Genomic DNA, 57671 nt, shown 5'->3' with positions numbered 1-57671 from the left:
GTGAAGCTAAATCTTCAAAGCCCATAGTCGCTGCCATACCTTTTAAGGTGTGCGCAGAGCGGAATATTACCTGTACGATACTAAGATCCTCAGGATTCGCTTCCAGCCCCATCATGCTCTCGTTCAATGACTGCAGATGATCATTCGACTCATCAATAAACATGGATAAATATTGGTTCATGTCCATAGTAGAGCTCCTCCCCTTCGAGTTCGCTTTTCCGTTATTTAACGGCTTGCACTAGCCTTGGAGCAATTTCTTGCAAAGGCAGTACATATTTGACGCACTGCAATTCCACCGCAGATCGCGGCATCCCGTAAACGACGCAGGTCTCTTCACTTTCAGCAAATGTTGAGGTAACCCCTGAGTCATAGAGAGATTTCATCATCCTAGCACCATCACTACCCATCCCTGTCATCAACAACACGTGCCGATCCAGAGATGTGAGTGGAAGCAATGATTCGAATAAAACATCCACTGAAGGTCGGTGGCCATTTCGCGCCTCCTCCTTCGTGAGTACAACTGCATATTGCCCTTTAGATGTTGGGGTAACTTGTAAATGATAGCCTCCAGGCGCAATGTAGGCTGCTCCTTTTCGTAATATCATCCCCTGCTCTGCTTCTAACACTTCTAGCGGACTGAATGTATTCAGACGCTGAGCTAGTGATTTCGTAAAGTTAGGCGGCATATGCTGCACAATGACAATAGGAGCCGGAAAATCCGCTGGAATTTTCTCCAGGAGTACCTTCAGCGCACGAGGTCCGCCTGTAGAACAACCGACAGCAACTAATTTGTGCAAATTCTTGCTACCAACCATTCGATCCGGAGAAAGTCCCGGAGGATCAGAAGATACCTCCACTAAAGACTCTATCACCGGTTTGGGCGGAATGGATTTATTCTCTACTTTAGTCTTTGGTTTAGACTTTTCGATTAACGGTGTTTTAGCAGAGATGATTGGTTTGGTTGCTTTTTTAGGGATAATACTATCTACTGGCTGTTTCCCCCGAGGTTTTCTCATTCCTTCATCTTTGAGAGAAGATTTGAGTGCTGCCTTGGATTTTTCCGGTAACAATCTCGGTGCAGTCGGCAGTAATGGCTCTAAAGGCGTGATGTCAGGCATCCTAAAAGCAGATGCTCGCGCTTCACGTTGCTCTCGAGCCAGCATAGCTTCTTTCATTTGCTCTCTTAGAGATTCCCCTACGACCGTAATATCCTGGGAATTTGATATCGAAGGTTTACGAATGAAATCAAAAGCGCCCCATTCCAGTGCAAGAATGGTTTCCTTCATGCCCTCTTCATTGATGCCTGACAGCATAATCACTGGCAGCGGATCTGACGCCATTATTATTTTCAGCGCTTCCAGGCCGTTCATCTCCGGCATTTCCACATCCATAGTAACTAGATCCGGCCGAAGTTTGTTTATTTTCTCGATAGCCTCGCGACCATTTGTGGCTGTTGCCGTCACCTGAAAGTCAGCGTCATTTTCAATTAAATCGGAAATGATCTTGCGCATAAATGCAGAATCATCAACAACCAAAACTTTATATGGCTTCATATCATTTCCACCTCTGTTCCAGATTCAGAACAATTATTTACTTCGCTTCAACCATTTATGGATAAAGCCTTTAATGCCTTGAACTTTTGTATCTTTTTTACCATCTATGGTCAAATAACTTAGGGCTAGCCGATGTATATCTTTTGCAGCAACACTGTTTGGAAAAGCCAATGAAAATGGCGTCTGCCTTTTGACAGCCTGCACTACATGGGCATCTGAGCTTATATGACCAAGATAGGAAACATCTAATTGTAAAAAACGACTGGCTGCCATACGGATCTTATCACTTGTCACTGATGCTTCTCTCTCATCACCCGCTTGATTCACGATCAGTTTAAAAGAAATCTCCGGATACGTCCGATTCACAACCTTCATTAATGCGTAAGCATCTGTAATAGCAGTTGGCTCTGGTGTTGTAACTACTAGGCAATCGTCCGCAGAGGTTATAAACTTCATCGTTTCCTTAGATAATCCAGCACCTGTATCAAACAAAATATAATCCATGCTGTCCCCAATAAGGGCTATCTGAGCTGTGAAATAATTAAGGTCCGATTCCGAAAGAGAAAACAACTCATCCATGCCCGATCCACCTGCTATAAAAGGAAGCCCGTTCGGTCCTAACTGAATAATCTGCTCAATATCCGCTTCTCTTTTTAACAGATGATATAGGTTATACTTCGCCGATACGCCCATTAACACGTCTATGTTAGCCATGCCAATATCTGCATCAAACAGCAATACCCTCTTTCCCATTGCTTTTAAAGTTAAAGCGAAATTAAGTGTAAAATTCGATTTCCCTACGCCACCTTTACCACTACAGACAGTAATGATACGGGCGGATGTTTCCCCTTTTTCAGCTAGTTTAGGCTCCTGACTGGATACAAGCTGTCTCAAGGATTGTGCCTGATCCATCATGATTCACCTGTTCCAAGAAGCATCTCACTAAGTTGTTCTTTGGAAGCCATCAATAAATCGTCAGGTACATTTTGACCATTGGTCATATAAGATAATGTGAGAGGGAAATCATTCAGGACGTTAAAGAGTGGTCCATAACTTCCCGTCTCATCTAGCTTGGTAAAAATAACTTTATCCAGCTTGTACCTGCCGAAGTGCTCTGCAATCAATTTCATATCACGGCTTTTCGAAGTTAAGCTGAGCACAAGATAGGTCTCACTTCTTAATTCCTTCGCTAACAAGCTTTGAAGTTCTGCTACAAGCATATCATTACGATAATTCCGTCCAGCTGTATCCATAATTACAAGATCACAACTCTCCAATCGAAAGAGTGCTCTTTGTAAATCTCCGGGAGATTGTACAACCTCTAGCGGAACATTCAGGATAGCTGCGTATGTACGCAACTGCTCCACAGCTGAAATCCGATACGTATCAGAGGTGATAAAACCAACCTTGCGTCCGTTTTTGAATAGCTGTTCAGCCGCAAGCTTGGCTATGGTAGTAGTTTTCCCTACTCCTGTGGGCCCTGCAATATATACGATTTGGGTATCATGTGCAATTCCATCAGCGATTCGCCCTGACAGGAATCCATCGAGCTGTTCTTTTAAGGACTCCTGAAATTTCTCAGGGCCCCAAGTCCGCCCTTCTTCCGCCCAACGTTCGGAGATATTACTGATCCACTCTTCAACAAGTACAGTGTCCATCTCCTGCTCAATCAAAAGATCTCTAAGCTGCTGGAGACTATCGGGTAATTCTCTTGCCCCTGAAGACTGCCTCGCGATTCGTTCCATCCAAAGCTTCATATCTCTAATTTCACGAAGAACATCATTCTCGAGCGCCGAGGCAACCTCTGGCGTTTGATCTAACCCTAAAGATTCATATAAGGCTGATACTGAGGTAGCTTCATCTGAATTGGATTCAAGCGATTTCTGATCAGGCTCTGGATGTTTGGCTGTCGATTCTTTTACATCAATAGCTTCCGACAAGGCAGCGGCGATTTCTGCAAAGGACCGAGGCTCTTCCGGCTTTTCCAATATGACAGTAGAAGCAGATGATGAAGATGTAGCTTTTTGATAGGCTTGCGGGACAGCGCTGCGCGGGATGTTCATCGCAGGCTTCACAGGCTTTTCAGGAGCACTCTCCTTTTGAGCTTTTTCTACAGCCGCTACAACCTCTATTTTTTTCTTTTTAAACAATCCTAAAAATCCGCCAATCTTGATTTCTTTAGTACTTAAAATTACAGCCTCGCTTCCAAGCTCACTGCGAATGGAATGCATGGCGTCAGGCATCGTATCCACCACATAACGCTTCACTCTCATAAATTCACCACTCCGACGCTTTGTATTTCAATGTTAGGCTCTAGTTCGCTATAAGACAGTACAGGAATATCCTGCATGGTCCGTTCAATCACCTGCCGCAAATACATACGAATGGTTGGTGATGTTAGTACAATGGGCTGTTGTCCTGACTGCAGCAGACGATTGATCTGTTCACTTAACCGCTGATAGATCGTTTGAGTCGATGCTGGATCCAATGCCAGATAACTGCCCTGTTCAGATTGCTGCACACTCTCAGAAATTTTCTTCTCTAGGTTAGGTCCCACCGTAATAACTTTCAGAGTCTCTCCAACTTGCGAAAATTGCTGAGTAATCTGTCTGGACAAGGATTGACGGACATATTCGGTAAGAATATCAGGATCCTTGGTGTACGTCCCGTAATCCGCCAACGTCTCAAAGATAGTAACCAAATCCCTGATGGATATTTTCTCGCGCAGCAACTTGGCAAGTACCTTTTGAACATCCCCAACCGCTAATACCGAAGGAATAAGATCATCAACAAGCACAGGATAATTGTCTCTTAGGTTATCCACCAACATCTTAGTTTCTTGTCGTCCTAACAACTCATGTCCATACCGCTTAATCAGCTCCGTCAAATGTGTTGCAACAACGGATGGTGGATCTACTACGGTATAGCCGGACAATTCAGCCCGCTCTTTAACCGATTCGTCAATCCATAACGCAGGAAGTCCAAAGGATGGTTCAATGGTCTCAATACCGTTTATAGATTCATCATCATAGCCTGGACTCATGGCTAAGTAGTGATTAAGTAATAATTCACCGCCGCCGACAGTATTTCCTTTAATTTTTATGACATATTCATTCGGTTTTAGTTGAATATTGTCGCGAATGCGAATAACAGGTACTACAAGACCCATTTCAAGGGCACATTGCCGTCGAATCATGATGATACGATCTAGTAAATCTCCACCCTGACCTGTATCTGCCAAAGGTATAAGACCGTAGCCGAACTCGAATTCAATAGGATCTACAGAGAGTAAATTAATTACACTTTCCGGACTTCGTACCTCTTCAATCTGTTTTTCTTCAACAAGCTGCTCTTCGGCAATCTGTTTTCGATTTAAATTTTGTCCCATACTATAGGCTGCAAAAGCCAGCAAAGCAGCTAGCGGGAGCGTAGTAATCATATGTATAGGTGTAAATAGACCTAGAAAAGCAACAGTAACTGCAACAATATATAACAACTTTGGATAGGACAGTAACTGACCTGTTAATTCTTCTGCCAGATTACCTTCCGATGAAGCTCTAGTAACGATAAGACCTGCTGCAGTCGAAATGAGCAAAGCAGGAATCTGGCTGACTAGACCGTCCCCGATCGTCAATACGGAATAAGTAGATAACGCAGTAGAGAAGTCCATTCCGTGCACAACCATACCGATAATAAATCCACCAATAAGATTGATCAACAGAATAATGATACTCGCAATCGCGTCTCCTTTAACGAATTTACTCGCACCATCCATGGCTCCGAAAAAATCCGCTTCCCGCTCAACATTGCGGCGACGCTCACGTGCCTGTGTTTCGTTAATCATGCCTGCGTTAAGATCGGCATCAATACTCATCTGCTTGCCGGGCATTGCATCCAGGGTAAATCTCGCCCCTACCTCAGCTACACGCTCTGAACCTTTAGTAATAACAATAAACTGAACAACTACCAAAATCAGAAACACGATAAATCCAACGGCAATTTGTCCGCCGGCGATCCAGCTACCGAAAGTAGATACCACGGAACCGGCATCTGCATAAGTCAGGATCAATTTCGTTGTCGAAATATTTAGTGAAAGACGAAACAATGTCGTAACAAGCAATAATGAAGGAAAAATTGAAAATTCGAGTGCATTCTTCGTGTTCATAGCCACTAGTATGATAATTAATGCTATAGAGATATTAATAACTAGCAAAACGTCCAAAAGCCAGGACGGGATAGGCAGAATCATCATAAGCACGATACCGATGATGCCTAGCAAAACTGTTAAATCTTTAGCTTTCAATGTCCTAACCCCCCGCCTTATTTCCTCTTACCTTTAAGTTTATATACATATGCCAGCACTTCAGCTACAGCCTGAAACAGATCATTTGGAACGACATCTCCAATTTCTGCTCTTTGGAATAATGCCCGTGCCAGCGGTTTGTTTTCCATAGTCACGACGCCATGCTCTTTAGCCAGCTCCCGAATACGAAGTGCTACATAATCCTGCCCTTTTGCAATAATCTGTGGCGCCTCCATTTTGGAGCCATCATATTTTAGCGCAACAGCAAAGTGAGTTGGATTCGTAATAATTACATCCGCGTTAGGAACTTCCTGCATCATACGCTGCATGGCCATTCTGCGTTGGCGTTCCCTGATCTTACCTTTAATTAGAGGGTCACCCTCCATTTTCTTGTATTCATCCTTAATATCCTGCTTAGACATTTTCAGGCTTTTTTCGTGCTCGTACTTCTGATACATAAAATCTAGAATAGCCATAATTAGCAGGGCAACCCCGATTTTCAGTCCAAGACTCATCGTCAGCTTGGCCGCAAACTTAAAAATCCCCTCCGCACTGATATGCGACAGGGATGCAAAGTTCTTCTTTTCTCCCCATAAAGTGCTATATACCAGATAAGAAATAATTAGAAGCTTAAATATTGATTTCAGGAATTCTACAAACGAACGCATAGAGAAAATATTTTTGAATCCTTTTATCGGATTAATCTTACTGAATTTAGGAGTAATCCCCTCTCCTGTAGCCATAAAGCCCACCTGCGCCAAGTTGGAAACAAGTGCCATAACAAACGCAAATCCAAGTAATGGGGCTAGCAAAATCAAGATTTGCAAGCCATACTGATTAAATAGCAGCGTTATATTCTCAGGTGTAACATCCAGCATCATTCGATTCTGAAAAACGTCCGTGTATAGCTTCATAAAACGCTCTTTCATAAAACCACCAAACATCATCAAGCTAACTACCGCAGCTAGCAATACAACCGCACCAGACAGCTCAGCACTTTTGGCTACTTGGCCTTTTTTACGAGCATCCTGCCGTTTCTTCGGGGTTGCTTTTTCCGTCTTTTCACCGGCGAAGAGTTGAAGATCTAGTCTATAACGCTTCGTCTTAGGCATAATACTCTCCCCTTACGGTCACCTACGGCTTCTTCCCCATGAGACCCAGTAAATTCTCCATGGATTCGAACATGATTTCGAAGAGATTCTGAAACAACACAGCCAGACCTGGCATCAGCACTAAAAGAAGTGCAATGCCTATGATGATTTTTAGCGGAACCCCTATAACGAATACATTATATTGCGGAGCCGTTCTCGCCAAAAAAGCAAGACCAACATCGGTCAGAAACAGTGCAGTCACTAATGGAGCCGACATCTGAAAAGCTAATACAAACGACTGCGCAAATGTTCGGACCAGAAACTCTGACAAACTACCATCAACCATGCGTAGAAATAAATCATTATTCATAGGAATCCATTTATAGCTGTACACAATGGCATCTAGTAAATGGTGATGTCCATTCATGCTCAAAAACATTAGCAGGGCTATCATATATTTGAAATTACCGAGAATAGGTGCTGACGTTCCTGTCATAGGATCTATGACGTTGGCAATACCGAAACCAATCTGAATATCAATGAAAGAACCTGCTGTCTGTATCGCCATAAACATCAAATATCCAATGAAACCTAGCAATAAACCTATTAATACTTCTCTCATAATCAGCAAAATATAACTAAAATCCTGCGGAATCGTAATCCCTGTTCCATTAGCACTAAAGACTACCAATGCTACAAAAAAAGATATGCCTATCTTAAAAGTTGTCGGTACCCCTTGAGAAGAAAATACAGGAACGACAACAAAAAAGGCTGTAATTCGACAAAAAATAAGCAAAAAGACGGGTAAACTTTGCAATAAGGTATCCATGTTCATTGGTTAACCAATATACATGTAGAGATTTCCTAGAATTTGGCTAGTAAAGTCAATTAGCTTCGTGATGATCCACGGCCCAAATAGCAATAAAGCCAGCAGTACTGCGACGATTTTTGGAACAAACGCTAGCGTCTGTTCCTGAATCTGTGTCGTAGCTTGAAAGATACTGATTATTAGCCCTACCACCAGACCAAGAATCAGCATGGGAGCGCTGACTTCCAGCACTAAATATACGGCTTGGCTTGCTAGACCGATAATAAACTCCGTACTCAATCCTCATGCCTCCTCTTAAGGTCAGGTGTTAAAACTAAGAAGTAGTGATTTAATGACTAAGTACCAGCCGTCTACCAGTACAAAGAGCATAATTTTAAAAGGTAATGAAATCATGACCGGGGGAAGCATCATCATTCCCATGGCCATCAGCGTACTCGCCACAACAATATCAATAATCAGAAATGGAATGAAAATTAAGAAGCCCATTGTAAAAGCTTTTTTCAATTCTCCAATTGCGAAAGCTGGCACCATCACCGTCAGTGGAATATCACTGTATGTAGCCGGTTTAGCCGATCCCGTATAACCGGTATATTTCATAAATAACAAAAGGTCTTTGGAATTGGTCTGTTTAAACATAAACTCTTTCATCGGATCAGCAGCTTTATCAAAAGCCTCAGTCTGGGTAATCGTCCCCTTCATATACGGCTGTAATGCCGTTTCATTTACTTGCGCCAAAGTTGGCGACATAATAAATAGGGTCAGAAATAGAGCAAGCCCTACCAGCACCTGATTGGGAGGCATGGCCTGAGTACCAAGTGAAGTTCTAACAAAACCGAGCACGATTACAATTCTAGTAAAACTGGTCATAAGAACTAGAAACGCCGGAGCAATACTCAGAACCGTAACGAGAAGAAGAATGGATATGGAACTGGTACCACCGCTTGAACCATCTTCATTACCGACCTGAATATTAACATTAGGTATAGGATCAGCATGTATCGGCCGCATCATGACTATACTAATGAACCCGAACAGCAGAATAGCAAGAATTAGCTTCTTTTTCATAAATTCCTCGACTCATCCTTAGTAGCATCATCCCGGAACAGCTCTTCCATTTTCTCTTTACGCTCTGGTGCAGAACGAAGCTTGGATTGCAGTGTCTCGTAAAAAGATGATGTTTCACTAAGCTCGATTTCTTCTGATGGAACCTCCCCACGCAGCTTAACCTTAACCTTGGCAATAAGCGGTGCGAGAAAATTATTCTGGTTGGAGGACTGATCCTCAAATGCTGCAATGATCAAAGCCACCTCATCTGGATCAGTGACTTTATCCAAGATGGATATGTTCTCACCAATCCCGATTAAGTAAAGGCTGCTTCCCAGTTCAATAACCTGCATCGACTTGTTAGGTCCCAGCCCTACAGCACCAAGCGTCCGAATGGAGCGCCCGCTCATAAAGGTCTGATTACGACGTCCAAGAAAACGGATCAGCAGCACAATAAGTACAATGATTACCGCAAGGACAATAATAACGTTAAGCAAATTCAGCAGGGTGTTATTGCTACCGAGCGGTTCTGAATTGACGGGCATGTCTTTTTCCTACACACCCAACGTCTTGTTGATAGCTTCGATAACGCGGTCTGCCTGGAAAGGCTTCACAATAAAGTCCTTCGCTCCCGCTTGAATAGCATCGATTACCATAGCCTGCTGGCCCATGGCTGAACACATGATGACCTTAGCAGCCGGATCTACTTTCTTGATTTCTTTCAGGGCGGCGATTCCGTCCATCTCAGGCATAGTAATATCCATCGTGATGAGGTCCGGACGCAGTTCCTTGAATTTTTCTATCGCTTGAGAACCGTCCTGAGCTTCGCCCACTACTTCAAATCCGTTTTTCGACAAAATGTCACGGATCATCATTCTCATAAATGCTGCATCGTCCACGATTAGAATTCGGTTAGCCATTTTTACAAAATCCTCCCTAAGTATGCTTATTGTAATTTCTGAATTCGGTCCCACTGGCTGACGATATCCGTAACGCGTACGCCGAAGTTTTCGTCGATAACTACGACTTCACCTTTGGCAATAAGCTTGTTGTTAACCAAAATATCTACAGGCTCACCGGCGAGCTTGTCCAGCTCAATGATCGAGCCTTGAGACATTTCTAAAATATCTTTAATCTGCTTCTGGGTCCTTCCTAATTCTACGGTTACTCTAAGCGGTATGTCCATCAATAAATTTAAATTGTTTTCATCAATATGACCAAAAGCTCCACCGTTAAGGTTAGCAAATTGTACAGGCTGTACATTTACATTGCGATTCGCTTCAGGACTAAGCGGTGGTGTCTGCCCATAAGGCATGCCTTGAGGCGGCATTCCGTAGGGTGGCATCCCTGGCATGCCATACGCCGGCATTCCTGCTGGAGGATAATAATATCCTCCTTCTGGCATTCCTGGATAACCAGGCATCCCCTGCGGCGGGTATGGCGGAGGTGTTTCTCCTGTGGGCTGTGAAGGCGCCTGTTGCACTGGAGGAGCTACAGGAGGCGTCTCTTGAGCTGGCTTAGCAGGAGTCTCTGTCGACGTAACTGCAGCCTCCTGCGCTGCAGGGCTTACATCACCCAGAAGCATCGTCACCATATCCTTAGCAAACTGGACAGGCAAGAGCTGCATAATAGTAGAATCTATTAAATCTCCTATCTTAAGTCGGAACGAAATCCGAATTAAGGTTTCGTCATTGGGTAAGCTGCCAACACCTTCACCGCTGGACATGTTCAGAATGTCGATACCCGGAGGCGAAATATTAACAAATCGATTGAAGATAGTAGACATTGATGTGGCAGAAGAACCCATCATTTGGTTCATAGCTTCCTGCACAGCACTAATGTGGATTTCATTCAATTCTTCATCTTTAGGTTCGCCTTCTCCACCAAGCATTAAATCTGCGATAACCTGTGCATCCCTAATTTTAATAACAAGTGAGTTAATACCCTGAAATCCATCAACATATTCCACGTGTACAGCTACATGCGGCTTAGGAAAGGCCACTTCAAACTCCCCTCGTGTAATGATGGAAACTTGAGGGGTGGTAATATCAACCTTTTTCCCCAGTAATGTGGAAAGAGCTGTAGCTGCACTGCCAAACGTTATATTACCGATTTCACCCAAAGCATCCTGTTCAAACGGTGTTAAATAGTCATTTACCGTTTTCTCTGAAGGAGCCAATGAGCCTTCCGCAGATTGTCTCAGAAGGGCGTCGATTTCTTCTTGGGATAAATAATCTTTACTCGTCAAATTCTTCAACTCCTTCACTGACAATCTCGTCTATTTGCACGGCTACCCGGTCCTTCACCATTCCAGGACTTCCGATGAACTTAAGCTTCTCCCCTACCTTAATCGAGAGTCCAGAATCTACATTCCTGTTTAGTGAGATCACGTCACCGACGCTAAGCCCAAGAAACTCAGATATAGATAAGCTCGATTCTCCCAGTTCAGCGACAATCGGCAGTTTCGCCTTATGAACTCTAGCCTTAATGGCTTCAAGCTCATCTGCATCCCGCGTCTTCTTCTCTGTTACAAACCATTGGTGAACAGATAGTCTAGACATTATTGGTTCCAGAACGACGTGCGGTATGCAAAGATTAATCATACCTGTTGTATCTCCAATTTTGGTGCTTAACGAGATTAATGCAATGGTCTCATTGGGCGATACAATTTGCATGAACTGTGGGTTCGTTTCGAGCGCTTCCATGCGCGGATGGATATCCAGCACAGTCTTCCAAGCTTCCTGCAAGCTCTCAAAACATCTGCTGAAGATACGCTCCATAATCGTTGTTTCGATTTCAGTTAAAGCATTAATCTTAGATGGTGCAGTCCCAAAACCGCCCAGCAATCTGTCCAGCATAGCGAAAGCGATGTTTGGATGAACTTCCATTACCATTCGACCTTCTAAAGGTTCGGCTTCAAAAATGTTCAGTATTGTCATTTTCGGAATGGAACGAATGAATTCATCATAAGGGAGCTGCTCTACTTGAACGACATTAATCTGCACAAAGGTGCGTAATTGGGCTGAAAAGTACGTTGTAAGATAGCGTGCGAAATTGTCATGAATCCTTGTAAGACTACGGATATGATCTTTAGAAAATCGAACGGCCCGTTTAAAGTCATACGATCGGATCTTCTTCTGAGTTTCTTCCTTTTTAAGCTCATCGGCATCCATCTCACCTGAAGAAAGTGCAGCAAGTAGAGCATCTATTTCGTTTTGTGATAGTACATCAACCAATTCAATCACCCCCCTATCAAAGAATTATCATGCCTGAAGCTACATAGAAGCCAAAAGGTATTTGGTGACTTCGATCTGAGTGATTTTGCCTTCGGTCAATGTCTTATTGATCAGATTAACAAGCTTGCTGCTAAGCTGGTCTTTGCCATTTGCTCCATTAAGCTCCTCAGGTTTGGTATCTGCAAGCGTTTTGATAATAATCGGTTTGATTTTGATCTCTTTTATTTTTTCGAATGCTTCCTTTGATTTCGCAGAATTCAGTTGGAAAGCGAAATCTATCTGAACGATATAATCGGGATCAGCAAGATTTGTTTTGATATCTTTGATCTCTGCCGTTAATTCGACGATTTCATCAGCAGTTAAATGTTTGGTTTCCACACTTTGAACCGCAGCATTTACATCATTCGTATCATTCGGAAAGATCTTGTCCATTAATAGAAATGCGGCTATCACGATAAGTGTAATCGCAAGTAAAATCGTAAGTAACCATGGCAGCATCTTCTTCATGTTAGCTCCTCCATTGACTGGACTTTAATGGTGGCAGCATATGTGCCTATGTCCCTGTTATAATCCCGGATCTTCGTAATAACTTCATCCGCTTTTTCAAGCACGATCAGTCTTTTTCCGGTTACTAGTGTAATATATGTATCCGGGCTTTCTTCTACCATTTCTACCAGTAGGGCATTGATCCACATCGGTGTTCCATTTAATCTCGTTACCGATATCATAACAGGCCTCCTAACAAAAATAGGGGGAGGGGTATCTCCCCCACGACTCCGCGTTAATCTTTAAAAAAGAAATTAAATTATTGATAAAATTAACGCTTCAGATTAACTACTTCCTGCAGCACTTCATCAGAAGTCGTAATGATACGGGAGTTCGCCTGGAATCCACGTTGCGATACGATCATTTCTGTAAATTCATTCGTAAGATCCACATTGGACATTTCAAGCTGACCCGAAATGATAGCGCCTGTTCCAGTTTCAGTATCATTCGCTGTCGTAGGAACAAGTTCGCCTTCTGCATTCGCATTAAGTGACATCCGGTACAGATTACCACCGATCTTCTCAAGTCCAGATGGATTAGTAACCTTAGCCACTCCGATCTTCACACCTGCTTCAGTCGTCCCATCCGCCATGGTCTGAACAATCGTTCCATCATTGGAAATGGAGAATGCTGTTACATCATCACCCAGTTGAATGGCAGTACCATCGGCATCTAGCACATGAAGTCCGTCAGAAGTAACAAGATTACGTGCAGCATCTACATGAAAATCTCCTGCACGAGTCAAAAAAGCAGTTTCCTGATCCGCAGTAAGCTTCACTAAGAAAAAGCCATCTCCGTCAATACGCAAATCTGTAGGATTGTTAGTAGTTTGAGCACTACCGGCCAAATGGAGTGTATCAATAGAAGCGATACTTACGCCCAGTCCGATTTGTTTAGCATTCACACCACCTTGGGCATCGTCACTAGGAGCTGTTACACCAGAAACGGTTTGACTCATAATGTCCTTAAACATAACCCGTCCTGATTTAAAACCAATTGTATTGACATTGGCAATGTTATTACCGATTACATCAAGCTTAGTCTGAAAGCCTCTCATCCCCGAAACCCCTGAATACATAGATCTTAACATTTGTGTTGTCCTCCCAGATTATAGAGTCCTAATAACTTACTAAGTGAATGGGACCGCGTCAGTCGGTCAGCGGCCGCCTCGGCTTTCCGTTAGGACCAGCCGGTTATGAAATCACAATTGCACTATCAATTTGCGTAAACACGTTATCTTTAATCGAACTTCCATCCATTGCGGTTACAACCGTACGATTCGGGACACTTACGATAAATGCCAAATCCTTCATTAATATCAAGGATTCTTTACTACCTTTGGCAGCAGCTTTATCCACAGCTGAAGAAATCTGATCCAGTTGTCTGCTTCCAAGTTCAATTCCTCTTTGTTCAAGACGCTTGGCAGCATGATTACTGAATTTTAGTAGTTTCTGTTGCAGTACGCTCTCAAAGGTGGCTTCTCCAGTCACAGTCTGCTTCGGTATCGAAGATCGCTGTAACGTTGAGGAATGTAGGGACGACGCAGGATACAGTTGGCCTATGGTCAGCCTGTCACTCATATTGTCGCCTCGCTTCCTCCGTTATTCTCCGGAGTATTACTATCTGTACCAGAACCATTCTCTGTTGTTGCAGGATTCTGAATTTGTGTAATATCGGTTAAAGCAACTCTGTCTTTCCCCACAACCGCATACTGAATCCCCTTGCTGACAACGATTGATTCAACATTCCCTGTCTTAGGCAGATTTGTGGCGGTATCCGTCCATGTGATATCTTTACCAATCAAGCCGGATACTGAGCCAAGAGACTGATTCATTGATGTAAGCTGTGTAGAGATATTCATCAGCTGCTCAACAGATGTAAACTGTGCCATTTGAGCAATAAATTCTTTATCTTGCATCGGTTGCATCGGATCTTGATTCTGCAGCTGGGTGATCAATATCTTCAAAAACTGATCCTTACCCAAAGCAGAATTTCCTGTTGTTTTAGTAGATTCAGGAGTTGTATAATTCCACTGGTCTTTGGTAGAAACAGGAGGAGTTGTTGTCGTCATAACCGTTCACCTCTCTTTCACTTATGATAAGTTTAAGCTTTGGCAGAGAAGGAGTTCCCTTGATTATCTTCTTCTTGCCCTGCGTTTGAAACCCAATCTTTCCATTCACCATTTAGCTCTGCGGCAAGAATGGCATCATTAGCTTCCTCACGACTTTCTTTGGAGCGTCTTCCCTGCTGGCCACTTCCAGAACCAGGTTGGCGTCCTTCTTGACCCCATTGTGAATTGAGGGGGGTATTATTTTGTGTGACTTCTAATTTTTCTACTTGGAGGCCTTGAGACTGCAATGCCGCTCGAAGCTGGTTCATTTGCTGTTCCAACATATCCTTAGCTCCGGAATGTTCAGTCATAAACTGTGCTACGAGATGGCCGTTTTGCATAGTAATCTTAACATCTACTTGTCCGAGGTTTTCTGGAAAGAGTGATATCGTAGCCTCAGCTACTCCGCCTTTTTGCACAATCTCCAATTTACCTGTAATAAAACCGGTCATTTCCTGTGCAAACTGATGAACGGGTACAGGAGCTACTGGGACTTCAGCCTTCAACGGAGCCGTAATTCCTCCCCGAAGAGCTAGTTGACCAGCCGTTACAACCTCATGTTCTCCTTCTATGATAGTAGTTCCTGATGTGGAATCTTGAGTGGATTCTGCCTGCTTTGTTTCTCCAGTTGCACTGCTTTTAATCAATGGAGTGGTAAGCTCTGCTTCAGCATCTTGAACAGCTCCTGAGGTCACAGGCGAAGTTAGGACTGCTTCATTCTTAATTGCAGCTGCTTCTCCAGCACGGTTACTAAGGTTTTGAATGGTCTTGTCCGGCGTACTGCCTTTGCTTTCAGTCACTATAGGTTGTTGTACAGATACACCAGAATTTTCATTTGAGCTGGAGTTCTTTCCCTTCCCCTTAATAGTGTTAGCGGAGGACTGTTCTAGTATCGCTGTGAAATTATTTAACAGGCTTATCCCTTTACTAGCAGCCTCTTCGTTCCCACTGACAGCAGCTTCCTGAATCATAGTAACTAAACTTTGCAAATCATCTTGAACAGCAAACCGCAGCGTATCTGCATGCTGAGCTAACGGTGACAAGCTTCCTGCCGACTCCATATCAGATGTAGCATCACTCTCGGTCACTTGACTTCCTGATAGAAGAGCTGATACCTGAAGAAGCCAAGCTTGCAAAGCTGCCAGCACAGCAGGATCGCTATTAATGCTTTCATCCAGGTTTTCAACATCAGCAGTTAGCTTCTCGATAAGATCAGAATTCTGCGTATCTTGTCCTCCTTGATCTTCTCCAGTCGTCTGCACTTCCTTTAAAAGACCTTGCAGTAAAGAGGTTAGATTTCCCAGAAGCGGATCAGTAGGTACCGATGTGGTGTTAGCTGTGTTTCCTCCCATAGTTTGCACTAATGTCTGAGAGAAAGGTACAGCAGATGCTGTTGTGCCAGTAGAAGTTGATGAGCTACCACTTGCAGCAGCTGTATTTGCGTTCACAAGCGATTGAACCACTAAACTCATATTATTTTTCACCTCCTTTCATTATTTATTTAGCACCCATCAAACGGTTAACAATCTTCGCGGTTTGCGCACTATCATTTTTAGTCATTTCGCCCAAAATTGATGAACGAACACTATCACTTACGGTATTCATAATCGTTACTACTTTATCAGGGCTAATCTTGTACATTTCCCCTAGTAGAGAAGCTGCATTGGCAGGCGTCATTGAACTAAAGGTTTGATTCAACTTTTCCTTATCCAGATTTGCACTAGTTTTAGTCGTTTGAGTAGTGCCAGCTTCTTTTTTCAATCTAGATTGAAGAGCAGCAATAGCCATATCACTCGAAGAGGTTGTTTCTTTCAACTTAATCGTGACATCTGCCGCTTTTTTAGGATCCATTTTTTCTAGAATCGCAGTTTTACTCGCTTTATTCATTACGCTGAATATCTGCACCATCTCTTCTGTAGTCAAATTCTCCATAATCGGTGCAGCTTTGGAAGCCTTCATGCCCGCGTACAGCTTCGCCAGATCAGTAACCTGCTTCTGATAAGGGTCTTCTGTTGCCTCCGTGTTTACTTCAGCAGCTGCAGCGGCTTCCGTCTTCATTCCCTCAATTTGCGACTCTAGCGCCTGAACCTTGGTATCCTGGGCTGTTTTTTCATCGGAGACCTTCTTCAACTCATCTGCCTGCTGGGCAAGCTGAGCTTTGAGCTCCTTAATCGTTGAGTTTGAGCTCACTTCCTGTTTTTTACTTTCTTCCTTCGGTTTAGAAGGATCTGTTGGCGGATCAGGAACCCATTTTTCCAGAATCGGTATTTTATTCGCAACTTCAAGCACGTTATTACGAATGTCCATATTAAAAAGCGTCAACAGTACTCCAAGCAGTACTAGCGTGAAGATAATCGGTATCATTAGAAATAAGAACCGCTCAAATTTCCCCGCTGACCCTTCATTTTCAAGTTCCATGTCATTATCAATATTAGCCACTAGCGGAAACCTCCCGGGTTAGAGGGATTTCATCGCGAAGCGGACGGTTGCCATCTCATCCAGTTCGTTTTGTTCCCGTAAACTCATACTTTGCTGAAACTGTGTCTCAGCCTTATCTTTTGCTTTTAACCATACTTTTTCGTCTAATACCTTTGTGCTTAACTGATCTTGCTTCTTCAAGACTTCCTGATGTGCACTTTTAATGTCCGTATGTTTACGGGCAATGCATATATCCAGGTATTCTACATATTCTTGCATTTCACGAATCTTCGCCATAGGTGCCTTTTGTTCTGCGGCATTTTGTAAAGATAACATAATAGCGCTCCGCTGAAAGGTGAGTTCATCCAGGCTTCTTTCTTGTGCCTGCAATTCTCCAAGCGCGCTTGAGAGCATCCATTCTGCCTGTGTCTTCTCATTGCCCTTCAAGTCAACGACTTTTTGAAAAGTATAATGAAATCTCATGATACTGAATCAACTCCTCGAGAAGTGTGAAATTAAAGACTGTTGAACTTCAGCCAGCGTAACTTTTTCATTCACTCTTTGTTTGGTGAATTCCCATATACTGTCTATATACTCCATCGACTCATCGATTTGAGCATTGGAGCCTCTCTGATACGCTCCGATATTAATTAAATCTTCTGAATCCTTGTACACGGCCATTAGTCGCTTAACATTCTCTGCTGCGGCGATCTGTTCTTCTGGCGCAATATCCTTCATTACACGACTAATACTGGAGAGCACATCTATTGCTGGAAAATGTCCTTTGTTCGCAATACTTCGGTTAAGGACGATATGTCCATCGAGTATCCCTCTCACTGCATCAGCGATCGGCTCATTCATATCATCACCATCAACCAATACAGTGTAAAAAGCTGTAATAGAGCCTGTAGGACCAGTTCCGGCACGTTCTAGTAGTTTAGGTAAGCTTGCAAATACCGATGGTGTGTAACCTCTCATTGCTGGTGGTTCTCCGACTGCAAGTCCAACTTCACGTTGAGCCATAGCATAACGAGTCACCGAATCCATCATCAGCATCACATTAAGCCCACGATCCCGGAAATACTCAGCAATCGTAGTAGCAATAAGTGCTCCCTTAATTCGAATTAATGCAGGCTGATCAGATGTAGCGACAATAACGACTGACCTCTGCAAACCCTCAGGTCCCAAATCGCGTTCGATGAAATCCAGTACTTCCCTGCCACGTTCCCCAATCAGAGCGATAACATTAACATCTGCTGATGTATTACGTGCAATCATTCCCATGAGCGTACTTTTGCCGACCCCTGAACCAGCGAAAATCCCCACTCGCTGACCTTTACCAATGGTTAGCAAACCATCTATCGCTCTTACACCGATGCTAATAGGTTCTTGCACTCGTGGTCTGTTGAGTGGGTTGGACGGAATGTTAAAGGTCGAACTATGTGGCATTCGAGCTGGGATCAGGGAACCATCAAGCGGTTGACCTAAACCATCCAGTACCTTACCCAGCAATTCTGAACCCACCTGAACACTAAGCGGCTTGCCTGTTCCCACTACATCACAACCAGGTCCAATTGCCTGCAGTTCTCCAAGTGGCATTAATAGCACCTTGTTGTCACGGAAACCAACGACTTCAGCTTGCAGCGGCTTATTTCCTTTAGAAGGATAGATATAGCACACATCACCAATGCTAGCATCAGGTCCTTCCGATTCAACCATAAGACCGATAACCTGCGTCACTTTCCCATTGATCCTCACCGGATCGAGATTACGAAGTTGCTCCTTATAACGGTTACTATCAAGCATCTTCTTCCCCATTTCTCTGCTCATCGGTGTCCAGCGCGATTCTAACCAGCTCTTTCTTGATTTCTGCAAGCTGAGTATCAATTCGGGCATCTATGCTGCCAAAGGAGGAGCGGATTACACAACCTTGATCTTTCACAGTCGAGTCAGGCAAGATCTGTAGTTCAGCCTGCGAGTCAACCGCTAATGACAATTCTTCCCTTGCTGCGTTTACGAAAGCGAACTGCGCAGGTGATACACACAGTGAGATCAGCCCCTGCTCACGTTTACGAGCTAGATTCTTCCGAATCAAATCCATTGCAAACTGCGGCTCAACCGTTAACTGCCTATCCACAATTTTCTCCGCAATATCACAGCTTAGCTCAACCAAGAAAGGTTCAGCTTCCTGAATAATGACATCCCTTGCCTTATAGGCTTCAGTTAAAACAGCACGCGCTTCGTCCATCATCGCAGCAATTTTGAGCTTCATCTCTTGCTCAGCTTGAGAAACACCTTCTTGATACCCTAGCTGATAAGCCTCCGCTTTGACGGCCTCTACCAGATGTTCATCCTGCTCACGCCGCTCTTTCCACCACTCTTCAGCCTCCGCTTTTGAGGATTCAACAATCTGTTCCGCTTCAAGAGAGGCATTCCGAACTTGCTCTTCAGCAAATTCTTGGGCATCTTTAAGCATTTGCTTGCGTGCGACTTCAGCCTCTTCACGAGCGGGATCATGATAGTGAGTCTCGCTTACAGTCTCCTCTAGAACGGGCTCCTCAGTTAGGCCCGCATAGTGCCGGGCCTGCTCCAATCTTTTCAGTACATCAACTGGAACATACTGAGAATGCTTAATCAGCTTAGACAATGATGTCATCTCCTCCGCCACGAGCGATGATAATTTCTCCAGACTCTTCGAGTCTGCGGATCGTACCTACAATACGCGTTTGCGCTTCTTCTACATCACGCAACCGCACAGGACCCATGTACTCCATTTCTTCTCGGAAGGTCTCTGCCATACGTTTGGACATATTCCGGAAAATAACATCTCGTACTTCTTCGCTTGCAACCTTAAGGGCAAGCTGCAGATCCGCATTATCAATATCACGAATAATACGCTGAATCGAACGATTATCCACATTGACAATATCCTCGAATACGAACATCCGCTTCTTGATTTCCTCGGCGAGCTCTGGATCTTGAATTTCAAGAGAATCCAGAATTGTGCGCTCTGTCCCACGGTCAACCCCATTCAGGATTTGTACAATTGATTCGATACCGCCAGCATTTGTATAATCCTGAGTTACTGTAGCAGAAAGCTTCTGCTCCAGCACTCGTTCAATTTGTGTAATGACCTCCGGAGAGGTGCTGTCCATTACAGCAATTCTTCTAGCCACCTCCGCCTGCTTCTCTTGAGGTAACGAAGAGAGAATAGCTGCGGCTTGTTCAAATTGTAGATAAGACAATACAAGTGCGATAGTCTGGACATTCTCATTCTGAATAAAGTTCAAAATCTGGTTTGGATCAGCCTTGCGTGCAAAATCGAAAGGTCTTACCTGCAAAGTCGCAGTCAGACGGTTAATGACCTCCATTGCTTTTGCGGAACCAAGTGCTTTCTCCAGAATCTCTTTGGCGTAGTTAATACCGCCTTGTGATATATATTCCTGGGCGAGGCATATCTGATGGAACTCAGACATGATCGACTCTTTTTCACTGCTGTCCACTTTACGGACATTGGCAATTTCAAGAGTTAATTGTTCAATCTCCTCGTCTCTTAAATGTTTGAATATTTGCGCCGATACCTCGGGCCCTAGTGTGATAAGCAGGATCGCGGCCTTTTGACGGCCACTAAGCCCCTGCTGACTAGCCTTTGCCATTAGTTCACCTCTGTTCGTCTGCAAGCCATGTACGCAGCAAATTAACGAATTCGTCTGGCTTTTTCTTAGCCAAACTTTCCAATTGCTTACGAACTTGACTGTCATTCGTCACACTTTCCAAATTAATAGATGGAAATTCGGTAGGAACCTGTAATGGAATGTCTTCATCTTCCTCTTCCACAGTCTTCTTACGACTCCGATAGATTAGATATCCTCCACCTGCTCCAACCAGCAATGCAGCTGCTCCGATAGCCCATAACATCCATGTGGCAAGACCACCTGGTGTTGTGTTAGCAGCGGTTCCGCCAAATTGTTGAGAATATACCGAAACCTTTTTGGTTAAATCAGCGTCTGTATATGTAGTACCTGAATCTGCGAGCGAAGCACGAACAATATTTACCAAAATGTTTTGAATTGCTGCTGATGTAGCAGCGTCCAAAGTATTTTGTCCTGTAGGTGGTTCAACTGCAACATTTATGGTTAAATCTTTAACAGTAAAGGGACTTGCGATAACATCCTTTGTAATTCGGTTTACTTCATAGTTCCTCGTTTCAGAAGATTCTTCCGAAGTTGAAGTATCCGTACCGGCTTGTGAGGGATAGCCCGCTACATCTTGTGAACCAGTGCCTGCCACTCCGCCAGTTGTATTCCCTTGACCCGAATACGAATTACTAATGATTTGTGAACTGATCTCAATCCCCTTCATGTTCTCTGTATCCACAGGGGTTACGAGATTCTCCTTCCGGTTTTCCTTGTCAAAGTTCAGCTTCGAAAATACAAGAACATCAACTTTATCCGGACCCGTAAGAGTGCTAAGGAATTGTTTCACATCTTTCTTTACTTCTTCTTCGAATTTTTTCTGAAGAGCGAAGTTCTCTTCGACTTGGCTGGAAACTCCTGCTTGTCCACCTTTGGCCGTAGGCATTAACTCGACTTCATTATTAGCAATCGTAATGTTATCGATTGGTAGATTTGGAACAGCCGTCTTAACAAGGTTGAAGTAACCATCGATATTATCTTGACTGGGTCTAAATCCCGGATTAAATGAAAGCACAACGGATGCAGATGCTTGCTCTTGGTCAGCCTGGGAAGCAAAAACTGTTTCTTTAGGCAGATTAATCAGCACTTTAGCATCCTTAATTCCTTGCATACGTCTCATTAACTGTTCTACTTCACCGTTTAATGCATTATTATACTTCACATTAAACTCACTATCTGTCGTCCCTATCATTGACGAATTTTCATTAAAGACCTTATAACCGATAGAGCCCCCCTGAACAATCCCCTGAGAACCGATATCCACCTTTATTCGAGCCGCTTCTGTGCTTGGCACTGAGATGCTCTTTCCATCTTGGCTTAATCGGTATGAAACACCTGCTGTATCCAAGTAGTTCATTACTCCAGCTGAATCTGTGCTGTCCAAATCTTGAAACGCTACTTCATATTCTGTCTTTGAAAGCTGCATGGTTAATACTACGATTATTATTAGAATGATAAACAATGTTGAAAAAAATAAAATCTTCTGTTTACCACTAAATCTGTTCCAATAAAGGGTCACCTTCTCCCGATATTGGGCAAATCTTTCATTCACAGTGTCACCCCATCCGGAACTAAGCTAGGAATTAATTAAATTTGAGTTCTCATAATTTCTTGATAGGCTTCTATCACTTTGTTCCGGACTTGTGTAGTCAACTGCAAACTCAGTAAAGCCTGTTGGGAAGAAATCATCACTTCGTCTATATTCACTTCTCCCAATACAAATTTATTACTCATATCCTTTGCTTGTTGTTCCTGATCTGCTACTTTAGTGAGTGCATTCTCAAGATAAGAACCAAAGCTCTCCATGGCATTAGCAGGAGTGGATGAAACTTCGGTAGATGTTGGTTTCATGGCAAGCTGCTGTACAGCTTGAACCCCATTAGTGATATTCTGTATCAACTGTTTCCCTCCTAAAAGTTTTGTAAGCATATGCTTCCTAGATTCACTTCGTACAAAACTCACTTCGGAAGCGTTCTATCTGTTAATTACGTTTAGCGCCCAATTTCGAGTGCTTTACTTACCATAGCTTTAGATGCATTCAGCATCGTGACATTGGCTTCATAAGAACGTGATGCAGATAACATATCTACCATTTCTTTGGTAATATCTACGTTTGGCATATAGACATAACCTTCGGCATCCGCATCAGGATGGCTTGGGTTGTACACTGGCTTTAACGGTGAAGTATCTTCTATAATGGACTGCACCTTTACACCTTCATTACTACTACCATTTAATTTCGAATTTAGTATATTCGAGAACTTATTGCTTTCGGTAGCTTCCATAACAACAAGCTTTCGACGGTATGGAACGGCTTTGCCATCAACCACCGATGCTCTTGTAGTTTCCGCATTGGCCACGTTGGAGGAAATCACGTCCATCCGCAATCGTTGAGCTGTTAATGCTGATGCACTTATCCCAAAACTACTCCCAAAGTTCATGCAATCTTATCCTCCTTGAATTACAGCTCGCATCATCGAAATTTGACTGTTGATCTGCTCGACATAAGAACTATACCTGAGTTGGTTCTCAGCACTTAACGCCATTTCTCGTTCTACATCCACATTGTTGTCGTTATTATTCATCGAGGTAGTTTCATCCGTACTAACGACAGCTGCTGGTACAATTCTGTTGGTACCAAATTGAAAATGTCGGGAGTCCGTTACCTTCGCGTTAAGTGTAGGTTTTATACCACTTTCTTGTTGCTGAAGGAAACTTTCGAATGAAACATCAGAACGTTTGAAATTTGGCGTATCTTCGTTAGCCACATTATTTGCTAGAACATTTTGTCGTTTGTAGGCAGCATCAATGCCTCCCTGCAATCGTTGAAAACTGACACTATTCAGCAATCCCAAGATAATTCCTCCTTTCAAAGCTATCATAATGAAATGAATTCCACAACTTTCCTTAAAAAACCTGCTTGTTTTCGACAAATAAAGTATAAAAGTCCTCAATTTATCGATTTCTACGTCGAACCTTGTCGCAAAGTATAACTTATTAGTATTTTCACATACATTGATTTTCATTTAATTTGTATATTATTACAATAAGAAATAAGCCCTATCTTTTTAAAAAAGACAGGGCTTTAAGCACTTTATTGCTATTTTATTCCTTTTTTAACTCAAAATTATCTTTTTAATTGCATCTTTTTACATTTTTTTACCTATTAATGACACTAAATTGTAATTTTCTAATTCAATATGCCCAAATTCAAAAGAATATAATTTGTCGCATTAAAGAATATACTGACTTAAATCACGATCCTGTGCAATACTTGCCAATTTCTCACGCACATACTCTGGTGTAATAACCATAGTATCCAGAGTTAGCTCAGGTGCTTCAAAAGAAAGATCCTCCAATAGCTTCTCCAAAATCGTATGAAGACGCCGAGCACCTATGTTTTCCATATTTTGATTCACTGAAGCAGCTATTTTGGCAATTTCATAAATAGCATCTTTCTGGAACTCAACTTCAATGTCCTCAGTTTTTAACAAATTAACATATTGTTTCGTCAATGCATTCTCTGGCTCAGTTAAGATGGATACAAAATCCTCCAGTGTCAGACTGCTTAGCTCTACGCGAATCGGAAAACGCCCCTGAAGCTCTGGAATCAGATCAGAGGGTTTAGCTACATGAAAAGCCCCGGCAGCCATGAAGAGCACGTAGTCCGTCTTCACAGGACCGTATTTTGTCATGATTGTAGAACCTTCTACAATTGGAAGGATATCTCTTTGCACACCTTCACGTGATACATCAGGGCCCGAACCCTTACCTTGACTTGCAACCTTATCAATCTCATCGATAAAAATAATACCCGATTGTTCAGCGCGTGTCACAGATTCCTGAATGACATCATCCATATCAATCAGTTTAGTTGCTTCATCCTGAATTAGCACTTTACGAGCCTCACGGATAGGAAGCTTACGCTTCTTCGTCCGCTTCGGAAGCAAGCTACCAAACATTTCTTGCATATTCATCCCCATCTGGTCGTTCCCTTGCCCTGCAAACATATCCAGCATAGATGGCGCTGTATCCTCAACATCTATTTCAATGATATCTTCTTCCAATTGACCAGCAAGCAGCTTAAATCTAATCCCGCGACGGCGCTCGCTTAAGCTTCCATCTGGTTCGGAATCTTCTTTAGAATCCTCTTGTGCAGAATTCCCGCCAAAAATCATCTCAAAAGGATTCTTCTGAGATTTATTCTTTGAAGACGAAGGCACTAAAATAGAGACAATCCGCTCATTAGCCAGCTCTTCTGCACGGTCCTTCACCTTTTCCGTGCGCTCTAGCTTCACCATACGAATAGAGGTCTCCACTAAATCACGCACCATAGACTCCACATCTCGACCTACATAACCCACCTCAGTGAATTTGGTAGCCTCCACTTTGATGAACGGAGCATTAACAAGCTTAGCTAAACGCCGGGCAATCTCGGTTTTCCCCACACCAGTAGGTCCGATCATCAAGATGTTCTTAGGAACAACTTCATCACGCAGTTCCTCAGCCAGCAGACTGCGCCGATAACGATTACGAAGGGCAACAGCTACCGATTTCTTAGCTTGTTTCTGACCTACAATATATTTATCCAATTCAGCTACGATTTGACGGGGTGTTAGCGATTGATTCACCATCGTGAATTCCTCCTTGTCTCTATGGCACTGAGCCTATAATTGCTCAACAATAATATTGGAGTTAGTATACACACATATTTCTGATGCAATCTGAAGAGCCTCACGAGCAATATCCGCAGCAGCAAGATTTGGAGCATGACGTTTGAGCGCGCGACCGGAAGCAAGTGCAAAATTACCACCGGAACCAATAGCGAGCACATCATCATCTGGCTCGATAATTTCACCATTTCCGGAGATTAAGAGCATTCCTTCCTTGTCCATAACAATCATTAATGCCTCAAGTTTACGAAGAATACGATCTTGACGCCAGTCTTTCGCTAATTCTACGGCTGCCCGTTGCAGGTTTCCATGATGCTCCTCCAACTTACCTTCGAATTTTTCGAACAAAGTGATAGCATCGGCAACAGATCCTGCAAACCCTGCTATTACTTGTCCCCTGTATAAGCGACGAACCTTTCTGGCCGTCGTCTTCATAATTACACTCTCTCCGAATGTAACCTGACCATCACCTGCTATAGCTGCCTGTCCGTTATGTCTTACAGCACAAATTGTAGTCGCATGAAAGCTGGGTACCATGATTGCAGTTACCTCCTTAAGATGGGCTTTGTTAAAATATAAGAAGTATACGTTTCACGTTGTTCTTCATTATCCTTATATTTTTCGCTTAAACGCTAACGCTTATCATCCTTATTAGGACGCCGAAGGCGCTTATTCTTGGGTATCGATAACCTCCGGCTCTATATAAGCGAGGCCCGTACGATTGGCGTACTCGGCAAGACTGTCTAGTGCACGATGCGCTAACATCTCATTTTTTTCTTTCTTATTACGGATTTTCTTCTCCACCTTCGGTAGAAGACCAAAATTGGCATTCATAGGCTGAAAATGCTCCGGATCAGCGGAAGTGATATAAGCAGGCATACTACCGAGCACCGTGTCTTGCGGGAAGATCAGTCCTTCTTGACCGAGTGCGGCTCTAGCAGCGTTAATGCCGGCAATCAGACCTGAAGCTGCTGATTCCACATAACCTTCCACACCAGTCATCTGTCCAGCAAAGTACAGCCTTTCTTTACCCTTCATTTGATAAGTAGGATGCAAGAGTTTAGGAGAATTAATAAAGGTATTTCTGTGCATTACACCATATCGAACGTATTCAGCGTTCTCAAGACCTGGAATCAGCGAAAATACCCGCTTTTGTTCGCCCCATTTCAAGTGCGTTTGAAAACCCACCAGATTGTAAAGCGTTCCAGCAGCGTTATCCTGACGAAGCTGTACCACCGCGTAAGGTAGCTTACCTGTGTGCGGATTGATAAGACCTACTGGCTTCATCGGACCAAACAATGCTGTTTGCTTACCGCGCTTCATCATGATTTCGATAGGCATACAGCCCTCAAAGTATATCTCTTTCTCAAAATCCTTGAGCGCCGCCGTCTCTGCAGAAATCAACGCATCATAAAACACGTCAAACTCCTCTTCAGTCATAGGACAGTTCAGATATGCTGCTTCCCCTTTGTCATAACGGGAAGCCAGATACACTTTATTCATATCAATACTGTCCTTCTCAACAATCGGTGCAGCAGCATCATAAAAATAGAAATACTCTTCACCTAATAGACCCTTAATTTCAGCAGATAATGCAGGGGAAGTTAGTGGACCCGTTGCAATAACAACAATCCCTTCCTCCGGTATATGCGTAAGTTCTTCATTTATGACTTCCACGAGCGGATGATTATGCAATGTACTCGTAATTTCTCCCGAGAAACCATCCCGATCCACGGCAAGTGCACCACCAGCAGGTACAGCGTGGCGATCCGCAGCACCTAATACAAGAGAGTTTAAGCGCCGCATTTCTTCCTTTAATACACCCACTGCATTGCCTAAACCATTTGCACGCAAGGAGTTGCTGCATACTAGTTCTGCGAATTGATTCGTGTGGTGAGCTGGCGTTTTCACCACGGGTCTCATTTCATACAATCTTACCGGTACGCCTTGAGAGGCTATTTGCCAGGCCGCTTCACTTCCTGCGAGACCTGCTCCAATTACTGTTACCTTTGCTGTATCTGTCACTGTCTTATTTCCTCCTGTAGAGACTATTATTCTGCTAACTCTTCTTCGTTGTCTAAAACTGCCTCTGTATGGTCACAAGACGTACATTGCAGTTTGGTGCCTTGCTTATTGCGTTTCTCAATCATCCAAGCCCCGCAAGATGGACATGGCTTAGTGGATGGTCTATCCCAAGAGACGAAATCACAGCCAGGATATTGATCGCAGCCATAGAAGACACGCCCTTTTTTGCTACGACGCTCTACAACTTTACCTTCATTACATTTAGGGCAAGTTACACCTATATCTTTGATAATCGGCTTCGTATTTCGGCAATCTGGAAAACCAGAACATGCTAGAAACTTCCCAAAGCGTCCTAATTTATATACAAGTGGTTTACCACATTTCTCGCAGATCTCATCAGAGACTTCATCTTCAATCTCGATTTCTTTCATTTCTTCTTCAGCAAACAATAAGCGCTTCTCGAAAGACTCGTAAAATTCGGCAAGAACCTTCACCCAATCTTCTGACCCTTCTTCCACATGGTCAAGATCTCCTTCCATATTAGCCGTAAACTCTACGTTCAATATTTCCGGGAAAAATTGTTCCATCTGCTCGATGACTAGTTCTCCAAGCTCTGTAGGCATGAATTTTTTCTCTTCAATCGCTACATAACCACGCTTCTGAATCGTTTCAAGCGTTGGTGCATACGTACTTGGGCGTCCTATCCCTAATTCCTCAAGTGTCTTTACAAGCCTTGCTTCTGTATATCGCGGTGGTGGCTGTGTAAAATGCTGCTTCGGCTCGATCTCTTGCTTATTTAAAGCATCTCCCGCTTCAAGAGGCGGTAAATACTTATCTTCATCTGTAGTTCCATCATCATTACCTTCCACGTAAACCTTCATGAACCCTGGGAATGAAACCTTCGAACCCACCGCTCTGAAAGTGGCTGTACCTGCTTCTATATCAACCGAGAGTGTATCCAGAAGAGCCGAAGCCATTTGACTGGATACGAACCGCTCCCACACCAGCTTATAAAGACGGAATTGATCCCGGCTTAAGAACTCTTTGACCATTTCCGGTTCCCGAAGTGCCGAAGTTGGTCGAATCGCTTCATGCGCTTCTTGTGCTCCAGCCGCTTTCTTCGAATACTGGCGGGGGGTTTCAGGTAAGAACTTTTCACCATACTTAGCAGTAATCAGCTCTTTAGCTTCATCCTGTGCAGTGACAGATAAGCGTGTCGAGTCCGTACGCATATAGGTGATCAAACCTACGGTTCCCTCTTTGCCTAGTTCCACACCTTCGTATAATTGCTGGGCAACAGACATGGTCTTAGCTGCACGGAATCCAAGCTTACGAGCTGCTTCCTGTTGAAGTGAACTTGTTGTAAAAGGAGCCGAAGGATGTCGTTGTCTTTCCTTCTCCTTCACTTTACTTACCTTAAAAGCTGCGTTCTTGATTGCCTCAAGGATCTCTTGAACATCGCTTTCTTGATTAAGTTCTTTCTTCACACCATTCAGCTTATGGAACTTAGCTTCAAAGACGGAATCTCGAATCCCAAGTTTAGCGGTAATACTCCAATATTCAGTAGGTACAAAAGCGGAGATTTCATTCTCACGATCCATTATGATCTTTACAGCTACAGATTGAACACGACCAGCAGATAACCCTTTTTTGACTTTCTTCCATAATAGGGGGCTAATCTTGTAACCTACCAGCCGATCCAGTATACGTCTTGCCTGCTGTGCATTCACAAGATCCATGTTAATCTTACGTGGCGTCTTAAAAGCATCCTTCACCGCTTGTTTGGTGATCTCATTAAATACAACTCGGCATTCCTGTGTTTGATCTAAATTTAATGCATGCGCCAAGTGCCATGCGATCGCTTCTCCTTCGCGGTCAGGGTCAGCTGCGAGATAAACTTTTTTCACTTTTTTACTAGCGTCTTTCAATTCCTTCAATATGGAACCTTTACCACGGATAGTAATATACTTAGGGTTAAAATTATTTTCAACTTCGACGCCGGTTTGACTCTTCGGCAAGTCCCTAATATGTCCCATAGATGCCTTTACAATATATTTACTACCTAGATATTTGCCAATTGTCTTCGCTTTCGCGGGCGATTCGACAATAACCAATGCATCTGCCATAGACTCTTCCTCCTCGTTAACACTCGTACCTCTATATTAAATTACCTTATAAATAGCTCCTGGTAATTGTGCTACCGCTTTTTTTATGATTAAAGATAACAGAACTGAATGCAAATGTCCAAAATCCCATCCTGTCCTCACAAGCAGATCGTCCAAAATAAAGGGGCCTTGATGCAGTATATGGTATAGGTGTAACTCCTCATTTGTCAATTTCTTTTCAATTACCAAATCGTCAACCACCTGTTTAGGGGGACCGCTTTCACCCGTTTTTGAGAGGTTTGTCGGGAGAAAAGAAGTGTATTCTTCTAAAATATCTAGTGCACCGGTTACCAGCTTTGCCCCCTGTTTAATCAGATCAAGAGCCCCTCTACTTTTGGGAGACGTAATAGGTCCAGGGACAGCAAAAACATCCCGTCCTGCCTCCAAGGCAGCATCTGCAGTAATGAGTGATCCACTTCTACTATCCGCCTCTACAACCACTGTCCCGTATGTGAGACCCGCAATAATTCGATTGCGCTGCGGAAACAACCCTGGATGGCTTTTGGTTCCAAGGGGATACTCTGTTAGCACTAGCCCATCACGGGAAATCAATCGTTCAAGCTCCTTATTCTCAGGCGGGTAGACCCGATCCAGACCTGTAGCTACTACCGCTATTGTGCCTCCACCGCTTCTTAGCGCAGCTTCATGACAAACGCTATCAATCCCCCTAGCTAATCCGCTAACCACTGTCAGACCTGCTTCACTAAGCTCTTTCGTGAGGATCTCCCCTACCTTCCGTCCATAAGCTGTTGGCACACGAGTACCGACCATCGCTACACTGGGTGTCGATAACAGATCCAAACGCCCACGATAATAAAGAATCCATGGTGGCTGAGCCGTCTCCTTCAATAAATCTGGATAGTCTGCATCAAAAATCGTGATCATGTTCACAAAACTTTCTTCCATTAGTAAGCGGCGGCTTGCTATCCACTCCAACGTATATATAGAAGCAAGCTGAATCGACATTTTCTCACTCAATCCAACCTTTTCCCAGTCTTCCGAGCTACAAGAAAATGCTTTTTCTGACAAGAGCCCAGCTCTGCGAATCTTGTCGATCGTTTTCCAGCCAATGCCTTCCACTTCATTAAAACCGAATAGTAGTTCCCGTTCTTCCATAGTCTTTTTCGCCCCTTAACACGGAAGGCCTAGCCTTCCCTATTTTGTGTTACACATCTTGAAAACGCAAGTATTTCTTTAAATTCAATAAATTTCTATTTAAAATAAAAAAAGCAACCTTTCATCCCTAAATAGGAACAAAAGGTTGCTTACCTCTTTAATTAATTATACACGAAATAACCTCACTACGCGGAGCGATTTCTCTGTCTTAATTACACTAATTAGTGCGATGTAAAAGCATTGAGAATACCGCGCTCTTCAAGCACACTTACGAGTGTCGAACCCATTTCAGCAGGCGTAGGGGCTACCTTAATTCCGCAAGCTTCCAGTACGGCAATTTTTTCGCTAGCTGTACCTTTCCCTCCAGAAATGATAGCACCAGCATGCCCCATACGCTTGCCTGGAGGTGCAGTTGCCCCTCCAATGAAGCCTACTACTGGCTTGGTCATGTGTTCACGAATCCACTCCGCTGCTTCTTCCTCAGCCGTACCACCGATCTCTCCGATCATGATAACTGCCTTCGTACCCGGATCTTCATTAAACAGCCTCAAAATATCAATAAACTCGGAGCCTTTAACAGGGTCCCCGCCAATACCTACAGCCGAAGACTGCCCAATTCCACGCGTGGTCAGCTGATGAACCGCCTCATAGGTTAGCGTTCCGCTGCGCGAGACCACTCCTACATAACCAGGCATATGAATATAGCCAGGCATGATTCCAATCTTACACTCTCCAGGAGTGATAACACCCGGACAGTTTGGACCGATCAACACTGTAGAACGACCTTCCATATAACGTGAGACTTTTACCATATCAAGCACAGGAATACCTTCAGTAATACAGATAACCAAATCCAGCTCTGCATCTACAGCCTCCATGATGGAATCTGCTGCAAATGCTGGCGGTACATAAATCACACTAGCAGTTGCACCAGTAGCTGCTTTAGCAGCTGCGACTGTATCAAATACCGGAAGACTAACTTCACTGCCATTTTCAAGGGTGATATTAACTGTTGTTCCACCTTTACCCGGCGTTACTCCTCCAACCATCTGAGTTCCATAATCAAGCGCACCCTTAGTATGGAACAAGCCCGTTGCTCCCGTAATACCTTGCGTGATAACTTTCGTATTTTTATCTACAAGAATGCTCATGCCTTAAGTCACATCCCTACTTATATTGTCAAATACGATAACTGGCTTCAACTTCCGAGCCATTATTGCACAAGAGATACAATCTTACGGGCACCGTCCGCCATAGAATCAGCAGCTACAATGTTTAGTCCCGATCCAGCCAAGATTTGCTTACCTAAACCAACATTTGTTCCTTCAAGACGTACAACAAGCGGTTTAGTCAATCCCAATTGACTTGCCGCTTCCACAACACCGTTAGCAATAACGTCACAGCGCATAATACCGCCGAAAATATTAACGAAAATTCCATTTACCTTTTCATCTGACAGAATAATTTTAAAGGCTTCTGTAACTTTCTCGGTAGTTGCACCGCCCCCTACATCAAGGAAGTTGGCGGGTTCGCCTCCGTAATATTTAATTATATCCATCGTTGCCATCGCTAGACCTGCACCGTTCACCATACAACCAATATTGCCATCAAGCGCAATATAGCTCAGGTCATACTTAGAGGCTTCGATTTCTTTCAAATCTTCTTCATCTAGATCCCGAAGCTCTTGAATATCTTTGTGGCGGAACAAAGCATTGGGGTCAAAATTCAATTTAGCATCTAGAGCCATCACATTACCATCCGCAGTAACTACCAATGGGTTAATTTCGGCAATAGAGCAATCTTTATCCACAAAAGCTAGATATAGCGCTTGCATGAATTTCACAGTCTTGCCTACCAGTTCATTCGGAATAGAGATGCTGTAAGCTAGTTTACGAGCTTGGAATGTCTGCAAACCTACTGCCGGATCAATGATTTCTTTAAAAATCTTCTCCGGATGTGTAGCTGCAACCTCTTCAATCTCTGTGCCACCTTCTTCAGATGCCATCATAACCACCCGACCAGTTCCTCTATCAACAACAATACCGATATAATACTCTTTAACAATTTGACAGCCCTCTTCAATAAGCAGCCGCTTTACAACCTTACCCTCCGGACCAGTCTGGTGAGTAACTAAAGTCTTGCCGAGAATTTCGGTTGCGTAAGTACGCACTTCATCGATATTCTTAGCAACCTTTACACCTCCAGCTTTACCGCGTCCACCTGCATGAATCTGAGCTTTAACTACAACAACCGGTGTACTCAGTGACTCTGCGGCTTCTACCGCTTCCTCCACTGTATAAGCTACTTTTCCATTCGGTACGGCCACACCGTACTTCTTAAGCACTTCTTTTCCCTGATACTCGTGGATATTCATAGCGGTAGCCTCCTAAAGTAGCGTGGTGACTTAACAGGCAGCCTGTTGTCATCTCGCCTTCCGTTTTGATTGCCGCGGGGTTAGGGATAGGCTGATGCTAAACATGCAGCACTATTCCGGAACCAACAGAAACTGCTCTACCACTCGTAAAAGAATGGCCTTATTTCTGTGAGAGACATTGAGTAAATCTATAAGACTAAGCTTATACTTACCTATATGCCATATAAAGGAACCCAGAATAGTGTAACATGTTTTTAAAACGCTTTCCTTAAATATATTCATGATTCGTACACATTTTTTCGCTTGGTTTCATGCCGGAATGCGAACGATCGCATTGACTACTGTTTATACTTACTTTTTACTATCTTGAGTGTTCGCCTCATGAACACGATTTAACAAGCTTTTGAACTGCTCAAGCAGCTCTACAGTCTCATCGCCGGACATAGTCGTTTCTTCCATCATTTTCCCAGGAATACAAGCCGCATTGCTTTGAAGTGCCCAGCCCTGTTCCGTTAAGGAAATCAGAACTTTCCGCTCATCTTGTGTTGAACGTTCACGTACGATCAAGCCTGCTGCTTGTAGGCGTTTTAAAAGAGGTGTCAGCGTACCCGAATCCAAAAATAGCGCCTCACCAATTTCTTTAACCGTACATTGCTGCCGTTCCCATAACACAAGCATTACTAGATATTGCGAGTATGTTAAACCGATCTTATCCAAATAAGGTTGATACAGCTTTGTGATCTCACGAGAGCAGGCATAAATCGTAAAACAGAGTTGATTCTCAATCAGCAGCTCAGGTGTAGTCGTCATCTTTTGCATATCTTCTTCATTCATTTTCATATCTTATTCACCTGCCTTATACCCTTATTTTATCATAATTCACTCATAACATCATGTTAATAGCAAAAAATTAATTTGACATTATAATTAATTGTGATAAATTAGATTGTACACAAACTAATTAGGAATTGGAGAGATACACAATGATGACCATCCAGCAAAAAATGTATGAAACCACTGTTAAAGCCGTAGGAGGAAGAAACGGTTTTATCGAATCAGAAAGCCCTAAGCTTAATCTTACAATTAGTACACCACGCGAAATGGGAGGTGCCGGTGGAGAAGGTACAAATCCTGAGCAACTATTTGCAGCTGGATATTCCGCTTGTTTCGATAGTGCACTGAACATGGTTGCCCGACTCGGAAAAGTAAAAATTGAAGGTAGCGAAGTAACGGCTACAGTCAGCTTTGGTAAAGTTGAAGATGGAGGTTTTGGCATAGCGGTTAAGCTTGATGTGCTAGTTAAAGGCGTTGATAGAGAAACTGCAGCCTCATTAGTAGAGGCTGCTCATGGCGCTTGTCCATACTCCCGCGCAACCCGCGGCAATATCGCTGTAGAATTGAATGTGCTGTAAGGGAACTATAGAGAATTATTATCTCAAACGAAGCCCTTACGGACACAGATGATCTTATCCAGAGAGGTTAACATTTTTAGCGGAGTGACATTAATAACCCAAAACAGAGCAGCGATTCGCCAATAACGGGAATCGCTGCTCTATTTAGTTTATTCTTCTGTCATTGCCTGCCGGTCTAAATTACGGTATTGCACAGCTTCCGCAAGATGCGCGGAAGTAATATCCGGTGCGCCTTCCAAATCAGCTATTGTACGGGATAGCTTAATAATTCGATCATGCGCTCGCATGCTTAAACCTAAATTTTCCAGAATGTCATACAGCAATTGGGCACCTTCACGGCTAAGGCTTGCATATCTCCGAAGGGAAGCGCCGGAAAGTTCACTATTCCAAGAAATAGGCAAGCGCTTAAACCGTTTAGTCTGTATCGCTTGTGCTGCCATCACCTCTGCATACATCTCAGCCGAAGATAGAACATGCCCCTGACGATCCCATTCCTTTGGACGAGGAACATCCACCTGTAAATCAATACGATCCAATAAGGGTCCTGATATCTTTGCGCGATATTGAGCAATTCTGGCGGGGCTGCATGTACAATGTTGTTGAGAAAGATTACTCCCAAAATAACCACAGCTACAGGGATTCATCGATGCGGCCAGCATGAATTTTGCAGGATAGGTAAAAGAAGCTCGAGCACGACTTATGGTAACAACCCCGTCTTCGAGCGGCTGGCGTAACACCTCAAGTACATTCCGAGAGAATTCGGGCAACTCATCTAAAAAGAGAATCCCTCGATGCGCAAGACTAACTTCTCCCGGCTTCGGAATACCTCCACCCCCAATAAGGCCTGCGGCCGATATCGTATGATGTGGGGAGCGAAAAGGACGTCTGCGCAGCAAACCATTGTGGGCATCTTTCAAAGTTCCTGCTGCGCTAAAAATTTTAGTTACCTCAAGCGCCTCACTCTCAGACAATTTCGGAAGGATACTTGGAAGGCGTTTAATCAGCATCGTCTTCCCTGTACCCGGTGGACCGATAAGTAGTATATTATGCATGCCAGCTGCCGCAATGGTTAGGGCTCTTTTTACATGTTGTTGCCCTAGCACATCACTGTAATCATCCATCATCTCGTTCATTACATATGAGGCGTCCTCAGATGCACCGTAAATCGGGGTATATTTAAGATGTTCCAAAGAAAGAAGTAGAACCGGAGATCGTTCATTAGCTTCTATCCCCTTGGTCACAGTTACAGGAAAAGGAAGAGATGATAAAGAAGTCATCTCTTCGGAAACTCTTCCATACCGTTGATTCTGTTCGTCTTCCCCTTTTATACCCTTAGCTGAATTAGATGGTGATTCTTCCGGGTTCGGTAATGCACGCAAATGGTTGATTGCGTATATATTTATGCCACTGATCAAAGCTGCCTCAGCAGCATTTCCTTGAGGAAGCAGTACAGCCTTAAATCCATTCTTACGCGCAGCTTCCACCATTGGTAGAACACCTGATACTGGACGCAGACTACCGTCAAGCGCAAGCTCTCCAATAAAAAGCACCTCATGGGCTGAGGGCATTATCAGTTGTCCACTAGTTATCAGTATCCCCAGAGCAATCGCTAGGTCAAAGGCAGATCCTTCTTTTCGTAAGTCGGCTGGTGCTAGATTTATCGTAATGCGCTGCTGGGGATAACGATAACCACAGTTCTTAATAGCGGCTCTTACTCGTTCTACTGCCTCACGAATCGCAGAATCAGGCAGACCAATGATATTTGTCTGTGGCAATCCATTCGCAAGATCAATTTCTACACCTATCATTACCCCCTCAATTCCATACAGACATGCACTATGCATTTTTCCATACATAAAAACACCTCGTCTCCTGAAATACACCCCTGTTTGGGTGTCACATCTTCAAGAAAAAAGGTGCTTCCTTATTTTCCGGTAATAAATTAGCTACATATCTCATTATATATATGAAATCTTAGCGTAATCAAGAATTATTAATAAACATCAAATTGCATAAACACGCATAAATAATCATTTAGACCCACATTAACCTTCTTCACTAACTATGACAGAGTCCCTAATCTGTTCAAAAGTCAATGGTTTATAGCTCCAATGCTCTACACAAATGTTAAAATAATTCTTTCCTTCATATTTTTGTCCGTGAATATGACCATGCACATTTACGTAAGGCATATGTTTATTCATATACATAGGCTCGTGAGAGAGAAAGAAGAAATCCTTATAAATCAGCGGATATTCACTAACCTCGTCAAAGCCTGCTTCAAGCCACCAATCCCGACCGCGTCCCCGATCATGATTGCCGAGAATTAAAATCTTATAGCCATGTAACCTCTCCACAATAGCACGTGTCGCTTCCTTATTAAGAAACGAAAAGTCTCCTAAATGAAACACTTTATCATCCGGATTCACTACCGAATTCCAACTCTCAATCATAGCTTCATTCATTTGCCCCACATCTATAAAGGGTCTGGATTCAAAATCAATAATCAACTTATGGCCAAAATGATGGTCGGATGTAAAAAAAACGTTAGCCATATTCACCCTTCTTTCTTTTTTGATCATAGTTTGTATGATTATCACCAGTCACGCCGCTTATGTGATCGTTTTTTATTATCGCTCTGGATCAGTTCAGCTAGAGGGGGAGTCTCTTCATTCTCAATGAGCCAGCCACGCATTTCTTTAATCGCTTCCACCTGTCCATTTCCTTTATCTCGCCATGTAAGAAGCTCTATGACTTTTATAACAAGCGCTAAGAGACTGCTAGTGCTGTTTTGTGATTTATCAGCACGGATTTTTTGAAATAGCGCCTCATTTTTCCAATCGATTAATATTTCCTCAGCTATAGTGGGCCGCATAACCGTGAAGTTCTTATTGCAATTTGCACAACAGACAACGGATACTGGCTCTGCGGTAAATTTCACTTCAATCTTCTGCTGGCAATATTGGCAAGCAAAACTAACCTGCATTTCAAAAGGTTTATTCTTCACTTAAACAGCCCTCCTCATGATGACATTAAAAAGTTACTCTAATGTTTACCCATTTCTTTTGAGAAATGACCCACTGTGCGGAGGCTATGTAAAGACTTTTTTCATAAGAATGCTAGTGCCCATAATGAATGGCGTGAGAATATGGGGTGCAGCTTAAAAAGCCTCACGTATATGCCCCAAAGAAGCGATGCTTAAATCTTCATTCAGTAAAATGCTAATGACGTCAAAAGTTACTCTTCGATCATCATAACCTTTCATATGCAAATAAACCTGTGCCGTATTTCGCACTTGATGTATTTTTCTTGTATTCACAGATTCCTCCGGAGTCCCTTGATATAGCTCTCCACTACGACTGCGAACTTCAACAATAATAATACAGCCTTCATTCTCCGCAATAATATCAAGTTCTCCGGTTCGACAACGCCAATTTCGTTCTAAGATCTTGTACCCACAGGTAGATAAGTACTGGACAGCCCCTTCTTCAGCAGCGGCTCCCTTCTGTTTGCGGTTGTAGCGTTCTCTTGTGTATGGCTCTTTCATTCCGGTCTCCGTTCACCGGCGGAACGGTCGCTCTGATAAACAAAGCTGAGGATTTCAGCCACTAGCTGATAAAGTTCAGATGGAATCTGTTGATCTAGATCGAGCTTTGAAAGAACTTCTACGAGAGCTGCGTCCTCTTGGACAGCAACCCCACTCTCTTTAGCTTTTTGCAGAATCAGATCCGCTATCGCCCCTTGTCCTTTGGCAACAACGACAGGTGCCTCGCTTTGTCCTGGGCTATATTTGAGAGCGACCGCTTTTTTGAGCCTTTGTGAAATTAGAGGTACAGGCTCATTCTCGTTCATATACGGTAATCCACTCCTTTATAAACATCAGGAACATAATCAACAAGCTTACTATGGGGATTGGCAAGTTCTGTAGATAGCTTTAATTCTGGCAAAGGTTCAGTTCTTAATCCCGACAACTGATAACCAATAGATTCTACTGCCGTTTTAATGTCATCACGCCGCTGTTCCAACAGCTCAAGCACCCAAGGATGATCATTATGCAGCTTAAGACTAACGATTCGATCAACAACCTGCACATCAACCAGTGTCTGGCCGAGCTGCTTCATATCCAAATCAAACCAGAGCCTGCAATTGGCAGCATCTAATTCACCCTTGCGTCCCCGACGCGACTGAATATGAACGGAAGCGGTCTCCTGCCCATCTGGACCTTGCAGCGGCAAGAACAAAGTTACTTGCGCGAAAGGAGCCGTTCGATCTGTATTGAGCAGCAGCTGTTGTCCTGTCAGCTGCTGCACTAGTCCGCTCGCGGCTTCTTTTACCGCGGGCGGCACCTCGCTGCTGCTCATGATCTGCAGCAGCACGCCCTTTAAGGTGTCGGTGGCTTGTTCGCCACCGACACCCGCACTGCCAAGCGCGGCCGTACCTGCCGCCGCGCGGGCCGTCTCAGCGGCGGCTATTGCGCCGCCGCGCACCGCCTGCTGCTCGTGCTCCGCACCGAGCAGCTTCAGCACCCGCCCCACCCACGACTCCGCGTCCGCGGGTGGGGCGGTGTCCGGCTGCACCGGCGAAGCCGTCGCAGCCGGGGTCTCCCCGCGCGGCGCAGCAGCGGGGGCAGGGCTTGCTCCCGCCGCGTCAGCGGGCGGGACCAGAGCGAGCTGCGGCAAGCTGCCGCGCAGCTCGGTGAGCACGCCCTGCAGCTTCGCGAGCAGGGCGGCACCACTTGCTGCGTGGGGCGCCGCACCAGCAGCAGTTCCTTCGGCGCTCACACTCGCGCCACCCGGCATAGCCCCTCTCTTATCCATCGAGGCAGCCAGACTCTTATCCGCATGTATAACATTATCCAATGCCCCATCCTTATTCAAATTCAAGGCATTCCCTTGAATCTCAACTTCACTGGAACGGATAGGATTATTCGCTGCACTATCAGCTTGAGCGCTTAAAGCACTATTTAGAGCGCCGGATATGGCAGGTGTTGATTTACCAGCCATAGACTCTGTAACAATACCACCCTTCGGGATCTGAGTCCCTTCACCTGTCTCATCAACTACAACTGGCTTGCCAGTTCCTATCTCCGTTTCATTCTCAGAAGCTATATTAAGAGTCACCTTGACTGGCGCACCTTGTTCAACCGGTTTCAGAGCACCTTCAGTTGCTCCTTCCGAAAGAGCGGTACTTCCGCTTGCGATAGTCCCATCAGCAATTTTAGTTGTAGCTTGTCCATTTCCTTTAGCTGCCGATTGTAAAGAGTCTGCTTCTGTAGCGTCCCCCTCTACAACTCCCATGTTATTCCCACTTCCAGCACCTGCAGTTACCGAGATTTCAAGTTTACCAGTATTTGTACCCATTCCAGCCTTTGATTCAGCTGTAATTGTTTCATCATTAGCAATTTGACCTGTCCATATTGTAATCTGATCTTCCAGTGCTGATAAAAGCTGATGCAGCTGCGGGCCAAATACAGCCTGCTGCAATCCTTTCACACTCTCAGCTGTAACAGGTAGTCCCCGTTTTACAGAAATGACAGCTGCGTCAAGCCACTCTGAAGCAGGCACACCAGCTGGTTTTGCACTCATTACCGCATCCAGCAAAGCTGCTGTCTCTTTTGTAAGCGGAACGCCTCCTGCTTGCATCGCTAGTACGATTTCTCGACCTGCTTTGGAATCAGCTAATCCTAGCGACTCCAAAGCCTCACCCATGCTTTGGGGAGTGACTAACGCCGTTTCACCGAGGGAGACCGGCTTCAATACGGGCAATCCGCCTTCTCCGGGTGATCCAACCTGTAAGTTCATGGTTTCTCCAGGCAGTAATGGTGTCTCTAATTCCGCACGAACAGGTGTACCTTGGATTTGCACAACCGCTTCTTTGCCTGAATCCGATACAGAGAGAACAACACCACGGACAACTTGCCCTTCCTTTAATTCTAAAGACTTCGCCGCACCCGGTTTTTGATCTCCAAGCAATCCACGGATCAATGTTCCGATATTCATACCGTTTCTCCTCCCTCCATTTTCTCTCTTCTTACTATATCGGTATTCATCCTACTTTTTTAAGCATTGCTTCTAGAATAACATTTGCTGCTCCGCGAGAATCCGCCCAATAAAACTGCGTCGATGCATAGGTGTTGGACCTAGAGCTGTAATTTGTTCCCGGTGAAGCTTGGTCGCGTAACCTTTATGTATCGCAATCCCATAATCAGGGTATAATTCCTCCCAAAGACCTTCACACAGCCTGTCTCGTGTTACTTTAGCAATAATCGAAGCCGCAGCAATGGACTGACTATTAGCATCTCCTTTAATAATTGCCTGTTGCGGCAAAGGGAGATCTACCTTTTCAGCATCGATCAGCATATAGTCAGGAGTGTGTTCCAGACTCTCTACCGCTTTTTTCATGGCAAGACGTGAAGCCTGCTTGATATTAATTTCATCAATAACATTAGAATCCACATAACCCACACCCACTGCCAGCGCTTGCTCCATTATAATCTCGTATAAAGCCTCTCTCTTCTTCGCTGTAAGTTTTTTGGAATCATTTACACCATCAATAATAAGCCCCTCCGGCAAAATCACCGCTGCTGCGACAACGTCCCCAAACAAGCATCCTCTTCCTACTTCATCTACGCCTGCTATTCGGCGATAAGACTGTTCCCAGCCTTCTTTTTCATAGGCCAACATATCTAACGAACTCACTAATTTGTCACCGCCAATTATGAATTATTCTATGATCTATATAAGTCAGCTTATCATAGTAAAGCTTACATGGTCATCTTAAAATAGGCGTTCCAATTTGATCCATTCCCATAAAAAAAGAGCCTCCGAAATTTCGGATGGCTCTTCCATACCTAGTCCATTAAACGCAGCTTTCACACCACTTAAGGCGTTTCCAGCGTAAAGCGTCCAAGCTTACCTGCCCGTAGCTCATGTAACAAGGCCCGCGAAGCTTTTTCCAGATCTACACGTCCACCGCTAATTAGACAACCGCGTTTACGACCCACAGCTTCCATAACAGCTACGATCTCATCTGGATTCTCCAGATCCTCAGGAAGCTTCTCAATGCCAAAGCGTTCTTGAAATCTAGAACCGTAGTCCTTCACCAAATATTTCACTGCATAAAAGGCAATGTCCTCAATATTTAGGATTTCTTCCTTTATTGCACCCGTTACCGCTAGGCGATAACCTACTTCTTGGTCCTCAAACCTCGGCCATAGTATACCTGGGGTATCCAGAAGCTCCAAGTTGCCGCCTGTCTTAATCCACTGTTGACCCTTGGTTACCCCTGGGCGGTCTCCAGTAGCAGCAATACTCTTACCAGCCATCCGGTTAATGAGTGTTGATTTACCAACGTTAGGAATACCAACGATCAATGCACGCATAGCTCGCGGATTCATTCCCCTTGTGATCTGCCGGTCAATCTTTTCTTTTAACAACAGTTTGACCTGCTCTGGAATATCCTTAACACCCGTTCCAGTAGATGCATCAACAGGATAAGCAACATGCCCTTGTCCCTTGAAGTACGCCAGCCACTTCCGTGTAATTTCAGGATCTGCCAGATCCGCCTTGTTCAAAATAATCAATCTTGGCTTGTCCCGCAAAATATCGTCAATCATCGGATTGCGGCTGGAAAGCGGCAGACGGGAATCGAGCAATTCTATTACAACATCAATCAGCTTCAGCTTATCCTCGATTTGCCGCCTAGCCTTCGTCATATGACCAGGAAACCATTGAATGGCCATTGCCGTCACCTCCTTTGACTTCTGTCAACTTAATGGTTAATCAGTGTAATATCCTTTATCGGCCAGAAGATTAAATCGGCCCGGCCCACAATATCACCTAGAGGTACATAACCGATCATTCGGCTATCCGTACTATCCGAGCGATTATCTCCCATAACGAAAACATGTCCTTCAGGTACAGTACCATCCGTGAACTTTTCATTCGGGAAGTCTTTATTATTATACAGAGCGTTGTTACTATGCGCAGCATCAATAGCGCCTTGGATATATGTCTCGTTAACAACTTCTCCGTTAACTGTAACTACATCCCCTTCTACTTTCACGGTATCTCCAGCCACACCAATTACACGTTTAATAAAATCTCTGCCCTCAGAAGGCACGTGGAATACTATAACCTCGCCCCGCTGTGGAGATCTAATATCGTACAAAATCTCATTTACGATAACACGTTCTCCAGTATGGAAATTAGGCTGCATGGAAGGTCCATCTACAATAAAAGGCTTGAACAAAAGCCAGCGAATCAGAAAAACCAACACTAAAGCAATCGCAATGGCCTTGATCCATTCCAAGACTTCGTTTTTGGGTTTACGTGGGTTCTGCGCGCTTGAATCCAAAGTTTCACTTTGTTCCTGCTGCATAGTTCACCGTCCTCTCTTAATACTACTCTTACTATTACTATACAACACAAAAAAACTCCTGCCAAAAACCCCTCCACAGATACTCCTTCAGGAGGCCTTTTCGGAGAAGCTGATCCCCAAGCGTATATGTCGCACGCATTATATACCAAGCTAAAACGCCCTCAGCGTCCTTTAAGGACGGTAAGCGTTTATGCGAGAAATATAAGAATAATGTATAACGTGGAACTTATGCTTTCTTATATTTTCAAAAAATAATAAAACGAAAGGAGCTTGAACTCAAGCCCCTTTCCTTTGTCACTATTCTAGCGACGAATTTCTTTAATTCTCGCTGCTTTACCACGTAGTTCACGAAGATAATAAAGTTTAGCACGACGCACTTTACCACGACGAGCCACTTCGATTTTCTCGATTTTAGGCGAGTTGATTGGGAATGTTCTTTCCACACCAACACCGTAAGAAATTTTACGAACCGTAAAAGTCTCACTAATTCCACCGCCACGACGTTTGATTACAACGCCTTCGAACAACTGGATACGCTCACGAGTTCCCTCGATTACTTTTACATGCACCTTCAAAGTGTCACCCGGGCGAAAACTCGGGATATCTTTACGAAGTTGCTCTTGCGTAATAGCTTGTAGGATATTCATTAAGGACTTCCTCCTTCCGTACAGGTGTTCTTGCCTCTTCCGGAGAGAACTTTGCTCTCCCTCATTATCCGCAGCGGACCACCGTATTCCACACAACAGAGATAATAATACCATAAAGGACGGGCTAATACAACTTATTTTTTCTATTTAAAGCGGTAGCATATCTCTTTTTTTCGCCTTCGATTGGCAATCTTTACATAGACCAACCACAGTTCCGTTATCTTGTGCATAGAAGACAAGCTTTCCATTCTTCTTCTTACAAGAAGAGCAGGGCTGCTCCCCTGGGCTCTGTTTGGCTTTACGATGACTATCCATTGAGATTACATTACTCCGTGTAGTACGCGGATAATTTTTTGTGGTATTTATTTTCCGTTTCCAGACTAAAAAATATACGCCTGTCAAAACTACTAAGGCAAGCAAAATGGCTACATATTTCATTTGGCTCCCTCCACCCTTCAAGATTTATTAAAGAAAGAAAGTAAAAAGACCGCCCTGTTCTGCAAGTGAGGTAACGGTCTATATCTGTATACAATATGAGGATTTCCGCGCCCTTTTAAATATGTATCGTAACCGTATTTATTCAGCGAGTGATCTTTCATTTATTTTAGCACAATTAAAAATCGAAGTGTAGTGAACACTTTTGAGACCTAGTCTTTGGTCCAGTATAATAACCCGCCTCCAGCCGTTTTTACAGATAAATCCCATAAGCTATACTTACAGAAGTACATAACGAAATCACATATGTCAGATCACATACACCCATATACGAGGAGGAGTTTGTTCAATGAGGAAAAGGAATAATAATAGTGTGTTAGCAGCAGTAGCCGTATTATCTATCGTACTTTTGGCGGGTTGCACTGAATTACCAGGCAGACAATCTGCCAAAAATGAGGTTGAAAAAAGTATTTCTGAGGATGCGCACCAGAACTTTGGTGAAGTTGTCAAGCAAGAGCTAGGAAAAGCAGCTGCAACTGTGCAGCAAGCTGTTGAGGAAACAGCTACTAAGGTAGTTGATGAAGTTAAAGCAGACAGCATTAACAAAGAACTCTCCTTATCGCAAGCGATCGGTTCAGCATCCGTGCTCAGCATGGACAATGCAGTAGGAGAAATAGAAGTAACAGCTGTTACAGGAGATCTGATCCATGTAAATGCAACGATCTCATCCCACAACAGCTCTCTCCATACGTCTGACCGTCAAAAGATTATGGATGATGCTGAAATTTTAGTAGAGGTTAGTGGTGATACTTTGAAGGTGTCTACGCATTCCAAAACAAGTCCTAAGAAGGACTTATGGACATGGGCGCAAGACAAATATGGATATTCAGATTTTAGCATAAGCTATAATATAGAGCTCCCCGCCAGCATGAATAAATATAAAATTACAAATAACGTAGGTCAAATTCGCCTTCGTAATTTAGAGGGTAATTATCATATCGTCAGCAACGTCGGAGCCATCAATATTGAAGGGGCTAAAATCACTGGAAAATCCACTGTAGAATCCGATACTGGCAGTATAAGAATGGATATAGCAGGGATGAAGGATGATAGCAGCCTAAAAGCCAAAACAGAGGTCGGCAGCCTCAGTGCTGTCCTGGCCGATGGTATGAAATGCAGCCTGGAAGCCAATAGTGATCTCGGGCAAATCAAGGGTGTAGAAGGTGGAAAGACCGATATCAATGGAGGCGGACCCTTGCTGTCCCTAAGCTCAAATATTGGTGCAATTACAGTACAGTAATCAGTAATAAACAGACCGTCCGGGAAACCCGAGCGGTCTGTTTTTGGTTCCAAATGATTAGATTAATGCGATGGCCAGCAGAGTGAACAGACTCAAAGTTAAGATCTGATTTCCGGCATAAGGATTTCCATAAAACGCAGAAGTATGCACAGAACCATTTCCAGTTCTTAAGTAAACATTGTATCTATCTACATCTGTAATAACGCCTTCGTGCTGTCTACCATCTCTAGTCAGAATCCGTACCCTTCTATCTTTACAACGCAAACAGTTATAATAAGCTTCCACTAGTGTACTCCTCCTTGTTCGTAATGATATAATCTATGTGTAGGAGTACAGGTCGGTAACGGCGAACTTACATAGGTCGGACATTGGGTTAATATTTACTTTTTTCGATCCTTGTATCTTTCGTATTCCTTAAGGCTATAGATAATGTAAGACCTATCTTCAGCTTGCAGTCCGCAATATCACATCCATTCGAGGAGGCCAATCTCATGAATGTAGAAAGAAAACAGTTTATTAAAGAAGGCGTACTGCGTATCACCATTTTCGTCATTTTAGCTTCACTTACTTACACCGTCCGCAACTATGCATGGGCTGTTACTGTTCTCGTATGTGTTGCGCTTTACTCACTCCTTACAGGAGTACACAAAATCTTACGCAAAGAATAACATGTGCCTCCACGAACTCTTATAGCAAGCTAAAACGCCTTAGGCGTCCTTTTAAGGACGGTAAGCGTTTGTGCGAGAATTATAAGGATAAAGTATATCGTGAATCATATACTTTCTTATAATTTCAAAAAATAACCACTTTTCGCTGAGATGCTAGATCTCATTGGAAAGTGGTTATTTAACAATAATAATAAAACCATTAGCGACAGCGAACACATTCACTGTTTCTAATGGTTTTATTTACGCGGCGGTCAATCCCTAACATTCAATCTTATGTGTTCACTCTTTAAATGGCGAATGGGAATTGCGATTTGTATAAAAATCGATAATATCATTCACGGTGCGGAGCGGCTCCGCCTCCTTGTGGATTGTGTCCACGTTAGGCTTGAATTCTTCATGCGTCTTCGTAGTCACTTCAGTTCATTCCCTTCAATAGTTAAGCTTGCTGCGTGATCAGCTGCATATATTAGTGCGGCACCTCTATTCATTACCCTAAATAGAAGCTTTTAACGCACCAATACTCATATTATTTTGAAAACTATTATTTGATTTGTTCTCAGGTACACATAACAAAAACGCCTCCTCAACGTAAGATACGTTAAAAAGACGTCAAATATACCTGTTTCATTAAATTATCACTCCGGCTTGTCCACATTTCTTAGACGTTCCAGTGTCTTTTTGTCTTTCAATGTAAGCTCTGCAGTCTCAAGCAGGTCCGGTCTGCGTTCCAATGTGCGCAACAGTGCCTGCTCTCTCCGCCATATGTCGATGTTAGCATGATGACCACTCAGCAAAATATCCGGCACCTTCCAGCCACGAAACTCGGCAGGACGTGTGTAGTGTGGATATTCTAGCAGTCCCGTGCTGAACGAGTCAGATATCGCAGAGGTTTCATTTCCAAGTGCCCCCGGCTGAAGCCGGACTATCGAATCTATAACCGTCAACGCAGGCAACTCTCCACCTGTAAGCACATAATCACCCATTGAAAGTTCATCTGTTACCAGATGCTCACGAATCCGCTCATCATATCCCTCATAATGCCCACATATGAAGATTAGATGCTGCTCTTGCGCCAGTTCCTCTGCAATCTTCTGATTGTAAGTTTTTCCTTGTGGGCACATAAGAATGATACGTGGCTTCACAGAAACCTCTTCATCAGATCCATTACGTTCTTCCTCGTTCGGTGTAATACCAAGCACATGCTCGACTGCATTAAAAATCGGATCCGGCTTGAGCACCATGCCCCCGCCACCGCCATACGGTGTATCATCCACACTATTATGCTTATTTCCCGAGAAATCACGGAAATTCACTGCATTTAAGGAAACGATTCCTTTTTCACGTGCTTTACCAAGAATACTTGTGCTGAATACGCCTTCGCACATTTCTGGAAAGAGCGTAAGCACATCAATTCTCATCATGGCAATAACCCTTCCATCAAATGAACAATAATTCGCTTGGCTTCTATATCTACATTCAGGACTACATCGTTAATTACAGGAATTAGGATGTCTTGTCCTTTTGCAGGCTTAACAACCCATACATCATTCGCACCAGGCTGTAAGATTTCTGTAATCGTACCGAGTGGTTTGTTTTCATCTTCATCCGTGTATACCTCACAACCGACGATTTGGTGGAAGTAGTATTCGTTCTCAGGGAGATCCACCAGATCATTACTCGGAACCTTCAGGAGGCTTCCTTTATATTTTTCCACTTCATTGATGTTCGTATACCCTTTAAGCTTAACGATGAACATACCCTTGTGCTCACGAGCGGATTCTACTGTTACTTCGAATTTAGAACTGCCATCTGCTGGGAGCACCTGCAACTTCTTACCTGCAGCAAAACGAACATCAGGGAAATCGGTATGGGATAGAACTTTAATCTCACCGCGAATACCATGTGTGTTCACAAGTCTGCCTACGGTTAACTCTTCTGTCATACAACCCTCTCCTTTACAAGCTTCATCTAATCTATATTTGAACAAAAAGGAGCCGGGATATACTATCCCTAGCCCCTCATTGTACGCATCATTTAAGATAAAATATCTACAGTTACGCGTTTATCGCTCTTGACTGCTGCAGATGTGACTACTGTACGGAGCGCCTTAGCGATCCTTCCTTGTTTGCCAATGACCTTTCCAACATCATCAGGATGTACGGACAGTTCATAGACAATTAGGTGATCCTTCTCCACCGCTCGTACCGTCACATCTTCTGGATGATCCACTAAAGCCTTAGCAATTACTCCAACTAATTCTTCCATAGAGGACCCTCGCAATCAGTCATTATTTCTGTTGCTTAAGCTCATGAAACTTCTTCATTACGCCTGCTTTGGAAAGCAAGTTGCGTACTGTATCAGATGCTTGCGCACCTGTTTGAAGCCATTTAAGAGCTTTTTCCTCATCGATCTTAACTACTGCCGGTTGTTCAATCGGATTATAATAACCGATTTCCTCGATAAAACGACCGTCACGAGGGGACCGGGAATCGGAAACCACTACACGATAGAAAGGCGCTTTATGCGCTCCCATTCTTTTCAGACGAATACGTACTGCCACGAAAAATCACCTCCTTATAATAGTTTCGAGATATTAGAACAGCAAGATCATTTAAAAGGGAACTTCATACCTTTTCCACCTAGACCTTTAAGCTGCTTCATCGCATTCTTCTTAGAGGCTTTGCCGCCTCCGCCCATCATGCCTGAGAATTGCTTCATCATCTTACGCATCTCATCAAATTGCTTAATGAGGCGGTTGACCTCGGCAACCGAAGTTCCGCTACCAGCAGCAATACGCTTGCGGCGGTTATGGTTGATGATCTCGGGCTGACGTTTTTCAGTCTTAGTCATAGAATGAACTATGGCTTCAACGCGGCCCATTTGCTTGTCGTCAACCTTCAAATCCTTAATGCCCTTGGCTTTGTTCATGCCAGGCAGCATGTCAAGAATTTGATCGATCGGGCCAAGCTTCTTCACCTGATCCATTTGCTCAAGGAAATCATCAAACGTAAATTCTGCATTGCGCATCTTACGTTCCATTTCCTTAGCTTTATCCGTGTCAATGTTCGCTTGAGCTTTCTCAATCAGCGACAACATGTCGCCCATACCCAAAATCCGCGAAGCCATACGTTCCGGATGGAACGGCTCCAATGCGTCAATCTTCTCACCTAACGCAGCGAATTTGATCGGGCAACCAGTTACGGCTTTGACGGATAGTGCAGCACCACCGCGGCTATCGCCGTCAAGCTTCGTCAATACAACCCCTGTAAGCTCAAGCTGCTTATTAAAGCTCTCAGCTACGTTCACGGCGTCTTGACCGGTCATTGCATCTACTACTAGCAGAACTTCATCAGGATTTACAATGCCCCGAATCTGCTTCAGTTCTTCCATCAATTCTTCATCAATGTGCAGGCGGCCTGCAGTATCAATAATTACATAATCAAGTCCGTTATCCTTCGCATGTTGTACAGCTTGTCTGGCAATCTCTACCGGACTAGTCTGATCACCCAGCGAGAATACTGGAACTTTAATTTGTTCTCCAAGTACTTGCAGCTGTTTGATCGCAGCAGGGCGATAAATATCTGCCGCAACAAGCAATGGACGATGATTGCCCTTCTGTAACAGCTTGGCCAGCTTACCCGAAGTGGTTGTCTTACCCGCCCCTTGTAAACCCGCCATCATAATGACAGTTGGTGGCTTGTTCGACTTGGCCAGCTTCGCTTGGCTTCCGCCCATCAGCTCGGTTAGTTCCTTGTTAACGATGTCGATAATGACCATCCCAGGTGTAAAGCTGTCCATCACTTCTGTGCCAATAGACTTTTCTTTCACCTTAGCCACGAATTCTTTAACTACCTTGAAGTTAACGTCGGCTTCCAGAAGGGCCAACCGTACTTCGCGCATAGCTTCGTTCACATCATCTTCGGATACTTTACCTTTACCGCGCAGCTTGCTGAACACATTCTGCAATCTTCCGGTTAAACCTTCAAACGCCATATGCAGTTTCTCCCTTCATGCTACTCTAACCTCTGCAAGCGATCCACGATCTCCGCGAACCGAAGTTTATATTGCTCAGGCAGCATCCCATTCTCCGGCAGTCTGCGCAGTTCTTCTAAATATTTGGTACGACTCTCATGCTTCACTAATAAACCAAGTTTTTCTTCATAATTTTCTAGGACTTGCTCCGCCCGTTTAATATGTTCATAAACGGCTTGGCGGCTGATTTCAAATTCAGCGGCAATCTCTCCCAAGGAAAAATCGTCGTGAAAATAATATTTAAGAAACGTTTGCTGCTTATCTGTAAGCAGTCGTTCATAAAAGGCAAAAAGCAGATTTATACGATTCGTTTTCTCGAGCCTATTCTCCTGACTCATTAAGGGCACTCCCTTCGTCAAGGAAAAACACTTTACACCTTCACAACGTCCCTTATGATACCTAAAAGAAAGAGAGATGTCAAGCATTTTTGCTTGTCATCTCTTTCTTTATTAAAAATCCCTTTTTCACGCAATAAATCCGCTTGAAATTATTGGATCGGCAGTACATAAATCAATACGGCGAAGAAGTGTGTGACACTACCCGCAAGGACAAATACATGCCAAATCGCATGATGGTATGGAAACCCTCTCCATACATAAAAAACAGTACCTAATGTATAGAGTATACCTCCAGCCATCAGCAGGATCATTCCTCCGTCAGCTACAACAGCCGAAAGAGGGTTCCAAGCGATTACAATCAGCCAGCCCATTGCAATGTAGAATATGGTTGACATGAACAGAAACTTTTTAACAAAAAATGCCTTGAAGAAAACGCCGAACACTGCGATTCCCCAAATAACGCCGAACAAACTCCATCCAAGCGTTCCCCGAATGGCGACTAACAAAAAGGGGGTATACGTGCCAGCAATAAACAGATAAATAGCGGAATGATCGAAAAATTCGAACAAATCCTTCGCCTTACCCTCTTTGAGACTATGCACTAGTGTTGAATTCAGATACAGAAGCAGCATTGTCGTTCCATAGATGGAGAAGCTGACCACATGCCATGTCGTTCCTTTCAGACTTGCAAAAACAACAAGCAGAACAAGTGCAGCCACGCTTAATACCGTTCCAATCCCGTGCGTAATCGCATTCGCGACTTCTTCTCTCCGGCTGTAGGTGTGAGTATTTGCCATATCCATATCCTTCCGTCTAAGCTTTCTTTCTATTATACCACGCGTATCCTACTTGATTACAGTTTGTAAATCTCCGTATACTTCGCTTCTAAATAATCAGCTAAATAATCTGGACTCAGTGGTTCTCCCGTTACTTGCTCAATAATTTGTGAAGGCGTTAAGCTATTGCCGAAACGATAGATCTTATCGGTTAGCCACTCTTTAATAGGTAGTAGGTTCCCTGCAGCAATTAACTCATCAAACTCCGGTAACTCTTTGCGAAGTGTATTCAGAATTTGTGCAGCGTACATATTACCTAAGGAGTAGGAAGCAAAGTATCCGAAATCCCCGCCAGACCAATGGACATCTTGCAGCACACCAAGAGCGTTAGAAGGCGGAGTAATACCCAAATACTCTTGATACTTAGCATTCCATACCTGAGGCAAATCTTTTACAGAAAGACCCTCATTAAAAATAAGCTTCTCGATCTCATAACGCACGATAATGTGCAGATTGTATGTAAGCTCATCTGCTTCGATCCGGATAAAGGAATTTTCCACGCTGTTGATCGCCCGGTAGAAATCTTCCAACTCCACATTTGCAAGCTGCTCCGGGAATTGTTGTTGAAGATCCCCATAATAACGTTGCCAGAAAGCCCGGCTGCGTCCGATCATGTTCTCCCATAGTCTCGACTGAGATTCATGAATCCCCATCGATGCACCTTGTGCCAGTGGTGTTCCAACAAAATCCTTGCTGATATTTTGCTCATAAAGCGCATGTCCGCCTTCATGCAGTGAACTGAATATGGCACTAGTCACATTATCAAGCAGGTAGGCGGTCGTAATACGAACGTCGCCTGGATTCAATCCTGTAGCAAAAGGATGCACACTCTCATCTAAACGACCCGCGTCAAAATCGTAGCCCATTTGCTCTAAAATAAAGTTGCCGAACTTTTCCTGCTGTTCTTTAGGGAAGATCTGCTGCAAAAAACTTGTGTCCGGTTTATTCGGCGAAGCAGCGATAGCTTCTACCAATGGAACCAAGCGGCTGCGCAGACGGCTGAATACTTCATCTACTTTCTCTACTGTTAGATCAGGCTCGTACATATCCAAAAGCGTATCGTAGCGCGTTCCCTTTATACCCCAGTAGTCGATAAACTCTTGCTTTAGAGCAACGATCTTGCTTAAGTAAGGCTCAAAAGTGACAAAATCATCGTTCTCCTTGGCTTCTTCCCAAATGGTTTGAGAATGCGCGGATAGGACAGCGTACTCCTCAAATCTTTTGGAAGGGATGCTCTTGCTGCGCTCATATTCTTTACGGCAATCGGTAACGATTTTCTGCTGATCATGAGTTAGCTGGCTAATCACTTCAGGACGGGTAAAAAATGCTGTAAATTCTCCCATTTCCTCCGAAATACCAAGTCTAAACAGTTCTCCACTTAGCATCCCTATCGTACCCGAACGAACCTCTACGCCCTTACGCGGCGCACCGGTGCGCAAATCCCAGTGAAGTAATTCTATGGCCTCTGAATATCCACTTATTTTTGATAATAACTCGCTAAATTTTTCCCACTGTTCCTTCACTTGCTGTTCCATTTTATTACACCTGCTTTCTCTGTTTTGCCGACTCCTCTTGATGATACTTTTTTGAATGAGTATAATCAACTTCAGAGATTACATCTCTAATTTAAAATATTCAATGGGTTACATAAGAAGCAAGACTTGCTTCGCACAAAATTTGAAGGAGCGTGAAGCGGCTATGATGATTCAGGTTACACCTCTCGCAGAAAGGAAGTTGAAGGAAAGGCTTGAAGATCGGCCAGGATTTTTCAAGCTCTTTTATGATACGGAAGGCTGCGGGTGTGACGGAATTAATGTATTACTAATTGTTTCAGAAATGGAGGACGGCGATTCCAGGATGGAAAGTGATTCCCTTCCCTTTATCGTAAGCCGCCAGCAGGAAATCTTTTATGAGGACAAGATGCGTCTGGATGCCGAGGAAAGATTCTCTTCCTTTAAGCTAGACAGTGATTCACAGATTTACGGAAAAAATATCCTGGTCAGAGATATGCGTAATGTAAGTACATTTTAGTGATTATAGGGAGGAAAAACAGCCATGAGCCATGTATCCGATATTATTAGCTTTAATAAGAGTTTTGTAGAGAATAAAGAGTATGAAGCGTATTTAACTAGTCGCTATCCAGATAAAAAAATGTTGATTATCACCTGTATGGATACCCGTCTGGTTGAACTATTACCAAAAGCGATGAACTTTAAGAACGGTGATGTCAAAATCATCAAAAATGCCGGAGCGGTTATTTCGCAGCCCTTTGGTAGTGTTATGCGTAGTGTCATGGTTGCTTTATATGAACTTGACGCGGAGGAAGTTATCGTTGTTGGGCACTATGAATGCGGTATGGCTTCCCTCAACGCCGACCATATGATCAATTCCATTAAAGAACGTGGAGTATCCGAAGAGGTGCTGAACACGCTGGAGAATTCCGGGATCAAGCTAACCAAATGGCTACGCGGGTTTGACAATATCCAAGAAGGGGTAGCTCAAACTGTGAGTCTGATCAATAAGCATCCATTACTCCCCCCAAATGTACCTGTGCATGGCATGATCATCGATCCGGCTACCGGTGCGCTTGAACTTGTCGTTGATGGGTATAAATGATTTAAGTAACAACCTACTAACTGCTAATTGCGTGGATCCTGGATCCACGCTTTTTTCGATTAAAAAAGTATAAGTTATGACAAGCATAAACTTTCTTATATTTTAAATAAAAATTGAAACCTAGTAGGACTAGCTGCGTAATACTGAACATGCACACAAATTTTATACTCACAGGAGGGTTTTCGTACTAAATGAAACCAATGAAACGCGTAATGATGATTGTAATGGCCTTCACACTTTTTTTCGCCGTAGCTACCCCGAACTTTGTGGATGCGAAGCGAGGTGGTGGCGGATTTAAATCCGGCACTCGTAGTTATTCAACAACTCCAAAAAAATCAACAACCGATAACGTAAGGAAAAGCGATAGCACTAAAAGCTCCACAGCAGGATCTACTGCAAATACGAAACGGGGATTCTTCAGCGGTGGCGGCTTAATGAAAGGTATGATGATCGGTGGTTTGGCAGGGTTACTGTTCGGCGGAATGTTCGCCGGTATGGGTGCCTTCGGTAACATTCTAGGATTCGTCATTAATATGCTTGCTATCTATGTGCTCGTAATGCTCGTGATGTCCTTCTTCCGTCGCAGAAAAGAACGTCGTCGCTTAGAAGATCAAGGTGGGCGTTACTAATGTCAACAATGGTTCTAAGCATGGATGAGATCATCAATGCCCTATGTCTACACATGGCTGAACGTAAAGCGGTTCGCCCTGAAGATGTTCAAGTAGAACTGAGCTGGGAAGAAGACACCGGATACTCTGCTGAGGTTTGGGTACAGGGACGTAGTCAATATTTAGTTGAGTCCAACATGATCGAGGCGATCCTACGTTACATGCTTAGCGAATATGGCATTCGTGCATACCGCGAAGATGTAAGGCTAGACTTGGACGAGGAAATCACCGCTATTGTAACTACAGGGAACTAATAGTAAAAGGGACAACCCAAATGGTTGTCCTTTTTTTTGTATGCATCTATTCATAGAAAAATTGCTTTACCGTTCCTACTCCGTCCGTCACATCAACTTCTGCGTACGCACCGTTAATCAGCGTAATTTGCGGTGGGATATGACCACAATCGATATCATACACAATAGGTACCTGGAGTTCCTCAGAAAGCTCTGCGTAGATGTCTTCGGCCGTGTAGTTCTCTACGGGGCGATTAGCAGGACTTCTGCCAAACATAATGCCAGAACAATTCTCAAACCAACCTGCTAGCTTCATCTGAACTAATGACCTACGTACATCAACCGTATTCAGTTCGCAGTTTTCCAAATACCATAGGATCGGTTCATTGTTAATCATTTGTTCTTGAAAATGCCGCAGATTCCCAAATGGTGTGCCAATCAGATGCCTAATTACATCTATGCAGCCCCCAAGCAAACGCCCTTTCATAGTTATAGGACCAGAGGATACTGTCTTCCAACGGGTATCTTCTGTCAAGTGAAATACATAAGGCGTAGGAGCATCATGTTGCCATTCCCCCTGGTATTTAAGTGAAGAATGCTGGACGATAGAATCCCCTGCTTTTGTGTCTAGAACCGCTTCCCACATGGCTGTGGTATCATCTGAATACTCTCCTCTTAAATCAACGAGGTTAGTCCCGTGGGCTGTGGCAATCCCTGTCCTTAACGTTACTGCAAGCAATAGTACGCTAATATCTGAATAGCCTAAGATCCACTTGTCCTTCATAGTATCAAAATCAATATATTCAAGAACCTCAATTAACAGTTCTCCGCCCCAAGGCGGAATAAGGATATCAATATGCTCACTGCCCATCATCTCGTTAAACTCCTGAGCACGAACTTTGGCTGGTGCGGATTTAGCTTTCTCTTGCGTCCATACGGTATCCCCACAAATCATATTTAATCCTTTAGACTCCAAACGGCTTGAGACCAACTTAATTAACTCTGCGTTTTGAGGACCAACTCCAGATGAAGGTGCTGTTACCCCTACTGTCGCATTTTTCTTCATAATCGGATATCTAATCATATGACACCTCCAGGTTATACAGCAATTATATCAAGAGTAAACTTTATGTATACAAAAAAGAACATGGCTAGATTTCAGCACATGTTCTTTTTCAAGATAATCTAGAGTAAAGAAATGGCAAGCAGTTCGAACAACACAAGCGGCAAAATCACATTATTATTAGGAGGACCTGGGTAAGGACCTGGGCCTGGGTGTGGACCTGGGTAAGGACCAGGACCCGGATGCGGATGATAAGGCTGGTATGGATTATAATAACCGCGTGGCATTTGGCCATTCACCGCAACGTTCAAATATAAATGTTTATTATCTACTCCAGCTAGGGTGCCTTCATGCACTAAGCCATCTAAAGTCTGTATACTCACCTGATGGTTAAGATAGGGCCTGCAGGATTGATGCAAGGAATCACGAACACCGTGCAGGTGCCGGATCACCGCAGGATCGGCCTGATAAATCACATTATTTTGCTGTCCAGTGTTATATGTCGACATGGATGCTCTGACCTCCGTAAATGGATTTGCTCCATTCTATGCAGAAGCCTATATCACGGTGCCTATTTGAGAGATATCCTTATACTGGAAGGGCTACCTTCTCAACTTTCACATTTACCGAAACAAGGGACAAGCCCATCATATTCTCCACAGCATTACGTACATTTTTTTGCAGCATATAGCAGACCTCTTGAATCACACATCCGTAATTAACAATAACCCGCAGGTCGATGGCAACGTCTACTTCCTTCACTTCTACAGATAACCCTTTTTTCACATTTTTACCGCCCAAACGTTTGGCCCAGTTGTCCGAAATATTACTTCCTGACATCCCAGCAATACCTGGCGTTTCCAGAACCACCTGTCCAACGATCGATGTGACTACATCATCTGAGATATGAATTAATCCTTGCTCCGTTCCTTCATTCATATAAACAACCTCCATATTTGTTAATTTAAGAGATATTAAAGGCTCTCCTCTACCTCTACCTTTACTTCTACCTCTGACTCTGCCCTGTGGTTCTCAACAAACAAATTATACACTTTGGTCAAGAGGATTTTCACAATCATATACAATGGAATAATCAGCAATATCGCAATAATCCCGCCTATATCTCCACCAACCAACACTAAAATGATCGTTGTCAGCGGATGAATATCAAGCTTTTTCCCAAAAATGTAGGGAGCAATCAGATTATCCTGAATTTGCTGAGCTACAAGAACGATGATGATGGACCACACGGCTATGGACGGCGATTGGATGAATCCGATAATAAAAATTGGGATGCTGGAGAGAATTGCACCAATGAAAGGTACAAAATTCATTACAACAGCAATTACTGTCAGCAACAATGCATACTGTAGTCCAATAATAAGGAAACCAATATACATCAAAACACCAAGCGCCAGATTGACTAATACCCGACCAACAATGAATCCACTTAACGCACTGTCAATTTCACTCATCATTGTAGTTCCTTCTCCACGATACTTCTTTGGAAAGAAACTTACAATCTTACGACCAAATTTCCCACCTTCCTTAAGCATGTAAAACAACATAATAGGAAAGGTAAATAAAATAATCGCGAAATTTGAAACAAAGGAGAATAGACCCGTTACGTAATTCGAAATCAGATTAAATCCTTTATTCAAATATTCAGTCAATTGGGAAGCAAGATCCATATCTGCTGGGATAATAGAAGCCAAAAATCCACTGTCCTCGAGCCTCAATAACTGCTGATTCACGGCTGCGATCAGATTTGGCATATTATCGACAAAATTAACTAGCTGTGTTCGAAGTGAAGGCCATACTCCAATACTAAAACCGAACAAGAGCAATGCAATGACCACATATACA

67 protein-coding genes (2 of these 67 cut by a window edge) are annotated in these 57671 nt (G+C 43.6%); 7 read left to right on the top strand and 60 right to left on the bottom strand.

Annotated features, from left to right (window positions below; translation table 11 throughout):
- The 36 genes from CA600_RS07505 to CA600_RS07330 form a co-directional block, all read right to left on the bottom strand.
- On the bottom strand, positions 1-187 hold the 5' end (the start) of the coding sequence (locus tag CA600_RS07505; RefSeq protein WP_094869620.1) for a chemotaxis protein CheA. Its footprint begins 1886 nt before the window's first position; 187 of the gene's 2073 nt are visible here — the first part of the coding sequence; the start codon lies at positions 185-187; its stop codon lies off the left edge, out of view.
- A gap of 34 nt (positions 188-221) precedes the next feature.
- A complete protein-coding gene (locus CA600_RS07500; RefSeq protein WP_094869619.1) occupies positions 222-1553 on the bottom strand; it encodes a protein-glutamate methylesterase/protein-glutamine glutaminase in 1332 nt (443 codons plus the stop codon).
- A gap of 33 nt (positions 1554-1586) precedes the next feature.
- Positions 1587-2468, bottom strand: a complete 882-nt coding sequence (locus CA600_RS07495; protein WP_094869618.1) for a MinD/ParA family protein — start codon at positions 2466-2468, stop codon at positions 1587-1589.
- Positions 2465-3826, bottom strand: a complete 1362-nt coding sequence (flhF, locus tag CA600_RS07490; protein ID WP_094869617.1) for a flagellar biosynthesis protein FlhF — start codon at positions 3824-3826, stop codon at positions 2465-2467. Before flhF ends, CA600_RS07495 begins: the two co-directional genes overlap by 4 nt.
- Positions 3823-5856: a flagellar biosynthesis protein FlhA gene (flhA, locus tag CA600_RS07485; RefSeq protein WP_094869616.1), complete on the bottom strand. Its 2034-nt coding sequence runs from the start codon at positions 5854-5856 to the stop codon at positions 3823-3825. The genes flhF and flhA overlap by 4 nt, the downstream gene beginning before the upstream one ends.
- Before the next feature lie 17 nt (positions 5857-5873).
- Entirely contained in the window at positions 5874-6968 is a 1095-nt protein-coding gene (flhB, locus tag CA600_RS07480; RefSeq protein WP_094869615.1) for a flagellar biosynthesis protein FlhB, read from the bottom strand.
- Between the two features lie 22 nt (positions 6969-6990).
- Entirely contained in the window at positions 6991-7776 is a 786-nt protein-coding gene (gene fliR / locus CA600_RS07475; protein WP_042194135.1) for a flagellar biosynthetic protein FliR, read from the bottom strand.
- Between the two features lie 9 nt (positions 7777-7785).
- On the bottom strand, positions 7786-8055 hold the full coding sequence (fliQ, locus tag CA600_RS07470) for a flagellar biosynthesis protein FliQ (protein ID WP_036688516.1): 270 nt from the start codon (positions 8053-8055) through the stop codon (positions 7786-7788).
- Positions 8056-8076: 21 nt separating this feature from the next.
- Positions 8077-8841 (bottom strand): flagellar type III secretion system pore protein FliP, encoded by a 765-nt coding sequence (gene fliP, locus CA600_RS07465; protein WP_042189441.1) that lies wholly within the window; start codon positions 8839-8841, stop codon positions 8077-8079.
- Positions 8838-9365, bottom strand: a complete 528-nt coding sequence (locus CA600_RS07460) for a flagellar biosynthetic protein FliO (protein WP_042128914.1) — start codon at positions 9363-9365, stop codon at positions 8838-8840. The genes fliP and CA600_RS07460 overlap by 4 nt, the downstream gene beginning before the upstream one ends.
- A gap of 9 nt (positions 9366-9374) precedes the next feature.
- Positions 9375-9740 (bottom strand): response regulator, encoded by a 366-nt coding sequence (locus CA600_RS07455; protein ID WP_036688523.1) that lies wholly within the window; start codon positions 9738-9740, stop codon positions 9375-9377.
- Positions 9741-9766: 26 nt separating this feature from the next.
- Entirely contained in the window at positions 9767-11068 is a 1302-nt protein-coding gene (gene fliY, locus CA600_RS07450) for a flagellar motor switch phosphatase FliY (RefSeq protein ID WP_094869614.1), read from the bottom strand.
- On the bottom strand, positions 11058-12056 hold the full coding sequence (gene fliM / locus CA600_RS07445) for a flagellar motor switch protein FliM (RefSeq protein WP_042189444.1): 999 nt from the start codon (positions 12054-12056) through the stop codon (positions 11058-11060). The genes fliY and fliM overlap by 11 nt, the downstream gene beginning before the upstream one ends.
- Positions 12057-12095: 39 nt before the next feature.
- Positions 12096-12563: a flagellar basal body-associated FliL family protein gene (locus tag CA600_RS07440; RefSeq protein WP_094869613.1), complete on the bottom strand. Its 468-nt coding sequence runs from the start codon at positions 12561-12563 to the stop codon at positions 12096-12098.
- A complete protein-coding gene (locus tag CA600_RS07435; RefSeq protein WP_042128923.1) occupies positions 12560-12784 on the bottom strand; it encodes a flagellar FlbD family protein in 225 nt (74 codons plus the stop codon). The genes CA600_RS07440 and CA600_RS07435 overlap by 4 nt, the downstream gene beginning before the upstream one ends.
- 89 nt (positions 12785-12873) lie before the next feature.
- A complete protein-coding gene (flgG, locus tag CA600_RS07430; RefSeq protein ID WP_094869612.1) occupies positions 12874-13692 on the bottom strand; it encodes a flagellar basal body rod protein FlgG in 819 nt (272 codons plus the stop codon).
- A gap of 103 nt (positions 13693-13795) precedes the next feature.
- Positions 13796-14182 carry a TIGR02530 family flagellar biosynthesis protein gene (locus CA600_RS07425; protein WP_094869611.1) on the bottom strand — a complete coding sequence of 129 codons (387 nt, stop codon included), beginning with the start codon at positions 14180-14182 and terminating at the stop codon, positions 13796-13798.
- Positions 14179-14673, bottom strand: coding sequence for a flagellar hook capping FlgD N-terminal domain-containing protein (locus CA600_RS07420; protein ID WP_094869610.1), 495 nt, complete (start codon positions 14671-14673; stop codon positions 14179-14181). The genes CA600_RS07425 and CA600_RS07420 overlap by 4 nt, the downstream gene beginning before the upstream one ends.
- 32 nt (positions 14674-14705) lie before the next feature.
- A complete protein-coding gene (locus CA600_RS07415; RefSeq protein ID WP_094869609.1) occupies positions 14706-16184 on the bottom strand; it encodes a flagellar hook-length control protein FliK in 1479 nt (492 codons plus the stop codon).
- Positions 16185-16209: 25 nt separating this feature from the next.
- Positions 16210-17151, bottom strand: coding sequence for a MotE family protein (locus tag CA600_RS07410; protein ID WP_306440387.1), 942 nt, complete (start codon positions 17149-17151; stop codon positions 16210-16212).
- 18 nt (positions 17152-17169) lie between these two features.
- Positions 17170-17613 (bottom strand): flagellar export protein FliJ, encoded by a 444-nt coding sequence (gene fliJ, locus CA600_RS07405; RefSeq protein WP_094869608.1) that lies wholly within the window; start codon positions 17611-17613, stop codon positions 17170-17172.
- A gap of 9 nt (positions 17614-17622) precedes the next feature.
- A complete protein-coding gene (fliI, locus tag CA600_RS07400) occupies positions 17623-18948 on the bottom strand; it encodes a flagellar protein export ATPase FliI (protein WP_042128931.1) in 1326 nt (441 codons plus the stop codon).
- On the bottom strand, positions 18929-19777 hold the full coding sequence (locus CA600_RS07395; protein ID WP_094869607.1) for a FliH/SctL family protein: 849 nt from the start codon (positions 19775-19777) through the stop codon (positions 18929-18931). The genes fliI and CA600_RS07395 overlap by 20 nt, the downstream gene beginning before the upstream one ends.
- Positions 19770-20786, bottom strand: coding sequence for a flagellar motor switch protein FliG (gene fliG / locus CA600_RS07390; RefSeq protein ID WP_042128934.1), 1017 nt, complete (start codon positions 20784-20786; stop codon positions 19770-19772). The genes CA600_RS07395 and fliG overlap by 8 nt, the downstream gene beginning before the upstream one ends.
- A 4-nt stretch (positions 20787-20790) precedes the next feature.
- Entirely contained in the window at positions 20791-22377 is a 1587-nt protein-coding gene (fliF, locus tag CA600_RS07385; RefSeq protein WP_094869606.1) for a flagellar basal-body MS-ring/collar protein FliF, read from the bottom strand.
- A gap of 35 nt (positions 22378-22412) precedes the next feature.
- Positions 22413-22724 carry a flagellar hook-basal body complex protein FliE gene (gene fliE, locus CA600_RS07380; protein WP_042189451.1) on the bottom strand — a complete coding sequence of 104 codons (312 nt, stop codon included), beginning with the start codon at positions 22722-22724 and terminating at the stop codon, positions 22413-22415.
- 92 nt (positions 22725-22816) lie between these two features.
- A complete protein-coding gene (gene flgC / locus CA600_RS07375; protein WP_094869605.1) occupies positions 22817-23266 on the bottom strand; it encodes a flagellar basal body rod protein FlgC in 450 nt (149 codons plus the stop codon).
- A gap of 6 nt (positions 23267-23272) precedes the next feature.
- Positions 23273-23680: a flagellar basal body rod protein FlgB gene (gene flgB / locus CA600_RS07370; protein WP_094869604.1), complete on the bottom strand. Its 408-nt coding sequence runs from the start codon at positions 23678-23680 to the stop codon at positions 23273-23275.
- Positions 23681-24058: 378 nt separating this feature from the next.
- Positions 24059-25459 carry an ATP-dependent protease ATPase subunit HslU gene (hslU, locus tag CA600_RS07365; protein ID WP_094869603.1) on the bottom strand — a complete coding sequence of 467 codons (1401 nt, stop codon included), beginning with the start codon at positions 25457-25459 and terminating at the stop codon, positions 24059-24061.
- Positions 25460-25492: 33 nt separating this feature from the next.
- On the bottom strand, positions 25493-26035 hold the full coding sequence (gene hslV, locus CA600_RS07360; protein WP_042189455.1) for an ATP-dependent protease subunit HslV: 543 nt from the start codon (positions 26033-26035) through the stop codon (positions 25493-25495).
- A 132-nt stretch (positions 26036-26167) separates the two neighbouring features.
- A complete protein-coding gene (trmFO, locus tag CA600_RS07355; protein ID WP_143812119.1) occupies positions 26168-27550 on the bottom strand; it encodes an FADH(2)-oxidizing methylenetetrahydrofolate--tRNA-(uracil(54)-C(5))-methyltransferase TrmFO in 1383 nt (460 codons plus the stop codon).
- Positions 27550-29649: a type I DNA topoisomerase gene (gene topA, locus CA600_RS07350; RefSeq protein WP_094869601.1), complete on the bottom strand. Its 2100-nt coding sequence runs from the start codon at positions 29647-29649 to the stop codon at positions 27550-27552. The genes trmFO and topA overlap by 1 nt, the downstream gene beginning before the upstream one ends.
- Before the next feature lie 36 nt (positions 29650-29685).
- The gene (gene dprA / locus CA600_RS07345) at positions 29686-30804 is read right to left on the bottom strand and encodes a DNA-processing protein DprA (RefSeq protein ID WP_094869600.1); all 1119 of its coding nucleotides are present in this window, start codon (positions 30802-30804) and stop codon (positions 29686-29688) included.
- A 221-nt stretch (positions 30805-31025) separates the two neighbouring features.
- Positions 31026-31955, bottom strand: coding sequence for a succinate--CoA ligase subunit alpha (sucD, locus tag CA600_RS07340; protein WP_094869599.1), 930 nt, complete (start codon positions 31953-31955; stop codon positions 31026-31028).
- A gap of 62 nt (positions 31956-32017) precedes the next feature.
- Positions 32018-33178, bottom strand: coding sequence for an ADP-forming succinate--CoA ligase subunit beta (sucC, locus tag CA600_RS07335; protein ID WP_042128955.1), 1161 nt, complete (start codon positions 33176-33178; stop codon positions 32018-32020).
- 351 nt (positions 33179-33529) lie between these two features.
- Positions 33530-34018, bottom strand: a complete 489-nt coding sequence (locus tag CA600_RS07330) for a MarR family winged helix-turn-helix transcriptional regulator (RefSeq protein ID WP_269321761.1) — start codon at positions 34016-34018, stop codon at positions 33530-33532.
- Between the two features lie 143 nt (positions 34019-34161).
- Here CA600_RS07330 and CA600_RS07325 point away from each other — a divergent pair, with 143 nt between their 5' ends.
- On the top strand, positions 34162-34590 hold the full coding sequence (locus CA600_RS07325) for an organic hydroperoxide resistance protein (RefSeq protein WP_094869598.1): 429 nt from the start codon (positions 34162-34164) through the stop codon (positions 34588-34590).
- Between the two features lie 149 nt (positions 34591-34739).
- Here CA600_RS07325 and CA600_RS07320 read toward each other — a convergent pair whose 3' ends face one another.
- From CA600_RS07320 to CA600_RS07270, 11 genes are all read right to left on the bottom strand, one after another.
- Complete coding sequence (locus CA600_RS07320; RefSeq protein WP_094869597.1) at positions 34740-36446, bottom strand: YifB family Mg chelatase-like AAA ATPase; 1707 nt, start codon at positions 36444-36446, stop codon at positions 34740-34742.
- Positions 36447-36635: 189 nt separating this feature from the next.
- A complete protein-coding gene (locus CA600_RS07315) occupies positions 36636-37145 on the bottom strand; it encodes a phosphoesterase (RefSeq protein ID WP_094869596.1) in 510 nt (169 codons plus the stop codon).
- Positions 37146-37186: 41 nt separating this feature from the next.
- Positions 37187-37597 (bottom strand): hypothetical protein, encoded by a 411-nt coding sequence (locus CA600_RS07310; protein WP_094869595.1) that lies wholly within the window; start codon positions 37595-37597, stop codon positions 37187-37189.
- A 153-nt stretch (positions 37598-37750) separates the two neighbouring features.
- The gene (locus CA600_RS07305; protein ID WP_094869594.1) at positions 37751-38137 is read right to left on the bottom strand and encodes a YraN family protein; all 387 of its coding nucleotides are present in this window, start codon (positions 38135-38137) and stop codon (positions 37751-37753) included.
- On the bottom strand, positions 38134-38442 hold the full coding sequence (locus tag CA600_RS07300; protein WP_094869593.1) for an EscU/YscU/HrcU family type III secretion system export apparatus switch protein: 309 nt from the start codon (positions 38440-38442) through the stop codon (positions 38134-38136). The genes CA600_RS07305 and CA600_RS07300 overlap by 4 nt, the downstream gene beginning before the upstream one ends.
- Entirely contained in the window at positions 38439-40589 is a 2151-nt protein-coding gene (locus CA600_RS07295) for a hypothetical protein (protein ID WP_094869592.1), read from the bottom strand. Before CA600_RS07295 ends, CA600_RS07300 begins: the two co-directional genes overlap by 4 nt.
- 72 nt (positions 40590-40661) lie before the next feature.
- Positions 40662-41273 carry a ribonuclease HII gene (locus tag CA600_RS07290; RefSeq protein WP_094869591.1) on the bottom strand — a complete coding sequence of 204 codons (612 nt, stop codon included), beginning with the start codon at positions 41271-41273 and terminating at the stop codon, positions 40662-40664.
- A gap of 197 nt (positions 41274-41470) precedes the next feature.
- Entirely contained in the window at positions 41471-42331 is an 861-nt protein-coding gene (gene ylqF / locus CA600_RS07285; protein WP_094869590.1) for a ribosome biogenesis GTPase YlqF, read from the bottom strand.
- Between the two features lie 29 nt (positions 42332-42360).
- Positions 42361-42969: a signal peptidase I gene (gene lepB, locus CA600_RS07280; protein WP_094869589.1), complete on the bottom strand. Its 609-nt coding sequence runs from the start codon at positions 42967-42969 to the stop codon at positions 42361-42363.
- A 302-nt stretch (positions 42970-43271) separates the two neighbouring features.
- A complete protein-coding gene (gene rplS / locus CA600_RS07275; RefSeq protein WP_042128973.1) occupies positions 43272-43616 on the bottom strand; it encodes a 50S ribosomal protein L19 in 345 nt (114 codons plus the stop codon).
- A 147-nt stretch (positions 43617-43763) separates the two neighbouring features.
- Complete coding sequence (locus tag CA600_RS07270; RefSeq protein WP_094869588.1) at positions 43764-44054, bottom strand: hypothetical protein; 291 nt, start codon at positions 44052-44054, stop codon at positions 43764-43766.
- Between the two features lie 346 nt (positions 44055-44400).
- On the opposite strand from CA600_RS07270, the gene CA600_RS07265 reads away from it, so the two are divergent.
- Complete coding sequence (locus CA600_RS07265; RefSeq protein WP_094869587.1) at positions 44401-45351, top strand: hypothetical protein; 951 nt, start codon at positions 44401-44403, stop codon at positions 45349-45351.
- Between the two features lie 57 nt (positions 45352-45408).
- On the opposite strand, the gene CA600_RS07260 is transcribed toward CA600_RS07265, so the two are convergent.
- Positions 45409-45636 carry a hypothetical protein gene (locus CA600_RS07260; protein WP_094869586.1) on the bottom strand — a complete coding sequence of 76 codons (228 nt, stop codon included), beginning with the start codon at positions 45634-45636 and terminating at the stop codon, positions 45409-45411.
- Between the two features lie 206 nt (positions 45637-45842).
- Between CA600_RS07260 and CA600_RS31150 the strand changes: the two genes are divergently transcribed.
- Positions 45843-46019 (top strand): hypothetical protein, encoded by a 177-nt coding sequence (locus CA600_RS31150; RefSeq protein ID WP_156113147.1) that lies wholly within the window; start codon positions 45843-45845, stop codon positions 46017-46019.
- A gap of 635 nt (positions 46020-46654) precedes the next feature.
- Here the strand turns inward: CA600_RS31150 and trmD are convergent.
- The 8 genes from trmD to CA600_RS07220 all read right to left on the bottom strand — a co-directional run bounded on the left by trmD (position 46655) and on the right by CA600_RS07220 (position 52760).
- Entirely contained in the window at positions 46655-47437 is a 783-nt protein-coding gene (trmD, locus tag CA600_RS07255; protein ID WP_094869624.1) for a tRNA (guanosine(37)-N1)-methyltransferase TrmD, read from the bottom strand.
- Positions 47437-47961 (bottom strand): ribosome maturation factor RimM, encoded by a 525-nt coding sequence (gene rimM, locus CA600_RS07250; RefSeq protein WP_094869585.1) that lies wholly within the window; start codon positions 47959-47961, stop codon positions 47437-47439. The genes trmD and rimM overlap by 1 nt, the downstream gene beginning before the upstream one ends.
- A 92-nt stretch (positions 47962-48053) precedes the next feature.
- Positions 48054-48284, bottom strand: a complete 231-nt coding sequence (locus CA600_RS07245; protein WP_042128982.1) for a KH domain-containing protein — start codon at positions 48282-48284, stop codon at positions 48054-48056.
- A gap of 22 nt (positions 48285-48306) precedes the next feature.
- Positions 48307-48579 carry a 30S ribosomal protein S16 gene (gene rpsP / locus CA600_RS07240; protein ID WP_036688604.1) on the bottom strand — a complete coding sequence of 91 codons (273 nt, stop codon included), beginning with the start codon at positions 48577-48579 and terminating at the stop codon, positions 48307-48309.
- 47 nt (positions 48580-48626) lie between these two features.
- Positions 48627-50012: a signal recognition particle protein gene (gene ffh, locus CA600_RS07235; protein ID WP_094869584.1), complete on the bottom strand. Its 1386-nt coding sequence runs from the start codon at positions 50010-50012 to the stop codon at positions 48627-48629.
- Between the two features lie 20 nt (positions 50013-50032).
- On the bottom strand, positions 50033-50389 hold the full coding sequence (gene ylxM, locus CA600_RS07230) for a YlxM family DNA-binding protein (protein WP_036688609.1): 357 nt from the start codon (positions 50387-50389) through the stop codon (positions 50033-50035).
- A gap of 149 nt (positions 50390-50538) precedes the next feature.
- Positions 50539-51186, bottom strand: a complete 648-nt coding sequence (gene trhA, locus CA600_RS07225; protein ID WP_042189474.1) for a PAQR family membrane homeostasis protein TrhA — start codon at positions 51184-51186, stop codon at positions 50539-50541.
- 56 nt (positions 51187-51242) lie between these two features.
- The gene (locus tag CA600_RS07220; protein ID WP_094869583.1) at positions 51243-52760 is read right to left on the bottom strand and encodes a carboxypeptidase M32; all 1518 of its coding nucleotides are present in this window, start codon (positions 52758-52760) and stop codon (positions 51243-51245) included.
- 163 nt (positions 52761-52923) lie between these two features.
- Here CA600_RS07220 and CA600_RS07215 point away from each other — a divergent pair, with 163 nt between their 5' ends.
- The 4 genes from CA600_RS07215 to CA600_RS07200 all read left to right on the top strand — a co-directional run bounded on the left by CA600_RS07215 (position 52924) and on the right by CA600_RS07200 (position 54763).
- Entirely contained in the window at positions 52924-53256 is a 333-nt protein-coding gene (locus CA600_RS07215; protein ID WP_094869582.1) for an iron-sulfur cluster biosynthesis family protein, read from the top strand.
- Positions 53257-53280: 24 nt separating this feature from the next.
- On the top strand, positions 53281-53841 hold the full coding sequence (locus tag CA600_RS07210) for a beta-class carbonic anhydrase (protein ID WP_094869581.1): 561 nt from the start codon (positions 53281-53283) through the stop codon (positions 53839-53841).
- A 200-nt stretch (positions 53842-54041) separates the two neighbouring features.
- Positions 54042-54470, top strand: a complete 429-nt coding sequence (locus tag CA600_RS07205) for a membrane protein (protein WP_042194151.1) — start codon at positions 54042-54044, stop codon at positions 54468-54470.
- A gap of 8 nt (positions 54471-54478) precedes the next feature.
- Positions 54479-54763, top strand: coding sequence for a YxcD family protein (locus CA600_RS07200; RefSeq protein ID WP_094869623.1), 285 nt, complete (start codon positions 54479-54481; stop codon positions 54761-54763).
- A gap of 46 nt (positions 54764-54809) precedes the next feature.
- Here CA600_RS07200 and CA600_RS07195 read toward each other — a convergent pair whose 3' ends face one another.
- From CA600_RS07195 to CA600_RS07180, 4 genes are all read right to left on the bottom strand, one after another.
- A complete protein-coding gene (locus CA600_RS07195) occupies positions 54810-55826 on the bottom strand; it encodes a S66 family peptidase (protein ID WP_094869580.1) in 1017 nt (338 codons plus the stop codon).
- 101 nt (positions 55827-55927) lie between these two features.
- Entirely contained in the window at positions 55928-56314 is a 387-nt protein-coding gene (locus CA600_RS07190; RefSeq protein ID WP_094869579.1) for a hypothetical protein, read from the bottom strand.
- Between the two features lie 79 nt (positions 56315-56393).
- Positions 56394-56744 (bottom strand): Asp23/Gls24 family envelope stress response protein, encoded by a 351-nt coding sequence (locus CA600_RS07185; RefSeq protein WP_042129003.1) that lies wholly within the window; start codon positions 56742-56744, stop codon positions 56394-56396.
- 35 nt (positions 56745-56779) lie between these two features.
- A protein-coding gene (locus tag CA600_RS07180) for an AI-2E family transporter (RefSeq protein WP_094869578.1) crosses the window boundary here: on the bottom strand, positions 56780-57671 show its 3' portion. It continues 224 nt past the right edge of the window; only the last 892 of its 1116 coding nucleotides appear in the window; its start codon lies off the right edge, out of view; it ends in the stop codon at positions 56780-56782.

It is taken from the genome of Paenibacillus sp. VTT E-133280, from assembly GCF_002264385.1.
In the GTDB taxonomy this organism is placed as follows: Bacteria; Bacillota; Bacilli; order Paenibacillales; family Paenibacillaceae; genus Paenibacillus_AQ; species Paenibacillus_AQ nitricinens.
Note: the sequence above shows the minus strand (reverse complement) of the source record. Positions and strands in the feature narration are given on the sequence as shown.

Excerpts from the sequence above, each read along its gene's own strand:
- CA600_RS07190 (WP_094869579.1), bottom strand. The coding sequence starts at position 56,314 with ATGTCGACATATAACACTGGACAGCAAAATAATGTGATTTATCAGGCC.
- fliI (WP_042128931.1), bottom strand. The coding sequence starts at position 18,948 with ATGGGGAAGAAGATGCTTGATAGTAACCGTTATAAGGAGCAACTTCGT.
- sucC (WP_042128955.1), bottom strand. The coding sequence starts at position 33,178 with ATGAATATCCACGAGTATCAGGGAAAAGAAGTGCTTAAGAAGTACGGT.
- CA600_RS07220 (WP_094869583.1), bottom strand. The coding sequence starts at position 52,760 with ATGGAACAGCAAGTGAAGGAACAGTGGGAAAAATTTAGCGAGTTATTA.
- fliP (WP_042189441.1), bottom strand. The coding sequence starts at position 8,841 with ATGAAAAAGAAGCTAATTCTTGCTATTCTGCTGTTCGGGTTCATTAGT.
- CA600_RS07425 (WP_094869611.1), bottom strand. The coding sequence starts at position 14,182 with ATGAGTGACAGGCTGACCATAGGCCAACTGTATCCTGCGTCGTCCCTA.
- topA (WP_094869601.1), bottom strand. The coding sequence starts at position 29,649 with ATGGCAGATGCATTGGTTATTGTCGAATCGCCCGCGAAAGCGAAGACA.
- ffh (WP_094869584.1), bottom strand. The coding sequence starts at position 50,012 with ATGGCGTTTGAAGGTTTAACCGGAAGATTGCAGAATGTGTTCAGCAAG.
- ylqF (WP_094869590.1), bottom strand. The coding sequence starts at position 42,331 with ATGGCCATTCAATGGTTTCCTGGTCATATGACGAAGGCTAGGCGGCAA.
- CA600_RS07330 (WP_269321761.1), bottom strand. The coding sequence starts at position 34,018 with ATGAAAATGAATGAAGAAGATATGCAAAAGATGACGACTACACCTGAG.
- CA600_RS07435 (WP_042128923.1), bottom strand. The coding sequence starts at position 12,784 with ATGATATCGGTAACGAGATTAAATGGAACACCGATGTGGATCAATGCC.
- CA600_RS07455 (WP_036688523.1), bottom strand. The coding sequence starts at position 9,740 with ATGGCTAACCGAATTCTAATCGTGGACGATGCAGCATTTATGAGAATG.
- trhA (WP_042189474.1), bottom strand. The coding sequence starts at position 51,186 with ATGGCAAATACTCACACCTACAGCCGGAGAGAAGAAGTCGCGAATGCG.
- CA600_RS07315 (WP_094869596.1), bottom strand. The coding sequence starts at position 37,145 with ATGGCTAACGTTTTTTTTACATCCGACCATCATTTTGGCCATAAGTTG.
- CA600_RS07215 (WP_094869582.1), top strand. The coding sequence starts at position 52,924 with ATGATGATTCAGGTTACACCTCTCGCAGAAAGGAAGTTGAAGGAAAGG.
- hslV (WP_042189455.1), bottom strand. The coding sequence starts at position 26,035 with ATGGTACCCAGCTTTCATGCGACTACAATTTGTGCTGTAAGACATAAC.
- CA600_RS07300 (WP_094869593.1), bottom strand. The coding sequence starts at position 38,442 with ATGAACGAGAATGAGCCTGTACCTCTAATTTCACAAAGGCTCAAAAAA.
- flgG (WP_094869612.1), bottom strand. The coding sequence starts at position 13,692 with ATGTTAAGATCTATGTATTCAGGGGTTTCGGGGATGAGAGGCTTTCAG.
- CA600_RS07210 (WP_094869581.1), top strand. The coding sequence starts at position 53,281 with ATGAGCCATGTATCCGATATTATTAGCTTTAATAAGAGTTTTGTAGAG.
- CA600_RS07460 (WP_042128914.1), bottom strand. The coding sequence starts at position 9,365 with ATGCCCGTCAATTCAGAACCGCTCGGTAGCAATAACACCCTGCTGAAT.
- CA600_RS07270 (WP_094869588.1), bottom strand. The coding sequence starts at position 44,054 with ATGAAATATGTAGCCATTTTGCTTGCCTTAGTAGTTTTGACAGGCGTA.
- CA600_RS07440 (WP_094869613.1), bottom strand. The coding sequence starts at position 12,563 with ATGAAGAAGATGCTGCCATGGTTACTTACGATTTTACTTGCGATTACA.
- sucD (WP_094869599.1), bottom strand. The coding sequence starts at position 31,955 with ATGAGCATTCTTGTAGATAAAAATACGAAAGTTATCACGCAAGGTATT.
- CA600_RS07295 (WP_094869592.1), bottom strand. The coding sequence starts at position 40,589 with ATGAATATCGGAACATTGATCCGTGGATTGCTTGGAGATCAAAAACCG.
- rimM (WP_094869585.1), bottom strand. The coding sequence starts at position 47,961 with ATGACAGAAGAGTTAACCGTAGGCAGACTTGTGAACACACATGGTATT.
- ylxM (WP_036688609.1), bottom strand. The coding sequence starts at position 50,389 with ATGAGTCAGGAGAATAGGCTCGAGAAAACGAATCGTATAAATCTGCTT.
- fliJ (WP_094869608.1), bottom strand. The coding sequence starts at position 17,613 with ATGAGATTTCATTATACTTTTCAAAAAGTCGTTGACTTGAAGGGCAAT.
- CA600_RS07245 (WP_042128982.1), bottom strand. The coding sequence starts at position 48,284 with ATGGAAGAATTAGTTGGAGTAATTGCTAAGGCTTTAGTGGATCATCCA.
- CA600_RS07415 (WP_094869609.1), bottom strand. The coding sequence starts at position 16,184 with ATGAGTTTAGTGGTTCAATCGCTTGTGAACGCAAATACAGCTGCTGCA.
- fliG (WP_042128934.1), bottom strand. The coding sequence starts at position 20,786 with ATGGCAAAGGCTAGTCAGCAGGGGCTTAGTGGCCGTCAAAAGGCCGCG.
- rplS (WP_042128973.1), bottom strand. The coding sequence starts at position 43,616 with ATGAATATCCTACAAGCTATTACGCAAGAGCAACTTCGTAAAGATATC.
- flhB (WP_094869615.1), bottom strand. The coding sequence starts at position 6,968 with ATGCCTAAGACGAAGCGTTATAGACTAGATCTTCAACTCTTCGCCGGT.
- CA600_RS07495 (WP_094869618.1), bottom strand. The coding sequence starts at position 2,468 with ATGATGGATCAGGCACAATCCTTGAGACAGCTTGTATCCAGTCAGGAG.
- hslU (WP_094869603.1), bottom strand. The coding sequence starts at position 25,459 with ATGGTGAATCAATCGCTAACACCCCGTCAAATCGTAGCTGAATTGGAT.
- fliR (WP_042194135.1), bottom strand. The coding sequence starts at position 7,776 with ATGGATACCTTATTGCAAAGTTTACCCGTCTTTTTGCTTATTTTTTGT.
- CA600_RS07500 (WP_094869619.1), bottom strand. The coding sequence starts at position 1,553 with ATGAAGCCATATAAAGTTTTGGTTGTTGATGATTCTGCATTTATGCGC.
- CA600_RS07290 (WP_094869591.1), bottom strand. The coding sequence starts at position 41,273 with ATGTTGGCCTATGAAAAAGAAGGCTGGGAACAGTCTTATCGCCGAATA.
- CA600_RS07305 (WP_094869594.1), bottom strand. The coding sequence starts at position 38,137 with ATGAAAGAGCCATACACAAGAGAACGCTACAACCGCAAACAGAAGGGA.
- dprA (WP_094869600.1), bottom strand. The coding sequence starts at position 30,804 with ATGGAAGAACGGGAACTACTATTCGGTTTTAATGAAGTGGAAGGCATT.
- flhF (WP_094869617.1), bottom strand. The coding sequence starts at position 3,826 with ATGAGAGTGAAGCGTTATGTGGTGGATACGATGCCTGACGCCATGCAT.
- CA600_RS07200 (WP_094869623.1), top strand. The coding sequence starts at position 54,479 with ATGGTTCTAAGCATGGATGAGATCATCAATGCCCTATGTCTACACATG.
- CA600_RS07185 (WP_042129003.1), bottom strand. The coding sequence starts at position 56,744 with ATGAATGAAGGAACGGAGCAAGGATTAATTCATATCTCAGATGATGTA.
- flgC (WP_094869605.1), bottom strand. The coding sequence starts at position 23,266 with ATGAACTTTGGGAGTAGTTTTGGGATAAGTGCATCAGCATTAACAGCT.
- lepB (WP_094869589.1), bottom strand. The coding sequence starts at position 42,969 with ATGCAGCAGGAACAAAGTGAAACTTTGGATTCAAGCGCGCAGAACCCA.
- CA600_RS07420 (WP_094869610.1), bottom strand. The coding sequence starts at position 14,673 with ATGACGACAACAACTCCTCCTGTTTCTACCAAAGACCAGTGGAATTAT.
- CA600_RS31150 (WP_156113147.1), top strand. The coding sequence starts at position 45,843 with ATGAATGTAGAAAGAAAACAGTTTATTAAAGAAGGCGTACTGCGTATC.
- trmD (WP_094869624.1), bottom strand. The coding sequence starts at position 47,437 with ATGAGAATTGATGTGCTTACGCTCTTTCCAGAAATGTGCGAAGGCGTA.
- CA600_RS07195 (WP_094869580.1), bottom strand. The coding sequence starts at position 55,826 with ATGATTAGATATCCGATTATGAAGAAAAATGCGACAGTAGGGGTAACA.
- CA600_RS07205 (WP_042194151.1), top strand. The coding sequence starts at position 54,042 with ATGAAACGCGTAATGATGATTGTAATGGCCTTCACACTTTTTTTCGCC.
- CA600_RS07265 (WP_094869587.1), top strand. The coding sequence starts at position 44,401 with ATGAGGAAAAGGAATAATAATAGTGTGTTAGCAGCAGTAGCCGTATTA.
- CA600_RS07325 (WP_094869598.1), top strand. The coding sequence starts at position 34,162 with ATGATGACCATCCAGCAAAAAATGTATGAAACCACTGTTAAAGCCGTA.
- CA600_RS07320 (WP_094869597.1), bottom strand. The coding sequence starts at position 36,446 with ATGTATGGAAAAATGCATAGTGCATGTCTGTATGGAATTGAGGGGGTA.